At 75.0% G+C, this 57671-nt stretch carries 38 protein-coding genes (2 of these 38 cut by a window edge); 18 read left to right on the top strand and 20 right to left on the bottom strand.

Going from position 1 to position 57671, the window contains the following annotated elements:
• Nucleotides 1-143, top strand: the 3' end of a protein-coding gene (locus tag TNCT1_RS27705; RefSeq protein ID WP_235902933.1) for a cation diffusion facilitator family transporter. It extends 895 nt beyond the left edge of the window; 143 of the gene's 1038 nt are visible here — the last part of the coding sequence; its start codon lies beyond the left edge, outside the window; it ends in the stop codon at nt 141-143.
• Between the two features lie 108 nt (nt 144-251).
• Here the strand turns inward: TNCT1_RS27705 and TNCT1_RS27700 are convergent, their stop codons facing one another.
• Together TNCT1_RS27700 and TNCT1_RS27695 are read right to left on the bottom strand one after the other, a co-directional pair.
• Entirely contained in the window at nt 252-701 is a 450-nt protein-coding gene (locus tag TNCT1_RS27700) for a nitroreductase family deazaflavin-dependent oxidoreductase (protein ID WP_143637316.1), read from the bottom strand.
• Nucleotides 702-807: 106 nt separating this feature from the next.
• Nucleotides 808-1443, bottom strand: coding sequence for a LysE family transporter (locus TNCT1_RS27695; RefSeq protein ID WP_174266482.1), 636 nt, complete (start codon nt 1441-1443; stop codon nt 808-810).
• Between the two features lie 293 nt (nt 1444-1736).
• Here TNCT1_RS27695 and TNCT1_RS27690 point away from each other — a divergent pair, with 293 nt between their 5' ends.
• The 3 genes from TNCT1_RS27690 (at nt 1737) to TNCT1_RS27680 (ending at nt 3789) form a co-directional block, all read left to right on the top strand.
• Nucleotides 1737-2966 carry a cytochrome P450 gene (locus TNCT1_RS27690; protein ID WP_143637309.1) on the top strand — a complete coding sequence of 410 codons (1230 nt, stop codon included), beginning with the start codon at nt 1737-1739 and terminating at the stop codon, nt 2964-2966.
• Between the two features lie 12 nt (nt 2967-2978).
• Nucleotides 2979-3179, top strand: a complete 201-nt coding sequence (locus tag TNCT1_RS27685) for a ferredoxin (protein WP_143637306.1) — start codon at nt 2979-2981, stop codon at nt 3177-3179.
• A 64-nt stretch (nt 3180-3243) separates the two neighbouring features.
• On the top strand, nt 3244-3789 hold the full coding sequence (locus tag TNCT1_RS27680; RefSeq protein ID WP_143637302.1) for a flavoprotein: 546 nt from the start codon (nt 3244-3246) through the stop codon (nt 3787-3789).
• A 47-nt stretch (nt 3790-3836) separates the two neighbouring features.
• On the opposite strand, the gene TNCT1_RS27675 is transcribed toward TNCT1_RS27680, so the two are convergent.
• On the bottom strand, nt 3837-4694 hold the full coding sequence (locus TNCT1_RS27675; protein WP_143637299.1) for a hypothetical protein: 858 nt from the start codon (nt 4692-4694) through the stop codon (nt 3837-3839).
• A 137-nt stretch (nt 4695-4831) separates the two neighbouring features.
• Nucleotides 4832-5677, bottom strand: coding sequence for an endo alpha-1,4 polygalactosaminidase (locus TNCT1_RS27670; protein WP_143637296.1), 846 nt, complete (start codon nt 5675-5677; stop codon nt 4832-4834).
• Between the two features lie 155 nt (nt 5678-5832).
• Between TNCT1_RS27670 and TNCT1_RS27665 the strand changes: the two genes are divergently transcribed.
• Both TNCT1_RS27665 and TNCT1_RS27660 read left to right on the top strand, forming a co-directional pair.
• A complete protein-coding gene (locus TNCT1_RS27665) occupies nt 5833-6801 on the top strand; it encodes an aldo/keto reductase (protein ID WP_143637294.1) in 969 nt (322 codons plus the stop codon).
• 391 nt (nt 6802-7192) lie between these two features.
• Entirely contained in the window at nt 7193-9043 is a 1851-nt protein-coding gene (locus tag TNCT1_RS27660) for a ricin-type beta-trefoil lectin domain protein (protein ID WP_143637292.1), read from the top strand.
• Nucleotides 9044-9056: 13 nt separating this feature from the next.
• Here the strand turns inward: TNCT1_RS27660 and TNCT1_RS27655 are convergent, their stop codons facing one another.
• The 4 genes from TNCT1_RS27655 to TNCT1_RS27640 all read right to left on the bottom strand — a co-directional run bounded on the left by TNCT1_RS27655 (nt 9057) and on the right by TNCT1_RS27640 (nt 13260).
• Nucleotides 9057-9548: a universal stress protein gene (locus tag TNCT1_RS27655; RefSeq protein WP_143637289.1), complete on the bottom strand. Its 492-nt coding sequence runs from the start codon at nt 9546-9548 to the stop codon at nt 9057-9059.
• Between the two features lie 32 nt (nt 9549-9580).
• Nucleotides 9581-10876: an SLC13 family permease gene (locus tag TNCT1_RS27650; RefSeq protein ID WP_143637597.1), complete on the bottom strand. Its 1296-nt coding sequence runs from the start codon at nt 10874-10876 to the stop codon at nt 9581-9583.
• A gap of 130 nt (nt 10877-11006) precedes the next feature.
• On the bottom strand, nt 11007-11720 hold the full coding sequence (locus TNCT1_RS27645; RefSeq protein ID WP_143637286.1) for a DUF4232 domain-containing protein: 714 nt from the start codon (nt 11718-11720) through the stop codon (nt 11007-11009).
• Between the two features lie 151 nt (nt 11721-11871).
• On the bottom strand, nt 11872-13260 hold the full coding sequence (locus TNCT1_RS27640; RefSeq protein ID WP_143637283.1) for a serine/threonine-protein kinase: 1389 nt from the start codon (nt 13258-13260) through the stop codon (nt 11872-11874).
• A 44-nt stretch (nt 13261-13304) separates the two neighbouring features.
• On the opposite strand from TNCT1_RS27640, the gene TNCT1_RS27635 reads away from it, so the two are divergent.
• Nucleotides 13305-13853: an RNA polymerase sigma factor gene (locus TNCT1_RS27635; protein WP_143637281.1), complete on the top strand. Its 549-nt coding sequence runs from the start codon at nt 13305-13307 to the stop codon at nt 13851-13853.
• On the opposite strand, the gene TNCT1_RS27630 is transcribed toward TNCT1_RS27635, so the two are convergent.
• Nucleotides 13847-16231 (bottom strand): SpoIIE family protein phosphatase, encoded by a 2385-nt coding sequence (locus TNCT1_RS27630; RefSeq protein WP_143637278.1) that lies wholly within the window; start codon nt 16229-16231, stop codon nt 13847-13849. The two genes, TNCT1_RS27635 and TNCT1_RS27630, sit on opposite strands and share 7 nt — an antisense overlap.
• A 261-nt stretch (nt 16232-16492) precedes the next feature.
• On the opposite strand from TNCT1_RS27630, the gene TNCT1_RS27625 reads away from it, so the two are divergent.
• Nucleotides 16493-19579, top strand: a complete 3087-nt coding sequence (locus TNCT1_RS27625) for a glycoside hydrolase family 2 TIM barrel-domain containing protein (RefSeq protein WP_143637275.1) — start codon at nt 16493-16495, stop codon at nt 19577-19579.
• A gap of 58 nt (nt 19580-19637) precedes the next feature.
• On the opposite strand, the gene TNCT1_RS27620 is transcribed toward TNCT1_RS27625, so the two are convergent.
• Nucleotides 19638-21254 (bottom strand): multicopper oxidase family protein, encoded by a 1617-nt coding sequence (locus TNCT1_RS27620; protein ID WP_143637272.1) that lies wholly within the window; start codon nt 21252-21254, stop codon nt 19638-19640.
• 311 nt (nt 21255-21565) lie between these two features.
• On the opposite strand from TNCT1_RS27620, the gene TNCT1_RS27615 reads away from it, so the two are divergent.
• From TNCT1_RS27615 to TNCT1_RS27605, 3 genes are all read left to right on the top strand, one after another.
• Nucleotides 21566-21805, top strand: a complete 240-nt coding sequence (locus TNCT1_RS27615; protein WP_143637269.1) for a hypothetical protein — start codon at nt 21566-21568, stop codon at nt 21803-21805.
• Between the two features lie 3 nt (nt 21806-21808).
• Nucleotides 21809-22186, top strand: a complete 378-nt coding sequence (locus TNCT1_RS27610) for a toxin Doc (protein ID WP_143637267.1) — start codon at nt 21809-21811, stop codon at nt 22184-22186.
• Nucleotides 22187-22603: 417 nt separating this feature from the next.
• A complete protein-coding gene (locus TNCT1_RS27605) occupies nt 22604-24367 on the top strand; it encodes an RICIN domain-containing protein (RefSeq protein ID WP_143637264.1) in 1764 nt (587 codons plus the stop codon).
• 51 nt (nt 24368-24418) lie between these two features.
• Here the strand turns inward: TNCT1_RS27605 and TNCT1_RS27600 are convergent, their stop codons facing one another.
• Nucleotides 24419-25588, bottom strand: a complete 1170-nt coding sequence (locus tag TNCT1_RS27600) for a lactate 2-monooxygenase (protein ID WP_143637261.1) — start codon at nt 25586-25588, stop codon at nt 24419-24421.
• A gap of 429 nt (nt 25589-26017) precedes the next feature.
• Between TNCT1_RS27600 and TNCT1_RS27595 the strand changes: the two genes are divergently transcribed.
• Nucleotides 26018-26449, top strand: a complete 432-nt coding sequence (locus TNCT1_RS27595; protein ID WP_143637259.1) for a protease inhibitor — start codon at nt 26018-26020, stop codon at nt 26447-26449.
• Between the two features lie 230 nt (nt 26450-26679).
• Here the strand turns inward: TNCT1_RS27595 and TNCT1_RS27590 are convergent, their stop codons facing one another.
• The 3 genes from TNCT1_RS27590 to TNCT1_RS27580 are packed head-to-tail and all read right to left on the bottom strand — an operon-like array spanning nt 26680 to nt 28547.
• Entirely contained in the window at nt 26680-26877 is a 198-nt protein-coding gene (locus TNCT1_RS27590) for a CDGSH iron-sulfur domain-containing protein (protein WP_143637256.1), read from the bottom strand.
• A complete protein-coding gene (locus tag TNCT1_RS27585; protein ID WP_143637253.1) occupies nt 26858-27511 on the bottom strand; it encodes a HemK2/MTQ2 family protein methyltransferase in 654 nt (217 codons plus the stop codon). Before TNCT1_RS27585 ends, TNCT1_RS27590 begins: the two co-directional genes overlap by 20 nt.
• A 22-nt stretch (nt 27512-27533) precedes the next feature.
• The gene (locus TNCT1_RS27580) at nt 27534-28547 is read right to left on the bottom strand and encodes an iron-containing redox enzyme family protein (RefSeq protein WP_143637248.1); all 1014 of its coding nucleotides are present in this window, start codon (nt 28545-28547) and stop codon (nt 27534-27536) included.
• A 129-nt stretch (nt 28548-28676) separates the two neighbouring features.
• Between TNCT1_RS27580 and TNCT1_RS27575 the strand changes: the two genes are divergently transcribed.
• On the top strand, nt 28677-28901 hold the full coding sequence (locus TNCT1_RS27575) for a hypothetical protein (protein WP_373920511.1): 225 nt from the start codon (nt 28677-28679) through the stop codon (nt 28899-28901).
• Nucleotides 28902-28906: 5 nt separating this feature from the next.
• Here TNCT1_RS27575 and TNCT1_RS35925 read toward each other — a convergent pair whose 3' ends face one another.
• Complete coding sequence (locus tag TNCT1_RS35925) at nt 28907-29074, bottom strand: hypothetical protein (RefSeq protein ID WP_174266477.1); 168 nt, start codon at nt 29072-29074, stop codon at nt 28907-28909.
• 181 nt (nt 29075-29255) lie between these two features.
• Here TNCT1_RS35925 and TNCT1_RS27570 point away from each other — a divergent pair, with 181 nt between their 5' ends.
• Complete coding sequence (locus TNCT1_RS27570) at nt 29256-29783, top strand: SRPBCC family protein (RefSeq protein WP_143637243.1); 528 nt, start codon at nt 29256-29258, stop codon at nt 29781-29783.
• Between the two features lie 26 nt (nt 29784-29809).
• Here TNCT1_RS27570 and TNCT1_RS27565 read toward each other — a convergent pair whose 3' ends face one another.
• From TNCT1_RS27565 to TNCT1_RS27545, 5 genes are all read right to left on the bottom strand, one after another.
• Nucleotides 29810-32626, bottom strand: a complete 2817-nt coding sequence (locus tag TNCT1_RS27565) for an NHLP bacteriocin export ABC transporter permease/ATPase subunit (protein ID WP_143637238.1) — start codon at nt 32624-32626, stop codon at nt 29810-29812.
• A 1-nt stretch (nt 32627) separates the two neighbouring features.
• Nucleotides 32628-34850 carry an NHLP family bacteriocin export ABC transporter peptidase/permease/ATPase subunit gene (locus TNCT1_RS27560; protein WP_143637235.1) on the bottom strand — a complete coding sequence of 741 codons (2223 nt, stop codon included), beginning with the start codon at nt 34848-34850 and terminating at the stop codon, nt 32628-32630.
• Entirely contained in the window at nt 34847-35653 is an 807-nt protein-coding gene (locus TNCT1_RS27555; protein ID WP_143637230.1) for an HlyD family efflux transporter periplasmic adaptor subunit, read from the bottom strand. Before TNCT1_RS27555 ends, TNCT1_RS27560 begins: the two co-directional genes overlap by 4 nt.
• Nucleotides 35654-35788: 135 nt before the next feature.
• Complete coding sequence (locus tag TNCT1_RS27550) at nt 35789-36004, bottom strand: type A2 lantipeptide (RefSeq protein ID WP_143637226.1); 216 nt, start codon at nt 36002-36004, stop codon at nt 35789-35791.
• Between the two features lie 476 nt (nt 36005-36480).
• On the bottom strand, nt 36481-36894 hold the full coding sequence (locus TNCT1_RS27545) for a PaaI family thioesterase (RefSeq protein WP_143637223.1): 414 nt from the start codon (nt 36892-36894) through the stop codon (nt 36481-36483).
• A gap of 199 nt (nt 36895-37093) precedes the next feature.
• On the opposite strand from TNCT1_RS27545, the gene TNCT1_RS27540 reads away from it, so the two are divergent.
• The 4 genes from TNCT1_RS27540 to TNCT1_RS27525 all read left to right on the top strand — a co-directional run.
• Entirely contained in the window at nt 37094-38518 is a 1425-nt protein-coding gene (locus TNCT1_RS27540; protein WP_143637595.1) for a S1 family peptidase, read from the top strand.
• A 1840-nt stretch (nt 38519-40358) separates the two neighbouring features.
• Nucleotides 40359-41567 (top strand): cytochrome P450, encoded by a 1209-nt coding sequence (locus tag TNCT1_RS27535; RefSeq protein ID WP_143637220.1) that lies wholly within the window; start codon nt 40359-40361, stop codon nt 41565-41567.
• Between the two features lie 98 nt (nt 41568-41665).
• On the top strand, nt 41666-43018 hold the full coding sequence (locus TNCT1_RS27530; protein ID WP_143637217.1) for a serine hydrolase: 1353 nt from the start codon (nt 41666-41668) through the stop codon (nt 43016-43018).
• An 861-nt stretch (nt 43019-43879) separates the two neighbouring features.
• Nucleotides 43880-57671, top strand: partial view of a non-ribosomal peptide synthetase gene (locus TNCT1_RS27525; protein ID WP_143637213.1) — the 5' portion only. The gene runs 5093 nt beyond the window's last position; the window shows 13792 of its 18885 coding nt (coding positions 1-13792); its start codon is at nt 43880-43882; the stop codon falls past the right edge of the window.

Below are 57671 nucleotides of genomic sequence, written 5' to 3'. Positions count from 1 at the left end.
TGGAGGAGGTCTCCGTGCGCATCAAGCGGTCGATCTCCAGCACGGTTCCGGCCGCCGACCACATCTACCTCGACGTGACCGACCGGCCGGCGCGGGAGGCACGAAGCGGCCCCGCCGCGACGGGGGAGCGCGGCGGGGCCTGACGCACGGGTGCCCGGCCCCGGACGGGTTCATGCCCGTCGGCCCGGCGAATCTCCCGAAGGCGCCCGCCGCCCCGGCCGGAACCCGGCTCCGGGCGGCGGGCGCCCCCGTCAGTCCCCGTCGACCGGCTCCAGCACGAACACCGGGATCTCCCGGGACGTCTTGCGCTGGTAGTCCGCGTACGGCGGGAACGCGGCCACCGCACGCTCCCACCACTCTGTCTTCTCCGCGCCGGTGATCTCCCGGGCCCGCATGTCCCGCTTGACCGGCCCGTCCTGCAGCTCGACGTGCGGGTCGGACTTCACGTTGAAGTACCAGACCGGATGCTTGGGCGCACCGCCCAGCGAGGCGACCGCCGCGTAACTCCCCTCGTGCTCGACCCGCATCAGCGGCGTCTTGCGGATCTTGCCGCTGCGCGCGCCCCGGGTGGTCAGCACGATGACCGGCAGCCCGGTGTCCCGCAGCGTGGTGCCCTTGGTGCCCCCGGAACTCTCGTACAGCTCGACCTGCTCGCGCACCCACTGCGTCGGGCTGGGCTCGTACTCGCCCTCAAGTGGCATGGGATCCGTCTCCTTCGTCGGTCCGGCGGATGGTGCTCCGGACGGTCCCAACTCCCGCGGCCGCCCGGATCATCCGTACCGCATACCCCTTCACCCGAGCGGGTGATCACCGTTCCGGCCATCCGGTCGTCCGCACCGCGAGCACCAGGATCACGGCGCTGGAGAGCAGGGCCGTGACCAGCCGCCCCCGGTGGCCCGTCAGGGCGCGACCCAGCAGCGCGCCCCCGCCCGCCAGCAGTAGCTGCCAGCTCGCGGACGCGGCGAAGGCCGCCGCGGCGAACACCGCCCGTTCCAGCGGCCGTGCCGCACCGGCGGCGCCGCTGCCGAGCACCAGCGCCACGAAGTAGACCACCGTCATGGGATTGAGCAGGGTGATCCCGAGAAGGCCGAGATAAGCCCGTGCCGCGCCTGGAACCGGCCGTTCCGGGCGGGTGGTGAGCCGATGGGCGCGGTACTGCCGCAGGGCGAGCAGCGCCGCCCGCAGCGCGAGGACCGCGAGGACCAGCGCCGAGGCCCAGCGCAGCGGGTCCAGCACCGGCCGCAGCTCCGCCGCGAGGGCGGCGCCGCCCACGGTCGCGAGCAGCGCGTACAGCCCGTCGGCCGTGGCGACGCCGAGCGCCGCCGAGGCGCCGGTGCGCAGCGAGGTGCGGGCGGTGAGGGAGACCAGATAGGTCCCGACCGCGCCGACGGGCACCGCGATGCCGTACCCGGCGAGCAGGCCCGCGAGCAGCGCGCCCGTCACGGGCATGCGGGACCGGGCCTCCGGGGACGGCGGGGCTGCTGTCGGCCCGGCACCGCGGGGGCGGTGGCAGCGGGCGTCGGCAGGAGGGAGGCTGTAGGAGGCATGGGCCGATCCTGGGGCCGCCGCGCCCGCACCGGCAAATGAATTACGGCGCGTTCCAGCCCCCGGCCGGCCCGCTCTTCGGCCACTTCACCGCGTACGGCGATCTGGCCGAACTTGCTGTCGCCCCATAGGTGCCTCGGGCATCTAATGAAGATCGGCACGACGCACCTCTTCGTCTGCGAGGTCTTTCCATGACGGAACTGACGGACATCACCGGCCCGGGGACCCCGGCCGAACCCGTCGCATTCCCCCAGGACCGCACCTGCCCCTACCACCCCCCCACCGGATACGGCCCGCTGCGCGACGGGCGCAGCCTGTCCCGCGTCACCCTCTTCGACGGCCGCGAGGTCTGGATGGTCACGGGCCACGCCACCGCCCGCGCGCTGCTCGCGGACCCCCGGCTGTCCACCGACCGCACCCTCCCGGGCTTCCCCGTGCCCACGGCCCGCTTCGCGGCCGTCCGCGACCGGCGGGTGGCGCTGCTCGGCGTGGACGACCCGGTCCACCAGACCCAGCGGCGGATGATGATCCCGTCGTTCACCCTCAAGCGCGCGGCCGGGCTGCGGCCCACCATCCAGCGGACCGTCGACGGGCTGCTGGACGCGATGATCGAGAAGGGGCCGCCGGCCGAGCTGGTCTCCGCCTTCGCCCTGCCCGTGCCCTCGATGGTCATCTGCGGCCTGCTCGGCGTGCCGTACGCCGACCACGAGTTCTTCGAGGAACAGTCCCGCACGCTGCTGCGCGGTCCCACGGCCGCCGACTCGCAAGGGGCGCGCGAGCGGCTCGAGGAGTACCTCGGCGGGCTGATCGACGACAAGGAGCGGCAGGCCGAACCCGGCGACGGCGTCCTGGACGACCTCGTCCACCAGCGGCTGCGCACCGGCGAGCTGGACCGGCGCGACGTGGTGGCGCTGGCCGTCATCCTGCTCGTGGCCGGGCACGAGACGACCGCCAACATGATCTCCCTCGGCACCTACACGCTGCTGCGGCACCCCGGCCGGCTGGCCGAGCTGCGCGCCGACCCGGCGCTGCTGCCCGCCGCCGTGGAGGAGCTGATGCGGATGCTCTCGATCGCGGACGGGCTGCTGCGCCTGGCCCTGGAGGACATCGAGATCGCCGGCGCCACGATCCGGGCCGGCGAGGGCGTCCTGTTCTCCACCTCGCTGATCAACCGCGACGAGTCCGTGTTCGACGACCCCGACACCCTGGACTTCCACCGCTCCACCCGCCACCACGTGGCCTTCGGTTTCGGCATCCACCAGTGCCTGGGCCAGAACCTGGCCCGCGCCGAGCTGGAGATCGCCCTGGGCACGCTCCTGGAGCGGCTCCCCGGCCTCCGGCTGGCCGCGCCCGCCGAGGAGATCCCGTTCAAACCCGGCGACACGATCCAGGGGATGCTGGAACTCCCCGTGACCTGGTAAGAGGCTCTGGTCATGCACATCGACATCGACAAGGACCGCTGCATCGGCGCCGGCCAGTGCGCGCTGGCCGCCCCGGGCGTGTTCACCCAGGACGACGACGGCTACAGCACCCTGCTCCCCGGCCGCGAGGACGGCGGGGGCGACCCGATGGTCCGGGAGGCGGCCCGCGCCTGCCCGGTGAGCGCCATCCGGGTGACCGAACCGGCCGGCTGAGGCGGGGCCCGGCGGCCGCATCCCGCGGCCGGGACCGCCGTTCCCGGTTCAGTAGGGTCGTGCGATGACCTCACAGGCCGGGAAGCCCTTCCTCTACGTCGTCGTCTGCGCGGCCGGGACCGCCGCCGGAGTCACCACGCTGATCGGCGCCGCCCAGGCGCGGGGCTGGGAGGTGGGGGTCCTGGCCACGCCGGTGGCGATGGGCGGGTTCTTCGACACGGCTGCGGTCGAGGAGATGACGGGCCGGCCCGTCCGCTCGGCCTGGCGCTCGCCGGCCGATCCGCGCCCGTTCCCGCCGCCGGACGCCGTGGTGGTGGCGCCCGCCACCTTCAACACCGTCAACAAGTGGGCGGCCGGCCTCGCCGACACGCTCGCCGTCGGCACGCTCTGCGAGGCGGCGGGCCTCGGCGTGCCGATCGCCGTCCTGCCCTGCGTGGCGGACGCGCTGGCCGCCCACCCCGCGTACCGGGAGAGCCTTCTCCGGCTGCGCGGGATGGGCGTCCGCTTCGGCGAGCCGTACGCCGGCCCGCCGGGGGAGGACGGCGAGGCGGACGGCGCACGGCCCGGGTTCGCCTGGGAGAGCGCCCTGGACCTGCTGGAGCGGGCCTGAACCCGCTCCCGAGCCGCTAGGGCCTGTCTGACACTGTCAGACAGGCCCTAACGGCAGGTCAGCGCCGGCCCGGCCAGCATGCCGCCGGTGTAGAGGTCCTGGCCCCGCGGCAGCCAGTAACCCAGCTTGGAGACCACCGTGGAGCAGTCAGGCCCGACGGTGACGCGGACCTTCACCGTCTCGGGACGGCCGGGCTGCAGCGCGGTCAGCGCGCAGTCCAGGGAGTACGCGAGCCGGGTCTTCGACGGGTACCGGCCGACCAGCGGGTTGACGCAGCGAGCGTCGTCCGTGGCGATCCGCACCCCGGTGCCCGCCTCGCCGATGAGTCCGAGCCGGGCGCTGCCGTCGCCCTCGTCGCTGTCCCGGCGGACCGTGTAGGTCAGCGTGGTGGTGGCGTCGCGCCGCAGGGTGGTCCGGTCGACGGTGACCGCGTGCGTGGGCGGGGCCTTGGGCGCGGTGAGGGTGAGCGTGGCCTCGACGGTGCCGCGCAGGTCGACACCGGCGGGCGCGGACCGCACGCGCACGTCGGCGGTGATGTCGTAGGTCCCGGGGCCCGGGTACTCCTGCGCGCCCGGCAGCGTCCCGGCGGCCAGCGTCCGGCCGGCGCGGCGCGCCGTCCAGGTGCCCTCCGTCCGGCAGGTGTAGCGCACCCGGACCCCGGCGCGCCGGCAGCTCGCCGGGGCGGAGACCGCCAGCTGCGGGGTGCCGCTGCCCGCGCAGACGCTGACGACGGCGAACTGGCCGTGTTCCCCGCGCAGCGTCCCGGCGGGCGCGCACAGCGTGGACGGCTCCTCACCCGCCCGGGACGGCGCGGCGGTGGACTGCCCCCAGGCGGGGGTGACGAGGGCGAGCGGCAGCAGCGCCGCCCCCGCCAGGGATCTGAGGGTGGTCGGACGTGTCGGCACCGTGGTGTCCTCCGGCGGCCGGGACCGGCCGGCTGCCGGTCGTCTGGGCCGAGGATCGGCCGACGGCCGCACCGTCCGACCGCGCCACGCCGGGCGGTCACCGGCAGGCGGCACGGCACGAGGGCCGGTCGGCCCCGTCAGCGCACCCTGCGGACGTACTCCGGGGCGTCCGGTGTGGAGACGCCGACGTCCCGGCGGACGACGCTCAGCCGGCCGCCCCAGCGCGCGAGGGCCTTGCGCAGGCCCCGGTCGGTGTACTCGATGTCGACCACGTGGTCGTCGTACGCCTTGGCGTACACCTCGCACTCGTCGTACTGCCCGCACTCCTCGGTGACCGCGAAGTCCAGCCCCGCCGCCTCGCGCCGGGCGGTCAGCTCGGCGGTGTTCTTCTGCCCGACGGCCAGGCCCCGGGCATGCGCGTGGCCGGTGAGCAGGCGCATGAACGCGACCGCGTCGGCGGCGGTGAGGAGGCCCTCGGAGCGGGTGTAGCTGTCGTAGTTGTCGGGCTCCACGGCGTCGAAGCCCTTCTTCGCGCAGCCGTCGATCCACCGGTTCACCCGCGCCGCCACCCGGCCCCGCTTGGCCGGGGTGCGCAGGTCCAGCAGCGGCTCGTCCCAGTCCTCGTCGACGACCGCCCTGCCGTGGCCGTCACGCAGCAGCAGGTCGGCGGGCCAGTCGGAGCGTTCCTGGGGCTGGGCCTGGAAGGCGTTGACGTAGCAGATGTTGTAGAGGCCGGGCGCGGGTGAGTCGGACCGGTCGCGGCTGACGACGCGGACCCCGCGGGCCGGGGGATAGGCGCCGCCGATCTGATAGTCGAAGCCGGCGTGCCGCGGCGGCAGGCGGTACTCCGGGGACCGGGGTGTCTCGTCCGCGGCGCCGGAACCGCAGCCGATCAGCGCGGTCGCGCCGAGGACCACGGCGAGCAGGGCCGTGCCGGCCGTCTTCCCCCGGCCTCCCGTCCGGGAGGCACCCTTCGTCAGCACGTCCGCCCCATCGCATCGCGGTCCCGGCCCCGCTCCGGACCGGCGTGGCACGTCCGGAAATCCAACCGTCCGCGCGCGGCCGGGGTCAAGTCGGCGCCGCGGGCGCGACGTACGCTCCTGAGTGACCATCGCCCCTGAAGGCAGGAGCAGCAACGATGCAGTACGTGAAGCTCGGTTCGACGGGTCTGGACGTGTCGCGGATCTGTCTGGGCTGCATGACCTACGGACTGCCCGACCGCGGCACGCACGAGTGGACGCTCGGCGAGGAGGCGTCCCGTCCGCTGATCCGGCAGGCGCTGGAGGCGGGCGTCAACTTCTTCGACACCGCCAACGTCTACTCCGACGGAACCAGCGAGGAGATCGTGGGCAGGGCGCTGCGCGACTTCGCCGACCGCGACGAGATCGTGCTGGCCACCAAGGTGCACGGCCGCACCCGGCCGGGACCCAACGGCGCCGGCCTGTCCCGCAAGGCCATCCTGAGCGAGATCGACCACAGCCTGCGCCGGCTCGGCACCGACTACGTGGACCTCTACCAGATCCACCGCTACGACCACGGCACTCCGGCCGAGGAGACGATGGAGGCGCTGCACGACGTCGTCAAGGCGGGCAAGGCCCGCTACATCGGGGCGAGTTCGATGTACGCCTGGGAGTTCGCCAAGCTCCAGCACACCGCCGAGCTGGGCGGCTGGACGCGGTTCGTCTCCATGCAGAACCACTACAACCTGCTCTACCGCGAGGAGGAGCGGGAGATGCTCCCCCTCTGCGCCGACCAGGGCGTGAGCACACTGCCGTGGAGCCCGCTCGCCCGCGGCCGGCTCACCCGCGACTGGGGCACGGTCACCGAGCGCAGCGCGGCCGACGCCTTCGGCGGCCGCCTGTACCTGGAAGGCGACCGCTCCATCGTCGAGGCGGTGACGCGGATCGCCGGGGCCCGGGGCGTGCCGCGCGCCCAGGTGGCCCTGGCCTGGCTGCTGCACCAGGACACGGTGGCCGCGCCGATCGTCGGCGCGGCCCGGCCGGGGCACCTGGAGGACGCGGTGGCGTCGGTCGAACTCGAGCTGAGCGAGAAGGAGATGGAGGAACTCCAGCAGCCCTACACACCGCGCGCGATCAGCGGCCACTGACAGCCCGGCCCAGGACCGCGCGGCGCGCCCCGTGCCGCGCGGCCCGCGGCCGGGGCGCCGCCGGGGCGGGGCGGGGCCCCGCGGGACCCGTGGCGCGCGGATGTGAACGGCGGTAATGCGAGGCAAAGTCTTTCTTGACAAATTGTCAAAAGGGAAACCGCCGGAATTCAGTTGCCGGGAACCGGGAGATCTCTTGTTACCCGGTGTCCGGCTGTGCAAAAGTGTGCGTTGTCGGCGCGCAGACAATTACATTTTCCGCTGCGGGCGCCAGGTCGCTCCGTACGCCCCCCACGCTTCAAAAGAGCTGCCCCGGCGGCGTTCGGGACGCCGCATCCCGTCCATACCCTGTGGTATGGACTAATTCCCGTGTCGCGTCTGGAGGAATGCAGCCGTGAATGACGCAGGCAGGTCGGATTCCGTGCCGACCGGCCGCCGGTTCGAAGTGCCGGACGAGCGGTTGAGCGCCGAACTGAGGAAGTGGACGGGCACGTCACCCGCCACGAACCCGGTCGGCGAACTCCTGGACCGGCACTGGGAAGCGGCCTTCGCCTACGCCCGGCTGTGCACCGACGGAACCCGGGCCGCCGGCATGCTCACCACCGCCGCCTTCACCCGGCTGGTCGGCGAGTCCATCAGGCAGTCGGGCCCCTCCGCCGCCTGGCGGCCCCACCTGCTGGTCACCGTCCGCCGGATCGCCGCCGAGTGGGACGGCGACGGACGCCGGGAACTGCTGCACCCCGCCCTGCGTACGAACCCCGCCACCGGGGAGCGGGCCTCCGCCCGGCTGCTCCCGCCTCCCGGCCGGCGGCTGCTGTCCCGTGCCTTCCAGCGGCTGCCCCAGTCAGCCCGCGCCGTGCTGTGGCACATCGAGGTCGAGGCCGAACCCCTCGCCGTACCGGCCGCGTTGCTGGGCCAGGACGAGGAGGAGGCCCGCATCGGACTCGGCCGCGCCCGCGAACGGCTGCGCGAGGAGTGCCTCCAGGCGCACCGCGAACTCGCCCCCGAGACCGAGTGCCGGCGGTACCTGCGCATGCTGGACGTCACCTTCCGGCGCGGCGGCGCCGACGTCGACCCGGACCTGCGGCGGCACCTGGCCGGCTGCCCGCACTGCCGGCAGACCGCCGACCAACTGGCCCGGTTCGGCGCGGGACTCGGCCTCGCCCTCGCCGAGGCGGTCCTCGGCTGGGGCGCCCGCGCCTACCTGGAGGCCCGCGCCGGCCTCCCCGAAGCGGCCACCGCGCCCGGGCCCGGACCGGCCCCCGCGCCGCCCGGCGGCGAGGACTTCGCCCCGACCGCGTTCCACGCCCCGACGACGTCCTGCGCCCCCTCCGCGCCCCCGTCGCCCGACCCCTCGGCCCCCGCCGCCGCGCCCCCGCCCGGCCCCTCCCGCCGCTCGGCGCTCCGGGCCGCCCGGCGCGCCCGCCGCCGTCACCTCGCCCTCGGCGCCGCCGCGGTCGGCGGACTCGTCGTGCTGCCGCTCGTCCTGTGGGCGGTGCTCGGCCCGTCCGGCGACCCGGCGCCCGCTCCAGGCACCACCCCCTCCCCGGCACCGGGCAAGCGCTCGCCCGATCCGGGCCCGTCCTGGGCCGGCACCCACGCGGCCGGCCAGGGCGCGCTGCGCGGCCGGCTGCGCAACCTCGCCTCCGGCCTGTGCGTGGACGTCGTCGGCGGCAAGGCCGTCAAGGACGCCGAGACGGAACTCGCCGCCTGCTCCGCGGCCCCCGGCCAGCAGTGGCGCCACGAGCCCGACGGGCTGCTGCGCAGCGCCTCCGCACCGGACCTGTGCCTCGACTCGCACCTCGGCTACTCGGTCCGCCTCGCCCCCTGCCCGGCGACCGCGAGGACCGCCCGGGACGTCCGCTACGACTTCACCGGCCGGGGCGCGATCGTGCCCCGCTCGGACCGGGACCTGGCGCTGGTCCCCGCTGCCGCCGACGGCTCCGGCGCCCTCGTGCTCAAGACCCGCACCGCGGCCCCCGTCCAGCGCTGGAGCGTCGACAGCGCGAGCCCCGAGCTGGAGATGGAGATCGTCAACTGGGACACCGGCGCCACTCCCGCGGCGGCGCCGTCGGCCGAGGCGACGCACGGGGCCGCGAAACCCCCGGCGCCGGCGCCCGCCCCGGCGGCGACCGGGTCCACCGCCCCGCCGGCGTCCTCACCCGCCCCCGACTTCTGTTCGGTCCACCCGTCCTACTGCTCCTGGGGCGGCGGCCACGGCGGCGGCCACCACCGCCGCCACTGACCCGCGGCCCGGCTCAGTGGTGGTGCGGCGGCGGGGGCGGGATCGTCGCCAGGCCGGGAGCCGGCTCGGGCCAGACCAGCAGCACCGGGCAGGGCGCGTGGTCGACGGCGAACCGGACGGCCGGGCCCAGGCTGCGCGGCCCGAGCCGGGAGCGGTCGCCGTCCCGTGCCACCACCAGCAGATCGGCGCCCTCCGCCGCGGCCACCACCTCCCGCTCCACCCGCCCGGACCGCTCGGCGCGGGCGCACGGCCGGCCCAGGCGGGCGGCCGCCGCGTCCAGGATCTCGGTGGCCGACCCGCCCTCCAGCGCCTCCAGCAGCCCACCCGGGTCCCGTTCGCGATGGCCGCGGCCCAGGAGCCCGGCGAACGCGCCGTGCGCCACCCCGGGCACGTCCGGGCCGGACACATGGAGCAGCACCACCTCGGCGTCGTGCGGGGCGTGGGCGCGCACGGCGTCCACACAGGCGGGCCAAGTGCCCTCCACGAGCCAGGCGATCACGCGCATGCGGCCGGCCTCCTTCGGCTGACGTGAATCCCTCAGAGAATCTGCAGCGCTCCCCACAGTGCCACCACCGACACCGCCAGCGAACAGGGCACGGCGATCACACCCAGCCGGGTGAACTCCTTGAGGTCGACCCCGTGCTCGTGCTGGTGCACGATCCGCCGCCACAGCAGGGTGGCCAGCGAACCGGCGTACGTCAGGTTCGGGCCGATGTTCACCCCGAGCAGCACCGCGAGCACCGCGCCGGAACCGGCCGGCGCGGCGAGCGGCAGCAGCACCAGCACGGCCGGCAGGTTGTTGATGAGGTTGGCCAGCACGGCGGCCAGCGCGGCGGTCCCGAGCAGCGCGGCCAGACCGGTCCCGCCCGGCAGGACGTGCCCGAGCACGCCGGCGAGCCCGTTGTCGACGACCGCGCGCACCACGATGCCCAGCGCCAGCACGAACGCCAGGAACGCCGGGGCCGCCGCCCGCACGACGGCCAGGGGGGTCGTCCTGCGCCGCAGCAGCGCCCGCCCGGCCAGCACCAGCGCGCCCGCCGCCGCCACCCACGCCGGATCCACGCCGAACGCCGACGCCACCACGAACCCCGCCAGCGTGCAGCCCACGGTCACCAGCGCGAACCGCGGCAACGGCAGAGCCTCGTCCTCCGCCCCGGACACCGGGGCCGCGGCCGTCAGGTCCCGGGCGAAGAACCGCCGGAACACGAGGTACTCGGCGCCGATCGCGACCAGCCACGGCAGCGCCATCAGCGCCGCGAACCGGGTGAAGCTGAGCCCGCTCGCCGCGAAGGCGAGCAGGTTCGTCAGGTTGGACACGGGCAGCAGCAGCGACGCCGTGTTGGACAGGTGGGTGCAGGCGTACACATGCGGTTTGGGTCGTACCCCGGTGCGCGCGGCGGTGGCGAAGACGACCGGCGTCAGCAGCACGATGGTGGCGTCCAGGCTGAGCACGGCCGTGATCGCCGACGCCAGCGCGAACACCGCCGTCAGCAGCCGCACCGGGCGGCCCGCCGCCCAGCGCGCCATCCAGGCGCCGCAGGCCTTGAACAGCCCGTCCACGTCGCAGAAGTGGGCGAGCACCAGCACCGCCGCCAGGAACCCCACCACCGGGCCCAGCCGCTCCGCCTCGGCCCGGGCGTGCTCCAGCGGGATCGCGCCGGCGGCGATCACGATTCCGGCGGCCGGCACGGCCAGCGCCGCCTCCGGCCAGCCGAAGGGACGTACGACGGCCCAGGCGAGCACGGCGGCGAGCAGCACGGCCGACAGGGCCTCGGCGAGCGGGGTGTTCAGGGCGGGTCCTTCCAGGTAGGGCTCCAGATGGTGCCCGCCTATGTAAGCAAACGCCGGCGCGCGCACCACGGTGACCGGGTGCCCGCCGCGCCCGGGAATCCATCCCCTGCCGCCGTGACCGGCCCCGCCGTCCGGGGCGGACGGCGGGGCCGGTCACGGCGGGGCGGACCGGTCAGGCGCCGGTGCCGGGGCTGAACACGGTCAGGAACACGGAGGAGGAGTTCCCGCCGACCGGGACCTCCCCGGCGGTCCACGCCACCTGGAGGTGGTCCCGCTCGTCCGGCGGGGTGATCACCAGCCCGGCGGGCCTGGCCGTCTTCGCCTCGCTGACCTCCGGGTTGGAGAAGGTCAGCCCCGCCCAGGCGCTCTGCCCGGGCTTGAGGGTGACGGTCGCCGGGGAGCCGGAGGAGCGCTTGGGGTCGGGGCCGAGCTGGGAGCCGGAGGCGTTCACGAAGGCCGCGCCCGGATAGCCGTGCAGGGTGCAGGTCCGGGCGGACTTGTTGGTGAGCACGATGGGGAAGTTCTCCTGGCCGGCGCCCGGGTTGTTGCGGCCGACGGCGGCCCGCAGCTCGGAGGTGTGGCACCGCGTGCCGGTGGCGGCGGTCTTCCCGCCGCTTTCCGCGCCGGTGCCGCTGCCGGTGCCGGTGGTCGTCCTGCCCGTCCGCGGGGCGGAGGACGAGGCCGTGCCGCCGGGGGTGGAGGCGGCGGGGGAGGAGACACCGGAGGCGGGGCTGCCGCCGGACTCGGTGGCCGGACCCGCCGTGCCCGACACCTTCTCGGGCGCGGAGCCGTCGCCTTGGCCGCCGCAGGCGGTCAGCAGGCTCAGTACGGCGACCGCGCCCGCGAGCAGGGCCCCGCGCCGCGGGGACCGGGATGAGTACGCCATGTCGCTCAACACTCCTGGATCTTCACGGCACGCGACGGGCGCGTGCCTCCGGCGCCGGGTGCGCCGTCACCACACTCCGATGCGCGGGGCGCCGGAAAAGTTCGCCTCGCCCAGAAATCCCTTCCCCGCCCCGCTCCGCGCGGAACGTGTCTCAGGTGACCCGCAGTGAGCGGAGCACCCCTTCGGTCCCGTCGCCGTCACCCCGCCGGCGGACCTGGACGTACACCTGCGGGCCCGTGGAACCGTCCGCCGGGACCAGGGCCGACTCGGTGACCGAGCCCCCGTCCGGGCAGCCGCTCCAGCTCCGGACGCGGCCGCGCCAGGCGGCGCTCGCGAAGGTCCGGGAGCCCGCGTAGTGACAGCCCGTGTGGGTGAGGGCGTTCACCCGGGCGGTGACGTCGCCGTGCTCGCTGAGCCCCACGAAGACGCCGTCGACCCCGGCGCCCATGTCGGGCCAGCGGGACAGGTCGCCGGCGACCACCAGGCCCGGCTGGTGCCCCGCGGGTAGCCCGAGAACACGCGGATCCCAGCCCGAGTCGCGCAGCTGCCGGGCCCAGCCGGCCGGCACCTCGACCGAGACCCGGCCGGTGGCGTCCCGCACCTCGGCGCGACCGCCGGAGCCGGGACGGTGCAGCACCAGCGTCACCGCGACGGCGGCCGCCACGGCGGCGGCCACCGCGGCCAGCGCCGGCGTCCCGGCGCCGAGCCGCCGCCGGACGGAGTCGAGCCGGCCGCCCGCGCGGCCGGCGGCGGGCGCCGCGAGCCGGTCCAGCTCGTCCGCGAACGCCTGCGCCCCCGGCCAGCGCCGTTCCCGGTCCGGCTCCAGGGCCCGCAGCAGGGCCCGCTCGGCGTCGGCGCCGAGGTCCGGCCGCAGCCGCCCGGGCGGCACGGCCTTCCCCGGCGGCCCCGGAACGGTGCCGGTGACCAGCTCGTAGCCGACCGCGCCCAGGCTGTAGACGTCGGCGCGGGCGTCGATGCCCGCGCCCGGCTCGGCCTGCTCCGGCGGCTGGTAGCCCGCCGAGCCGGCCGCCAGCGTCAGCACCGAGGCCTGCGCGAGACTCTTGGCCAGACCCAGGTCGGCGAGCAGCACCCGCCGCTCGCCGTCCGGGGCGGTGTGCAGCAGCACGTTGGTCGGCTTGATGTCGCGGTGCACGATCCCCGCCTCGTGCAGCGCGGCGGCGGCGCGGGCGGCCAGCGCGGTCAGCGCGAGCGCCCGGGGCACCGGCAGCACACCGGCCGTCAGCAGATCGGCGAGGGTGCCGCCGTCGGCGTACTCCATGACGAAGTACGGCCGTCCGTCGGGGAGTTCACCGATGTCGTAGACCTGCACCACCCGGCTGGAGCCGGCCCGGCGCAGCAGCCGCGCCTCGGACAGGAAGCGCTCCCGCACGTCGAGCCGGTGCGCCCAGTTCTCGGCGAGGACCTTCACCGCCACCGGGGCGTCCAGCTCGTCGTCGCGGGCGAGCCACACCGTGGCGAAGGCGCCGGTGCCCAGGCGCCGTTGGAGGCGGTAGCGGCCGATCCGCTCCAAGGAGTGCATACGACTATCATGCCTGCCCTGAGATCGACTTCCAGGGGGCCCGGGTGCCGGACGAGGCGACGGCCGAAGACCTTGCCCGCAGCGCCGCCGCCGGCGACCGGGCGGCGCTGGACCGGCTGCTGGCCGGGCTGCGGCCCGAGGTGGTGCGCCGCTGCGGCCGGTTCCTGCCCTGCCGGGAGGACGCCGAGGAGGCAGCCCAGGACGTGCTGCTCCAGATCGCCCGGAACATCTCCGGCTTCGAGGGCCGCAGCCGCTTCAGCACCTGGCTGTACACCGTCGTCGCGAACTGCTGCCGGCAGAAGTACCGGGAGCTGAAGCGGCGGGCGGCCGAGCGGCCCGCCGCCATCGAGCCCGCCGAGCACGTCGACCCGCGCACCACCAGCGTCATCGCGGGCTCCCGCGTGGACCTGCTGGACGCCCTGGACCGGCTGGAACGCGAGCACCCCCATCTGGTCGCGCCCCTGGTGTACCGGGACGTCTGCCAGCTGGACTACGCCGAGGCCGCCGAGCGCGCCGGCATCCCGCTCGGCACCTTCAAGTCCCGTCTGCACGAGGCCCGCAGACGGGTACGGCCCTGGCTGCGGGCCTACTGAGCGGTCTCCGTCAGCGCCATCTCCGCCCAGATGGTCTTGCCCTCAGGGGTGTGCCTGGTGCCCCAGCGCTGGGTGAGCTGGGCGACCAGCAGCAGCCCGCGGCCGCCCTCGTCGAAGGTCTTGGCGCGCCTGAGGTGCGGCGCGGTATGGCTGGAGTCGGACACCTCGACGATCAGCGTGGCCGCGTCGTGGATCAGCCGCAGCCGGATCGGCCGGGAACCGTACCGGATCGCGTTGGTGACCAGTTCGCTCACCACCAGCTCCGCGGTGAACGCCGCCTCGGTCAGCGACCACCGGTCGAGCTGGTCCAGGACCTGCTTGCGGATCGGCGCGACCAGCGCCGGGTCGGCGGGGATGTCCCAGGTCGACACCTGGGAGGCGGGCAGCCCCCGGGTGCGGGCCAGCAGCAGGGCCACGTCGTCGGCCGCCTCGCCGGGCGGCAGCAGCGTCTGCAGGACCAGGTCGCAGGTCTCGTCCAGTGAGCCCGCGTAACGCTTCAGCGCCTCGCCGAGCAGCCGTCTGCCGAGGTCCACGTCCCGCCTGCGGGACTTCAGCAGACCGTCCGTGTACAGGGCCAGCACGGTGCCCTCGGGCAGTTCCACCTCCACCGACTCGAAGGGCAGCCCGCCGAGGCCCAGCGGGGGACCGGAGGGCAGCTCCAGCTCGTGCGGCTCGCCGCCCGGCCGCAGCACCAGCGGCTGCGGATGCCCCGCCCGGGCCAGCGTGCAGCGCCTTGAGACCGGATCGTAGACGGCGTACAGGCAGGTGGCGCCCACCTCGCCCGGGCTGTCGTCGCCGCTGTACTCCTCCGACAGCCGGATCACCAGGTCGTCCAGATGGGTCAGCAGCTCGTCGGGGGCCAGGTCGAGGTCGGCGAGGGTGCCCACCGCGGTGCGCAGCCGGCCCATCGTGGCCGAGGCCCGGATACCGTGCCCGACCACGTCCCCGACGACCATCGCGACTCGCATCCCGGACAGCGGGATCACGTCGAACCAGTCGCCGCCCACCCCGGCCCGGGCCGCCGGCAGGTACCGCGAGCGGGCCTGCAGCGCGGCCGTGCGGGGCATCGTGCGGGGCAGCAGGCTGCGCTGCAGGGCGAGGGCGGTCTCGCGCTCGCGGGAGTAGCGGCGCGCGTTGTCGATGCACACGGCGGCCCGGGCGGTGATCTCCTCCGCCAGCAGCCTGTCGTCGGTGGTGAAGGGGTCCGGCCGCCGGTGCCGGGTGAGGACGGCGACCCCGAGGGTCAGCCCGCGCGCCCGGATCGGGACCGACATGGTCGAGTGGATGCCGAACCTGCGCACGACGTCGGCGCGCGCGGAGTGCCAGCTCAGCCACTTGGCCATGTCGCCCCCGGCCGCCGAGGTGGTGATCGTGCGGCCCGCGGTCAGCGCGTCGGCCTGCGGGGAGAAGTCCGGGTACAGCTCGGTCCGTCCGGGCCGCACCACCGCCTCCGGCACGCCGTCGAGCACCGACCGGTGGGCGGTGCGGCGCAGCCGCAGGGGCGCGGCGACGCGGGCCGGGGGCTCGCCGTCGTACTCCTGGGGGTCCAGCAGGTCGATGGTCACGAAGTCGGCGAGCACGGGCACGCACACGTCGGCCAGCTCCTGCGCCGTACGGGTGATGTCCAGTGTGGTGCCGATGCGCGCGCTCGCCTCGTTGACCAGTTGCAGCCGCTGGCGGGCCCGGTGGTTGTCGGTGACGTCATGCGCGGCCAGGCACACCCCGAGGACCCGGCCGTGCGCGTCGGTGACCGGGGCCATCCGGGTGAGCCAGGCCGCGATCCGGACGTCCCCGCCGACGTTGCCCGAGACCTCCATGTCCAGCGGTCCGCTGCCGGCCAGGACCTGGAGCATGCCCCGCTCCAGGTCCTCCGCCGGCCGCTGCCCGCCGATCTCCGTGATCCGCAGGCCCTTGACGCGCTCCTCGGGCAGCCCGATGAAGTCGGCCATGGCCTGATTGATGCGCCGCAGGCGGAGCTGGTCGTCGTAGAGCGCGATCGCGCAGGGTGACTGGAGCAGGCTCGCCGCGGCCAGCGCGTCGTCGTCCTCGGCGTGCAGCCCGTCACCGGCGAGCGGGGAGACCACCAGCCACTCGGCGCCGTGGCCGTCCCCGGGGGGCCGGTGGTGGGCGAGCAGCCACACCGGGACGGTGCTGCCGTCCCGGTGGCGCAGCCGCAGGGTTCCGGTCCAGCGCGTCCCGGAGGGCGTCCTGGGCGCGCCGTTCCCGGCCAGCAGGCCGGCCGCGGGGCGGCCCACGACGGTCTCCGGCGGGTGGCCGAGCAGACGCCGGGCGCCCTCGTTCCACTCGACCAGAGTTCCGTCGTCGTCGATGACGGCCCGGGCCGTGGCCGCATCGTCGAACGGATAGACCCGGCTCATCGTCGCCGCTCCCAGCGCACACTCACAGTGAACAGGTGGTACCACGCGCGTTCCAGCGTAGTGCGTGCCGCACCTCCGTGGACCGTGACTCCCGGCGACCTGGTCGACAGGTCGAACAAGGTCAAGGGGGATTTCCGGCCGAATTACCCACGGCGCCGTGTGCCCGCTTCCCGGCCCTTGACGTCGGCGTGTGCGGCGTCGAAAGAATCTGTTTGAACACGATCAGTTGTGAGTGTTTCTGGGCCGGAACGAGGGAGAGAGATGACGGTCACGCGCAGATCGGTTCTGGCCGCGGCCACGGCGGCGCCCACGGCCGGAGTGCTCCTCGGCGCCCCCGCGGCTCTGGCCGCCGACGCCCCGGGCGCCGCGGCGGGACGCCAGACCGTCCCGCTGCCGGACGGCTGGCGCTTCGCGCTGGCCGACCTCGACGGCGGCGCGGAGGGGAGCGAGTACGCCGGCGCCGCCGAGCCCGGCTACGACGACTCCCGCTGGCGCCGGGTGTCCGTGCCGCACGACTGGAGCATCGAGCAGACACCGACGACGGACCACGGAACCTCCGGCGGCACCGGCTTCCTCCCCGGCGGCCTCGGCTGGTACCGGCTGTCCTTCACACTGCCGCCCGCCTGTGCCGGCCGGCGGATCTCGGTGGAGTTCGACGGGGTCTACATGGACTCCCACGTCTACTGCAACGGCACCGAGGCGGGCAGCCACCCCTACGGCTACACCGGCTTCGCGCTCGACCTCACCGGCCTGGTGCACACCGACGGCCGGACCGCGAACGTCCTCGCGGTCAAGGTGCGCAACCGGCTGCCCAGCAGCCGCTGGTACTCCGGCAGCGGCATCTACCGCGAGGCCCGGCTGGTGGTCACCGATCCGGTGCACGTGGCCCGCTGGGGCACGTACGTCACCACCCCGGAGGTCACCGCGGGGCGGGCGCTGGTCCGGGTGGCGACGACGGTGGTGAACGAGTCCGGCGCCGGCGCGGACGTCCAGGTGCTGTCCCGGATCACCGGCCCCGACGGCCGCACGGCCGCCCGGGCCACGAGCACGGCCGCGGTGTCGGACCAGGCCACCGAGACCCACGAACTGACCGTCACCGAGCCGCGGTTGTGGGACTTCGGCACTCCGCACCACCGCTACACCCTGCACACCGAAGTGCGGGCCGGCGGCCGCACCACCGACACCTGCCGCACCTCCTTCGGCATCCGCCGCTACCGCTTCGACCCCGACGAGGGCTTCTCCCTGAACGGCGTCCACACCAAGATCAAGGGCGTCGACCTCCACCACGACCAGGGCGCCCTCGGCGCCGCGGTCAGCCTCGACGCGGTGCGCCGGCAGCTGACGGTGATGAAGTCGATGGGCGTCAACGCCCTGCGCACCTCGCACAATCCGCCCTCGCCGCAGCTGATCCAGGTCTGCGAGGAACTGGGCATCGTGATGATGGTGGAGGCCTTCGACTGCTGGCGCACCGGCAAGAACACGTACGACTACGGGCGCTTCTTCGACGAGTGGTGCGAGAAGGACGCCACCGAGATGGTGCTCGCCGCCCGCAACTCGCCCGCCGTCGTGCTGTGGTCCATCGGCAACGAGATCCCCGACTCCACGTCCACCGCCGGGCTCGCCATGGCCGACCGGATCATCGGCGCCGTCAGGGCCGCCGACGGCACCCGCCCGCTCGTCATCGGATCGGACAAGTACCGCCGGTTGCCGGCCAAGGGCTCCGCGGCGGACCTCATGCTCGCCAAGCTCGACGGGCTGGGCCTGAACTACAACACCGCCCAGTCGGTGGACGCGCTGCACGCCGCCTATCCGCACCTGTTCCTCTTCGAGTCCGAGTCCTCCTCGGAGACCTCCACCCGGGGCGCGTACCAGGAGCCGGAACACCTCAACACCGGCGAGAACCACACCCCGGGCCGGCGTGAGGCCTCCTCCTACGACAACAACCTCGCGTCCTGGACGATGAGCGGCGAGTACGGCCACAAGAAGGACCGGGACCGCACGTGGTTCGCGGGGCAGTTCCTGTGGTCGGGCATCGACTACATCGGCGAGCCGACGCCCTACGACGTCTTCCCGGTGAAGGCGTCCTTCTTCGGCGCGGTGGACACGGCCGGGTTCCCGAAGGACATGTACCACCTGTTCCGCAGCCAGTGGACGGACGAGCCGATGGTCCACCTGCTGCCGATGAGCTGGAACCACGAGGAGGGCGACACGGTCGAGGTCTGGGCCTACGCGAACGTGCCCTCCGTGGAGCTCTTCCTGAACGGGAAGTCCCTCGGGACGCGGGAGTTCGACGTCAAGCGGACCACCGACGGCCGTGCCTACCTGGAGACCACGGAGGCCACCGGCGACGACAAGACCTTCACGGACGGCCCCTACCCCGGCAGCTACACCAGCCCCAACGGCAGCGCGGGCAAGCTGCACCTGACCTGGAAGGTGCCCTTCCGGCCGGGCGAGCTGAAGGCGGTGGCCCGCCGGGACGGCAGGACCGTCGCCACCGACGTGCTGCGCACCGCGGGCGCCCCGCACGCGGTGCGCCTGACCGCCGACCGCGGATCCGCCGCCGCGGACGGCCGTTCACTGGTCTTCGTGACCGCGGAGATCGTGGACGCGCACGGCGTGGTGGTGCCCGACGCGGGCCACCTCATCTCCTTCTCCGTCACCGGGGGCTCCCTCGCCGGAGTCGACAACGGCCGCCAGGAGAGCGCCGAGCGCTACCAGGCGAGCACCCGTACCGCCTTCCACGGCAAGGCCCTCGCCATCGTCCGGACCGGCGGCGCGGCGGGCACGCTCGCGGTGACGGCGCGGGTGGCCGGCCTGCGCGGGGACACGGCGCGCGTGCGCACCACGCCGGGCGGTCCGGCGGCCGCCACGCCGGTCACCGCCTTCGGCCCCGGCCGTCCGGCGCCCGTCGGCCACCCGCACGCGGACGCGAGCTACTCCGGCCGCCCGGACACCCTGCCCGCCGCGATGCTGGACGGGGACCCGGCCACCGGCTGGTCCAACGCCTTCGTCAAACCGGCGACCGCGCTGCTGCCCGCGTTCGGCGGGGCCCGCGCCAGGGACTGGGTGTCGGTCGACTTCGGGCGCCCGCGCACCCTCGACCGGGTGGCGGTCTCCTTCACGGTCGACGCCACCCACGCCCGGCCCGCCGAGGCGGTGGTGGAGGTGTGGGACGGGCACGCGTACGCGCCGGTGAACGGGGCGCGGACGGACTGGGCCACCGCCTCGGACAGCCCGACCGTGATCACCTTCGACGCGGTGCGCGGATCGAGGCTGCGTCTGACGCTCACCAGCGCCGATCCGGGCGGGACGGGGGGAGCGGTGCGTATCAGCCGGCTCGACGTGTGAGGCGCGGCCGGCACGGCCCGGACGGAGGAACCCGGGAACGCTCTCCCCGTCCGGACCGTCAGGTGCGGTAGCCCAGGATGGTCATCATGCCGCTCTCGGAGTGGTACTGGTTGTGGCAGTGCAGCATCCACAGCCCGGGGTTGTCCGCGTCGAAGTCGACGACGAGCTTGCGGTGCGGCAGCACGATGGCGGTGTCCTTGCGCGCGCCCACGCCGTCGAGACCCGCGACGGCGAAGGTGTGGCCGTGCAGGTGCATGGGGTGCCACATGTCGGTGGCGTTGATGAGGCTGAGCCGCACCCGCTCACCCGCCCGCACCGGGTGGCGCTGGCGGACGGAGTAGGGCCGGTGGTCGAAGCCCCAGTCGAACTTCGCCATCGTGCCGGTGATCTTGATGCGCATCTCGCGGTCGGGATCGCGTTCCGGCAGGGCCACGGAGTCGTCCGGCCGCAGGCGCCGGGCCGGGACCAGCTTCCCGTCGAGCAGGTCCGGGCGCACGTCGGCCGGGGGGACGGCCCGGCCCTTGTCGGTGCGCAGGACGGCGAGGGCCTGTCCCCGCTTGCCCTCGGCCAGGGCGACGAACGGGAAGACGCCGTCCTTGGCGGTGACGAGGACGTCGTAGCGCTCGGCCATGCCGAGGAGGAGCGCGTCGGTCTCGGTGTGCCGGACCGGGTAGCCGTCGGTGTGGGTGACGGTCATGGGGTGACCGTCGAGAGCCACCCGGAAGGCGGTCTCGGAACCGGCGTTGATGATGCGCAGCCGGATCCGCTCGCCGGGCCGGCACCGGAACACCGAGGGCCGGTCGGCGGTACGGCCGTTGACGAGGTAGAGGGGGTAGTCGACGCTGCCGGCGTCCCCGTGCAGCAGGCGGCTGCGCCCCTGGCGCAGCAACCGGCTGGGCCCCCCGTCCGACCGGGAGCGCGAGGTGTGCGCCCCCGCCGTCCGGGCCGGCTCGGGGCCCATCTGCATGCCCATGCCCTCCATCGTCATGGCCTCGGGCGTGAGCTGCCTGAGCACCTTGTCGGGGGTGGAGCCCTGGACGCCGTCGAGCCAGTCGTCCAGCACGACGATCCACTCCCTGTCGTAGGCGAGGGGCTCCCGGGGGTCGTCGACGATGAAGGGCGCGTACAGGCCGCGGTCCGGCTGCATGCCCACGTGGGAGTGGAGCAGGAACGTGCCCGGGTGGGCGACGGTGAAGCGGTAGGTGAAGTCGGCCCCGGGCGCGATGGCCCTCTGCGTCAGGTCCGGGACGCCGTCCATGTCGCAGCGCATGCGCACGCCGTGCGAGTGCAGGGTGGTGTTCTGCGGCAGCCGGTTGGCGAGGGTGAGGCTGAGGACGTCGCCGGCGGTGACGCGCACCAGCGGTCCGGGGAGCTGCTCGTGGTACGCCCAGGTGCGCACGTGCCGCCCGCCCAGGTCCAGGGTGTTCTCGGCGGCCGTGAACCTGAGCATGCGCACCGGGCCTGTGCCGCGTCTGCGCTCGGCGGCACGCACCTGGGGACCCGACGGCTCGACATATCCCTTCGGCCCGGGCGGAACGAAGTCGCCCTGGACGGTCGTCACGGCCGCGGGGCCGGGACGGGGATGGGAGCCGGAGTCGGTGCAGGCAGCCAGCAGTCCCGCGCCGGCCGCAGCGAGCGGGGCTTGGAGCAGGGTACGCCGCGAAGGTGTGTGCATGAATAAAATAAGACACGTTCTGAGCTGATATGTGCGGGATCCTCGGCGGCGCGTCCGATGGAGTCGAGACCTCGAACAGGCGTTCCGGGACGTCCCCCCCGGACGCGGACGGCGGGCGCGCCGTGTTGCCCCGCCGGGGGCGGCGGGGCGAGAGTGGGGCCACCGGACTGCTTGGGGGTGTGGACCGTGTGCGTGGGCGTCGCGGCACCGGCGGAGAACGGACATGGCCCCGGAGCGCGGCAGGTACCGGGACGAAGCGGCTCCGACCTGCCGATATTTACGGGCGAGTACCCGGGCGGTACCGTGAGTGCATGCCAGCTCTCAACGTGGAGTTCAGTGACCGCGAACTGGAGGACCTGCGCCAGATCGCCAAGGAGCGCGGTACGTCGATGAAGGCGCTGGTGCGCGAGGCCGCCGCCGCCGACATCGCCCGGCACCGGGCGCTCCAGGAGGGCGCGGAGGCGTTCCGGAGCTTCTTCACCGCTCACGCCGAGGAGTTCGCGGCCGCGTTCCCCGACGACGAACGCCCGGCCAAGGGCGAGGCCGCCTGAGCGATGCCGCCCGTCATCCACATCGACGTCCCGTGGCTGCTGCAGCGGCACGAGGAGGTCCTGCCGGACCAGCCCGCGGTCGACGACTTCTCCGCACTGGTCGCGGCCGTCGCCCGGCACCGCGTCGACCCGCCCCGGCTCGGCGTGGACTCCGACCCCGCCTGGCGGGCCGCCGCCCTGCTGCACACCCTCGCCGTGCTCAAGCCGCTGCCCTCGGCCAACGCCCGCTTCGCCTGCGCGACCGCGGTGGCCTACATGTTCGTCAGCGGCGCCGGCATCGACGCGCCCTACGGCGCCCTGGTCGACCTGGCCCGCGACCTGATGTCCGCCAAGACGGACGTGTACGGGGCCGCCGACCGGCTGCGTTCCTGGCAGATATGAGCCGGTCCCGGCCGGCGGGGGAAGCCGCCGGGGCCGCCGGCCGGGGGACCCCCGCGCGGGCCTTCCGAGGGGGCCGGGCCCAGTGCACCACCGGGCCGCGAGCCCCGGGAGCGCGCGCGGCCGGCCGGTGCGTGCACGGCGTTCACACGGGGCGCGCGGTGACACGGAAGGCGAACGGCGGGCCCGCGTACCGGGCCCTCCTCCGGCTCCGTGCGCGAAGGGTGTCCGCAGTCGCGCGAACGCCTTGTTCCGTGTGTGGAGGTTGTGCAAGGGTTGCCACACGGTGCGGGGGGTAATCGCCGGGTCTCCCGGGGCAGTTGTGGACCGGGCCGGTCCGGCGCCGGTGAACTCCCGCTCCCCGCGCGCGTATCCGGCGATCGGCAATCGACGCACCACACCATCGAAGGATTCCGCTCAGTGCCCACCCCCCACCCCCCTCGTCCCCCGTACCCGCCGCCGGGCGGCGGTCCCGGGGAGTCCGACGAGTTCCTCGCCGCCCCGCTGCGGGCCGGTTCCGACACGGAGGCCTCCCGGTCCACCGCGCTGCTGATGGCCCGCCACTGGGCGGCGGCACAGGACTACGCGGTCGTCTGCCTGGCCACGGCCGGCCCGCTCGCCCACATGGTCACCGGCGCCGCCTTCCACCGGACGCTCACCCGGCTGGCGCTCGGCGAGCCCGCCGAGGCGCTCCGGCCCCGTCTGCTGGTGGCCGTCCGGGACACGGTCCTGAACTGGTCCGCGACAGACCGCACGGCCGCCGTGCTGCCCGCCCTGCGAAAGCCCGCCGGGGGCCGCGGCATGCGCAACGCGAAGACCCTGATACCGGAGAACCGCGTCCTGTCCGAACGTGCTTTCCACAGCCTCCCCCGGCTCGAACAGACGTTGCTGTGGCACACCGAGGTCGAGGCCGAACCGGTGCACCTGCCCGCCGCCCTGCTCGGCCTCGACGCCGACAGCGCGGCGGCCGCCCTCGAACAGGCCCGGGACCGGTTCCGGGAAGGCTGCGTCCGGGCGCACCGGGAACTCGCGCCGAGCACCGAGTGCCGTCACTACAACCGCCTGCTGGACGCACCGATCCGCCGGGGCGGCGCCCTGCTGCCGGACGTCCGGCAGCACCTCGACGACTGCGCCTACTGCCGGCACGCCGCGGAGCAACTGGGCCGCATCGAGGGCGGTCTCGGCGTACTGCTCGCCGAGGCCGTGCTCGGCTGGGGCGCCCGGCGTTACCTGGAGTCCCGCCCCGGCCGCTCCGGACCCGCCCGCGCCCGCGCCGCCGCCCCGGGGCCGGGCGGACGGGGACGCGGCGGCGGACGGCGCGCCGGGGTGCCGGCGCGGGCGCCCGGCGGCCGCCGCAGACGCGGCCGGGCGGCCGGGCCGTTCGGCTCGGTCCTGGCGTCGGCGGCCGGGTGGCAGACCAGGACGCTGCTGCTCGGAGCCGGGATCGCCGCGGCCGCGCTGCTCACGACCGTCGTCGCCCTCAGCGTCCTGTCCGACGGCGGCGACGGCGCCGACCCGGTCGCCTCCGACGCGGCTCCCGGCACCGGCGTCCGCCCGCCCGCCACTTCTCCGGGCAAGGCGGGGCTGCCCACGGCCGGCCGGCCCGCCCGGCTGCGCAACGCCGCCACCGACCTGTGTCTGGACGTCAAGGGCGCGGTCCGGGCGGGCGCGAGCGCGCTGCTCGACGCCTGCTCGTCGGCGCCGGCCCAGCAGTGGACGTACGACGCCGACGGGCTGCTGCGCAGCGCGGCCGACCCCCGTCTGTGCCTGGACTCGCACGCCGACGCGGGCGTCGTCATCCTCGGCACGTGCGCGGGCGCGGGTCAGCGGCGGGGCGACGACGTGCGCTACGAACTCACCGTGCGGGGCGAGCTGCTGCCCCGCTGGGACCGGACCCTGGCCCTCGCCCCGGCCGGCGACCGGGCGGGCGCCGACGTCGTCGTCAAGGTGGGCGACCGCTCCGCCGCGCAGCGCTGGCGGACCGACGCGCCGTCCGCGAGCCCCGGCTCCCTGTCGGTCGCCGGCGGCGACGGCCCCGCGGCGTCCGGCGCGGGGCCCTCCGCCGGCCCGCCCGGACCCGGCCGGCAGGCGCCGGCCCGCCCGGCCCGGCTGCCGGGAACGAACGCCCGGCCCCTCTCGCCCGGGCACGCGCCGGGCACGCCCGGTCCGCACGGGAGGACCTGACGGGCCCGGCCCGGCCCGCCGCTCACCCGAGGCGGGCCGGGCCGGAGTCGGTCAGACCACCGCTTCGACGAGGTCGTCCGCGGTGAGCGTCGCGGGCGTGGCGTGTCCGGACAGCGCGAGGGTGAGGTCGAGTTCCGCCAGGACGCAGCGGATGACGTGCTCGACGCCCGCCTGCCCGTCCAGGCCGAGGCCGTAGACGTACGGCCGGCCCAGCAGCACCGCCCGCGCGCCCAGGGCCAGCGCCTTGAACACGTCGTCGCCGGTGCGCACCCCGCTGTCGAACAGCACGCTCAGCCGGTCGCCCACCGCGTCCGCGATGCCGGGCAGCGCGTCGAGCGCGGCGACCGAACCGGCCACCTGCCGGCCGCCGTGGTTGGACACCACCACCCCGTCCATCCCGGCGTCCGCCGCGAGGCGCGCGTCGTCCGGGTGCAGGACGCCCTTGACCACGATCGGCCCGTCCCAGTGCTCGCGCAGGAAACCGAGGTCGGGCCAGGTGTGGCCGGCGTCTCCGAACAGGCCGAGGAAGTGCAGCACCGCCGCGTTCGGGTCCTCCTCGACGGGCTTGGCGAGCCCCGCCCGGAAGGCCGGGTCGGTGAAGTAGTTGGCGGTGCCCACCCCGTGCAGGAACGGCAGGTACGCCTGGTCCAGATCGCGCGGGCGCCACGCCAGCAGCGGGGTGTCCAGGGTGACGACGAGCACCGAGAACCCGGCCGTCCTCGCCCGGGCGAGGAAGCTGCGCGTCACCTCGCGGTCCTTGCCCCAGTAGAGCTGGAACCACCGCTCCGCGTCCCCCATCGCCTCCGCCACCTGCTCCATCGGAGTGCTGGAGGCCGAGGAGAGGACGAACGGCACGCCCTGGGCGGCGGCGGCCCGGGCGGCGGCGGACTCGGCGTCCGGGTGCATGATCGACAGCACCCCGACCGGGGCGAGGGCCAGCGGCGCCGGCAGGGCGCGGCCCAGCACCTCGGTCGTCAGGTCCCGCTCCTGGACGTCGCGCAGCATGCGCGGCACGATCCGGCGCCGGGCCAGGGCCGCACGGTTGGCGCGTGCGGTGCCGCCGTCGCCGGCGCTGCCCGCCACGTAGCCGACCGGACCCGGCCCGAGCCGGTGCTCGGCCAGCTCCTCCAGCCGGGTCGGATCGGTGGGCAGCCGGGGCACGGCGCCCGTCATCCCGTTCAGGTAGATCTCGTACTGGAAGTCCGCCCAGTGCTTGGCCATCCGTCCCTCCCGCCACTCGCCGCCACGTCGGCGCCCGCCGACGATACCCGCGGGTAGGCCGGTCCGGCTCCACCGGGGACGGGTCTTGCTCCGGGTCCGGACCCCGCGCCCCGGGACGCTTCATGAACGGCGGAAGTCGTGAAGGCATCGTGAAGGGTGCGCCGGGGAGCGGGGGCGTCATGTTTCAGGCCGATTAACGAGAGGGTGCTTTTCGGCCATTCGGCCGGTGCCCACGATCAAGAACCGCTCAGTCATGGAGTCGAAGCGGTCCGATTCCGTGACTTCGCGCCACTGTTTCAATACGCAATGTTACCGAAAGCTGGGGGTGGGATGTGTGTTTCGGCGACGGACTCGGCAGAGTGGCGCTCGCCGCTCCGGCGCCGACCGGGCCGGAGGGCACCCGTCTATCCGAGCGGAAGGATGCACACAATGCGGAACACCGCGCGCTGGGCAGCGATCCTCGGCCTCACGGCCGCCACCTGCGCACCCCTGACCGGGGCCGCCCTCGCTGCACCGGGCGCCGCCCCGTCGTCGCTCTACGCCCCCTCGGCCCTGGTGCTGACCACCGGCCACGGCGAGACCGCGGCCGCGGCCACACCCGAGCGCGCCGTCACCCTGAACTGCGCCCCGACGGCCTCCGGCACCCACCCGGCGGCGATCGACGCGTGCGCGGAACTGCGCGGCGCCGGCGGCGACCTCTCGGCCCTGCGGGGCCGCGGTGACGTGCAGTGCACCAAGCTCTACGACCCCGTGGTGGTCACGGTCCAGGGTGTCTGGCAGGGCAAGCGCGTCTCCTACGAGCGCACCTTCGGCAACTCCTGCGTGAAGGAAGCCGCGAGCAGCAGCGTCTTCACGTTCTAGACCGGGATCGTACGGTTCCCGCGACGCCGGATCAGGCTCGCAACTGGGGAGTGCGGCCCCTGGAGCGGGAACCTGCGATCTCGCGCCGGGACCGACGGGCGGAGTGGGGCCGCCCGCGGACTCCCGGGCACACAGCCGCTCCCCGGAACAGGCCCGTGGGGGGCCTCTCCGGGGAGCGGCGAAAAACCACCGGTATCGAAAAACAACCGGTTTCAACTGAAGATTGGACGTCAGGCCTTGCGCCGGTGACTGGTGTCGCACCAGGGGTAGCGGCGACTGCGCCGGCAGGTGCACAGGGCCACCCGGAAGCGGTCGGAGGACACCGTGGTGCCGTCCTCCAGTTCGACCTCCACCGGCCCTTCCATCAGCAGCGGCCCGCGCCGCTGCATCCGGATGCGGCGGGGCTGTTCAGCAGGCTCGTTCGGCACGGATCACCACCAGCTCCTCCTTGTCCTCGGCGGCCGCGAGCAGACCGCTGCGGCGCAGCCAGTCCTCCCGGGAACGCAGCACGGGACCGAGGGTGATCCAGCGCCGCCGGACCACCGTGGCCTTCAGACCCGCCGCGCGCAGCAGCTCCAGGGTCCGCTCGGGGCCGCTCAGCGCCGAATGCACCAGCAGCAGCACCCCCTCGGGCCGCAGCAGCGCGGGGGCGTCCCGGCAGATCCGGTCCAGCAGCAGCCGCCCGTCGCGCCCCGCGTCCCAGGCCCGCGACCGGCCGCGCGGCTCGCGCCCGCTCTCGGGCACCGGCACGTAGGGCGGGTTGGCCAGGATCAGGTCGTACGTCCCGTCGCGGACCGGGCCGAAGAGGTTGCCGCGCCGGATCCGCACCGGCAGACGGTTGAGCCGCGCGTTCAGCCGCGCCGTCCACACCGCCCGCCGGGACACGTCCACCGCGGTCACCTCGGCGCCGTGCCGGGCGGCCGCCAGGGCCAGCGCACCGCTTCCGGTGCCGACGTCCAGCACCCGCGCGCCCGGCGCCGGCGCCTCTTCGTCCAGAGCCTCGGCCAGCAAGGCCGTGTCGTCCTGAGGGGCGTAGACGCCCGGAAGTACCCATGCTGTCACGGGGCGCCGGGTACCCGTGCGATCAGGATGTATGAGCGAGTTCCCGGGCAAAGGGAGCACGCAGCGACGACCGCCCCGCACGCCACTCGCCGAGCAGCCGTCGCGCCAGCCGCTCCTCGACGAACTCGGTGGCGTCGACGCCGAAGGCGACGTCGTCCGCCAGTTCCGGCTCCTCGGCCAGCAGCCCGCCGATCACGTCGTGCCGGACGACCTGCTCGTGCACCGCGTCCGCCTCCACGTGCTCGTCGTAGAAGAACTCCGCGGCCGGCCCCGCGCCGGTGCGGCGCATCGCCTCGGCCAGCCGGCGCGAACCGGGCGAGGAGGTGATCTCCACGTCCGCGAAGTGCCCCACCAGGGCCCCGCGCAGCCGCCGGTGCAGCCCGAACAGCGACATCAGGTTGACGACGGTGAGCATCTCGGCGCAGGCCGCGTCCAGGTGGCGTCCGTACCCGGTGTCCAGGCCCAGGTCCGTCATCAGGTCCGCGAACAGCCGGGCGTGCACCCGCTCGGCCCGGCCGCCGCCGAACTCGTCGAACTCCACCGCCGCCATCGCCGCCTTCGCCCGGCCCCACAGCCGGGGCAGCACCCAGGCGTGCGGGTCGGCCTCCTTCAGGTGGTAGAGGGAGCGCTGCGCCGCGTACTCGCGCAGGTGCCACAGCTCGCCCTCCTCGCACAGGAAGTGCGTGACGCCCGTGCCCTCGGCCGGTTCGACCAGCAGGGCGGCCAGGGCCTCGTCGAGGCTGTCGTGCACGGGTGTGTCGGTGCGCAGCGCGGACAGGAAGCGGTCCTCCAGCGCACCCCGCAGCGCGAGCAGCCCCGGGTCCCACTCGAGCTCCGGACGGACCCCGGCGAAGCCGCGGTAGTGCAGCTCGTAGCAGACGTACAGGGCGAGCTGGAGGTCGTCGCCGTAGGGGTCGGCGGCCCGGGCGCCGGAGGTGGCGGGCAGCGGGCCGGCGCCGCGCAGGTACGCGGTGACGGCGGTGGACAGGGGCCCGCGCGGCGCGGGCAGCTCGGGTCCTCGCAGGTGGTGGTTCATTGCGGCCGGGTACCCGGCCGCGATGAAAGCACTAGTGATCAACCGCACTCTCGAACGGTCGCCCGACGCCTCCGGCACCGAGGCGCTCGCCGGCGTGGTCGTCACCGGTGACGAGGACGGGCGCACCATGTGATCGGCGAGATCTCCGGCGCCCTCGCCGACATCGGCTGCACGACCCCCGGCCAGGCCTGGACGTACTGGCACCTCGGCCCCGGACCGGGTCCCGATTACCTGAAGGGGGAACGCGGCCGCGAGTGGTCGCACAGGACCGGCCGCGCCACGGCCGCCAACCCGCACGCGGTCGCCCGCGCGCCGGCGGGGCACCCGGTGGGCGCCCCGCCGGAACAGCGGTAGGGCGTTCAGTCCCCCTCGGACTGCTCCTGCGCTCCGGTGTTCGGGGTGATGGCGTCCGCCGCCTCGCCCCGCTTCCGCTCGTCCTCGCCGTGCGTCTCGGCCTCCTCCGCCTCGTGCAGCACTTCCCCCAGGGCCGTATCGGGCCGCTTCCCCTGGTCGTTCCCGCCCGGCATGGCGTGTCCTTCCGTCGGCTGGTCTTGATCCACTACGGGTTACCCGCCGGCGCGGTCTCAAGCGCCCCCGCACGGGTCCGGGAAGGTGGACGCGTCACGGGCCCGGCGTGCGGACGCGCAGGGGAGTGGGCGGGTAGCCTCGACACGCCGAGGGGGCCCGCACCGCGGAGGACCGATCACCATGCCAGCCGACGTCACCGGCACCTTCCTGACCCTGGACGACGGCCGCCCGGCCGTCCGCTTCACCCGGACCTACGACCTGCCCCAGGACCGGGTCTGGAGGCTGGTGACCGACCCGGGCGAGCTGGCCTGCTGGTTCCCCTCGCGCGCCGAGATGGACCTGCGCCCCGGCGGCGCCATCACCTTCAGCGGCGACCCGAACATGCCGGAGTCGACCGGCACGGTGCTCGCCGCCGACCCGCCCCGCCACCTCTCCTTCGAGTGGGGCGGCGACGAACTCCGCTTCGGCCTGGAGGCGGAGGACGGCCGGCGCACCCGGCTGACGCTCACCGACGTGCTGGCCGACGAGAACGCCGCCGCCCGCAACGCCGCCGGCTGGGAGGTGTGCCTGGCCGCCCTGGACGCCAGGGCGCGCGGCGAGCACTCCGGCGGACCGCACGCCGGAGCGGGCGCGGCCTGGCGGGAGTTCTACGACGCCCACCTCGCGGCGGGAGCGCCCTCGGGCGCACCGGTGCCGGGCCTGGACTGACCGCCCGGCCCGGGTCCGGTCCTCGCCTACGCGAGCTGCCTGCGCACCAGTTCGTGCAGCCTGCCCCCGGTGTCGGCGAGCAGCTCGGCGGGCGGACCCTGCTGGATCACCCGGCCGTCCTCCATCACGATCACCCGGTCCGCGTCCAGCACCGTCGACAGGCGGTGCGCGATGACGATCCGGGTGGCGTTCAGCTTGCGGGTGCTGTCGATGACCGTGCGCTGGGTGTCGTTGTCCAGGGCGCTGGTCGCCTCGTCGAAGAACAGGATGCGCGGCCGCCGGATCAGCGCCTGGGCGATCATCAGCCGCTGCCGCTGGCCACCGGAGATCGCGCCGTTGCCGGCCACGATCGTGTGCAGACCCATCGGCATCCGCCGGATGTCCTCCGCCAGGCCCGCCAGCTCGGCGGCGGCCATCGCCTCCTCCGGCGTGTACGGCTCGGTGCCGCAGATGACGTCCAGGATGGAACCGGTGAACGGCTGCGCGTGCTGGAGCACCACGCCGCACTGGCGGCGCACCGCCGACTGGTCGAGGGCGGCCAGGTCCTGTCCGTCGTACAGGACGCTGCCGGAGACCGGACGGTCGAAGCCGATGAGCAGCCGCAGCAGCGTGGACTTGCCGCAGCCGCTCGGGCCGACGATCGCCACGAACTCGCCCGGGCGGACGGCGAAGGAGACGTCGTCCAGGACGAGCGGCCCGTCGTCGGCGTACCGGAACGACAGCCGGCGGGCCTCGACGGCGCCCGAGAGCGGTCCGGGGCGGGTGCTCGCGGTGCGCACCTCGGGCGTGGCGTCCAGGACCGGCCTGATCTCCTCGAACAGCGGCAGCGCCGCCACCGCCGAGACGAAGGAACCGGTGAGCTGGGTGACCGAGGTCAGCACCATCGTCACCGAGGTGTTGAAGGTGAGGAACGCCGCCGCCGACATCGCGCCCCTGGCGGGCCCCGCAAGCAGCATGAACATCAGCAGGGTGCACACCGGCAGGTAGACCGCGCCCAGCACCGAGGTGAGGTTCTTGATCCGGCCCACCTTCTGCTGGAGTTCCCGGCTGCGTGCGAACTGGCGTGCCCAGGCGGCGTAGGCGTAGTTCTCCGCCGCCGCCACGCGCAGCTTGGGCAGGCCCCGCAGGGTCTGGAAGGCCTGGTTGTTCAGCTTGTTGCCGAGCACCACGAGCCGCCGCTGCCAGCGCACCTGCCACAGGCCGAGCCCGAGGAACACCGCCGCGATGACGACGAGCATGCCGATCGCCGCCATGGCCATCGGGACGCTGAACCAGAACAGCAGGCCCAGGTTCATCGCGCCCACCGTCACCGACTGCGCGACCACCGGTCCGGTACCGGCCAGCAGCCGCCGGATGGCGCTGACGCCCATGGCGGCACTGGCGAGTTCGCCGGTGGAGCGCTGGGTGAAGAACCGGGTGGGAAGCCGCAGCAGCCGGTCCCAGACGGCCGGTTGCAGCGCCGCCTCGATACGGCCCTCCAGACGCAGCATGGTCAGGTTCTCCAGCAGGGTGAACGCGGCCGACACCACCCCGCTCACCATCACCGCCAGGCACACCTGGACGATCAGGCCCGTCTGCGCCTTCGGCACGTACTCGCCGAGCACCTTGCCGGTGGCGATCGGCACCAGCGCGCCGATGGCCACCGTCACCAGCCCGGCGAGCATCAGGCTGCCGAAGTCGCCGCGGGTGCCGCGCAGGCTGAACCGCAGCAGTCCGAGCGGCCCGAGCCGCCGCTCGGGCAGCGGCCGGTAGAACATCACCGCGCGCGGCTCGAACTCCCCGGCGTTCGCCTTCTCGACCGGCGTCTCGCGCCCGGTCCCCGGGTGCACGGCCACATAGCCGCCGCGCCGCCACAGCAGCGCCACCGGCGCCCCGGACAGCGCCCGGTGCCCCACCAGCGGGCCCACGTTCTCCCGCCACCAGCGGCCGTCCAGGCGGACCGCGCGGGTGCGCACCCGGGACGCGAGCGCCACCCGTTCGACCGGGTCGAGGCGTTCGCTCTCGGTGCCGCTCTGCGCGGGCGCGGCCAGCTCGATGCCGGCCGCCTCGGCGACCAGCTTGCAGGCCGCGTAACCGGCGTCGGCGTCGGCGGCCGTCGCGGGGCGGGCCGAGCGCCTGCCGATGGACGCCAGCAGCGTCCGGTCGGCCTGGGCGCGGACCGCCTCACCGGCCTTGATCCCGGCCGCCGTGCGCGTCTCGTGGGTGCGCTCCAGCTGCTCGATCCACCGGTCGAGCGCGGTCAGCAGCCGGTACTGCTGGTCGACCATGCTCTGCCACAGCGCGGGGTCCATCAGCAGGTCGGCGGCGGCCTCGGCGCCGTACAGCGAGCCGTACTGCACGCTGCCCGGCGGCACCTGCATCCAGAACACGTCGTCGTCCGCGGGCGCGGCGGCCCGTTCCTCGGCCATCGGCGCCTGGAAGAGGACGGACAGGCCGCGGCCGACGCCGAGCGCGACGGCGTACTCCAGCGGGCTGGTCGTCGGCGGCACGTACTGCGGGTTGCCGTACTCGTCGTACGACCAGGTCTGGGTGTGCGCGGGCTGGTGCAGCTCGCGCAGGTTCACGCGGTGCAGCACGCAGTCCCGCACGGGGCGGGCCACGAGCGTGTGCTGGGGGCCGGCGACCGGGCCGAGCAGCAGGGCGCCCGCCTCCAGACGGCCCAGGTGGTGCCAGTGGCCCTGCTGGCCGGCGTCCACCGCGAACAGGTCGAGCGCGCCGGCCGCGACGAGCCACAGCACCTGCGGCCCCTCCAGGTCCACGCGGCCGAACCCGGCGCAGTCGACCCGCGTGCCCAGCGAGCCGAGCGCGCCGAGGACGAGGTCGCCTTCGTGCACGGACGTCATCTCACCGCTCCCTGACCAGCGCGGCGTACGCGCCGCCGCGCGCCACCAGCTCCTCGTGCCGCCCGCGTTCCACGACCGTGCCGTGCTCCAGCACGACGATCTCGTCGCTGTCGCGGACCGTGCTCAGCCGGTGCGCGATCACCACGCAGGCGCAGCCGCGCCGGCGCAGGTTGTCCATCACGACCAGCTCGGTCTCCGCGTCCAGCGCGCTGGTCACCTCGTCCAGCACCAGGATGCTCGGCCGGCGCACCAGCGCCCGGGCGATCTCCAGGCGCTGCCGCTGGCCGCCGGAGAAGTTCCGGCCGTCCTGCTCGACCATGCTGTGGATCCCGCCGGGCCGGCGCGTCACCACGTCGTACAGGGCCGCGTCCCTCAGCGCCTCCACCACCGCCTCGTCGGGGATCGACGGGTCCCACAGGGCCACGTTGTCCCGGATCGAGCCCTCGAACAGGAACACGTCCTGGTCGACGAAGGACACCGAGGCGGCGAGCGCTCCGCGCGGGATGTCCTCCAGCCGGCGGCCGTCGATGCGGATCACCCCGTCCCACGGCGTGTACAGGCCCGAGATCAGCCGGGACACCGTGGACTTGCCGCTGCCCGAGCCGCCGACCAGCGCCACCTGCCGGCCGGGGCCCACGGTCAGGTCGAACCCGGTCAGCAGCGGCTGGTCGAGCGGGCTGTAGCCGAAGGTGACGTTCTCCAGCTCGACGTGCCCGTGCAGCCGGCGCGTGGAGTCGCCCGAACCGGTCCGCGCGTAGAGCGGGTCGGCCTGGAAGTTCTCCACGTCCTTCAGCCGGGCCACGTCGGCGGCGAAGTCCTGGATGCGGCCCGCGACGCCGTTGAGCCGGGTCAGCGGCGCGGTGAACCGGGTGACCAGCGCCTGGAAGGCGACCAGCAGACCGACCGAGATGTGTCCCTCGACGGCCCGCATCCCGCCGATCCAGAGGATCAGCGCGCTGTTGAGCGTGGCGAGCGTCGGCGCGACCACGCCCAGCCAGGCGCTCGGCACGCCGAGCCGCTGCTGTTCCTCCAGCGTGGTGGCGTGCTGCCCGGCCCACTTGCGGAAGTAGCCGTCCTCGCCGCCGGTCGCCTTCATGGTCTCGATCAGCTGCAGCCCGGAGTACGAGGTGTTGGTGAGCCGGGCGGTGTCCGCGCGCAGCTTCGCCGTCCGGGTCGCCCGCAGCCGTACCACCAGGCGCATGGCCACCACGTTCAGCAGGGCCACGCCGATGCCGACGAACGTCAGCTGCGGGTCGTAGGTGTACAGCAGCACGGCGTACAGCACGACCACGACGGCGTCCACGCCCGCCGCCGCGAGGTCGCGGGCCAGGGTCTCGGCCACCTGGTCGTTGGACTGCAGCCGCTGCACCAGGTCGGCGGGGGAGCGCTGGGAGAAGAAGGTGACCGGCAGCCGCAGCAGATGGCGCAGGAAGCGGGCGCTGGAGAGGGTGGAGGAGATGATCCGGCCGTGCAGCAGGTTGGCCTGCTGGAGCCAGGTCAGCACCAGGGTGAGCGCGACGCAGGTGGCCATCGAGGCGAACAGCACGCCGAGCAGCGAGGTCTGTCCGCCGATGAGGAACATGTCGATGTAGGTACGGCTGAGCGCGGGCACCGCCGCGCCCACCGCCACCAGCAGCAGGCTGGCCAGCACGGCGGCCGGCAGGGTGCCGGCGGTGCCGCGCAGCCGGGCCGGCATCGCGCCGAGCACGCCCGGCCGGCGGCCGCCCCTGGTGAAGTCCTCGCCCGGCTCCATCACCAGGACGACCCCGGTGAAGGCGCCGTCGAACTCCTCCATCGGCACGAACCGGCGGCCCTTGGCGGGGTCGTTGACGTACACCCCGCGGCGGCCGAAGCGGCGGCCCACGCCGTCGAAGACGACGTAGTGGTTGAACTCCCAGAACAGGACGGCCGGCGCCTTCACCTCGGCCAGCGCGGCCAGGTCCATCTGCATGCCCTTGGCGGTCAGTCCGTAACCGCGGGCGGCCTTCAGCAGGTTGCTGGCGCGCGAGCCGTCGCGGGAGACGCCGCAGGCGATGCGCAGCTCCTCGAGCGGCACGTGCCGGCCGTAGTGGCCGAGCACCATCGCGAGGGAGGCGGCCCCGCACTCGACGGCCTCCATCTGGAGCACGGTGGGGGTGCGGACCGTGCCGCCACGGGACTTGGGGACCGGCCTGCGGGGCGGGGCGGCCCGTCTGCGGCCGCGGGTTTCCTGGGCGGTGGTCACGGAAGGAGCCAATCGACGGGACGCTGGTCGGCCAGCTTGACCGAACCGGAGGCGAGGGTCATGGAGTCCAGCCGGTAGGGCGGCCCCTCGGCGGACGACCAGCGGTAACCGCTCTTCGTCGACGCCGACCTGTCCAGCGTGACCAGCACCGCCACCGGGCGGCCCTTCCGGGTGAACTGCTCGCCGAGCTGGCTGTCGCCGAGGAACGCGGCGATCGACTGCGGGGACTGCGCGGCCCGGTCGACCGACTTCACGTGCCCGCGCAGCACGCCGTAGCGCTGTTCCGGTACGGAGGACACCGTCAGGTCGACCGCGGCGTGCGCCGGGATGGCGGCCGCGTTCTCGGCGGGTACGTACACGGTCGCGTACAGCGGGTCCGAGGCGTGCGCGATCTTCTCCACCGAGGCCACGTCGGCCCCGGTCTGCACGATCTGCCCGATGGTGGCGCCGAGCGCGGTGACCCGGCCCGCGGCGACGGTGCGCACCACCGTGTCGCCCCGGTCGGTGCGGACCTTCAGTACGGGCGCGCCGGCCGGCAGCCGCTGGCCCTGCTCGGCGAGCACGGCCGTCACCTGGCCGGCCACGGGGCTCTGCAGCAGGTAACTGCCCTGCCCGTGGGTCAGGATGGCCTGCGCGCCGACGGTGGAGGCGACCGAACCGGTCACCGCCCATACGGAGGCCGCCGCCATGACGACGACGGTGACGCCGAGCGCGAGCCAGCCCTGGGGGCGGGCCAGCCGCACCGGGAGGTCCAGCTCCTCCGGCGACTGGAGCTTGGCGAGGGCCTGTTGGCGGAACTGCACGGAACTTCCCTCACCCGAGGAGAGACATCGTTACGACAAGACCGCGGGCGCCGCGGCGGGACCCGCCGGTCCCGGGCACCCGGGAGTCCCGGAGCCGGGGGGCGGCTCCGGGACTTCGGTGGCACCGAGGTGCGGTCAGAGACCGGCGACCAGGTTGGTGACCGGCTGGGTGTTCAGGCCGGTGACACCCTCGACGGTGCCGACGACCGTGTCGACCAGGCCGGCGACCGGGGCAACGCCGTTCACGGCACCGGTGACGGTGTTGAGGGCGTTCACGGACAGACCGCCGGAGACGTTGTCCAGCTCGGCGTCCGAGATCTCGACGGTCTCGACACGGGGGGTGGAGTTCATGGTGGAACTTCCCTTCGTATGGATATTCATAAGGGGGGAAGCGGCCCCCTCTGGGGACAGACGGACGGCCGCGACCGCGGGTCGAGGGCCCCCGTCTCCGGAGACCCGGGGAAAGCCCGCGGTGCGATGGATCAAAGCACGCCCGCTCACCCGGCTTCCAATCAAACAGGGCTCTCACCTGGGCACTTGGTCCGCCGAGGGGCTCAAGCGTGCAGGTGTGCGCACGCCATGTCGGCGACTCCTTCACATGCCGCACGGCATCGGCGCAACCCTGCCCTTGCCCACCGGACGGCGAATCCGGCACTCCGCGCCAAAGGCGTGCCGGGGGGCGCGCGGATGTGCAGAACCGTGGACGGCGGTGACGCGCTTGGGCATTCGATGTGCAGATTCCCTGAAGCAGGGATTCCGGTACGCCCGCTGGACGGAGAGTCACCGGCCGGTAACCGAAGGTGCCGGTCCGGGGGGTGCGTGAACGGTCAGCCCAGCAGCGCGTAGACGGTGCTCGCGCGGGCCGCGAGCGCGCCCGACTCCGCGTCGCCCAGGGTGATGTCGGCGAACGCCATGCGCCGGCCCAGCTTGGTCAGCATCGCCTCGACCAGGACGTCCGAACCGGTCACCGCGCGCTGGAAGGACGTCGACTGCTGCACGGTCGTCATCGGCACGAAGCCGCCCCGCGCCGCCGAGACCGCGATCACCGTGGCGGTGTCGGCCGCGGCCATCAGCGCCTGTCCGGACAGGCCGCCGCCCTCCCGGGCCAGCCGCTGCGACCAGGGCAGCCGGAGCACCGCCCGGTCCTCGCCCAAGGACTCCACGACCAGACCCAGTTCCAGGACCCAGGGGGCGAAGCAGGTGGAGAGGATCTTGTCGGCCTCGGCGGTGGTCAGCGTCATGTGGGCGATTGTTCCCGGCCCGGCCCCGCGGCACGCGCGACGCGGGCGATTCACCGCCGTGGCACGGGAGTTCGGCAAACGGAATTGAACGCACCGCGTGACCCGCCCGTACCTACAGCCATCCAGGCGCCCCGATCCCACTGCCCGAGAGCGGCGAACCCCCGTCCCCAGGAGGTCGAGAAGTTTGAGTCACAAGCGAATGCCCAAGCGCAAGGCCGCGATAGCGGTGGGCGGTGTCGCGGCGCTCGGCGCGGCGGCCCTCCTGCTGCCCAACGCCAACGCGTCCCAGGACAAGGCCTCGGGCGCCGCCGGCACCGCCAGGACACTGAAGGCCGCGGACGCCTCGGACCTCGCCGCGCAGCTCCAGAAGGCGCTCGGCGACGCCCTCGCCGGGTCGTACTACGACAGCGCCAAGCGGCAGCTCGTCGTCAACGTGGTCAGCGGCGACAAGAACGTGATCGTCCAGGCGGAGAAGGCCGGCGCGGCCGTACGCCAGGTCGGCAACAGCACCGCCCAACTCCGTTCCGCCGCACGGACCCTGAAGGCCCGGGCCACCGTCCCGGGCACCGCCTGGGCCGTGGACCCGCGGACCAACAAGGTCGTGGTCACCGCCGACTCCACCGTCACCGGCGCCAAGTGGGACCGGGTCCGGTCGACCGTACGCGGCCTCGGCTCCGACATGGCCACCCTCAAGAGGTCGGCCGGCGCCTTCAAGACCTTCGTCTCCGGCGGCGACGCCATCTTCTCCCAGGTGCCGGGCGGCAACGTGCGCTGCTCGCTCGGGTTCAACGTCACCGCCTCCGACGGCAGCCCCGCCTTCCTGACGGCCGGTCACTGCGGGGTCGCGGCCAAGCAGTGGTCCGACTCCCAGAACGGGCAGCCCATCGCCACCGTGGACCAGGCCACCTTCCCCGGCCAGGGCGACTTCTCGCTCGTCAAGTACGACGACCCCAGCACGCAGGCGCCCAGCGAGGTCAACGCGGGCAACGGCCAGACCGTGCAGATCAACCAGGCCGTGGACGCCACGGTCGGCCAGACCGTGTTCCGGATGGGCTCCACCACCGGGCTGCACGACGGCCAGGTGACCGGCCTCGACGCCACCGTCAACTTCCAGAGCGAGACCGACCCGAACGGCGTCGACACCGTCACCGGCCTCATCCAGACCGACGTCTGCGCCGAGGCGGGCGACAGCGGCGGCTCGCTGTTCACTCAGGACGGGGGCGCGGTCGGCCTCACCTCCGGCGGCAGCGGCGACTGCACCAGCGGCGGCGAGACCTTCTTCCAGCCGGTCACCGCGGCCCTCCAGGCCACCGGCGCCACCCTCGGCGCGGGCGCGGGCGCGGGCGCGGGCGGCCAGGCGGGTGCCGGGGACCAGTCCGGTGCGGGTGCGGGGGATCAGTCCGGTGCGGGTGCGGGAGATCAGGCGGGCGCGGGGGACCAGTCCGGCGCCGGTGACGGCTCGGGCGCCGGTGACCAGGCGGGCGGCGACCAGATCGGCGGCGGCGCGGACCCGTCGGCCACCGCGGGCGGCGAGCAGAGCGGCGCGGGGAACCGGTCCGGCGCCGGTACCGGCCACCGGCCGGGCGCGGGCGCCGGGTCCTCGTCCCTCACCGGGACCCGGTGAGGCTCGCGGGGACGCCGACCCGCGTCCGCTCCCTACGACGCTGCATCACCTGACAGCCCTGACAGCCCTGACAGCCCTGACAGCCCAGGGCCCGCAGAGCATCAGCGGGTTCCACCGCGCGGTACCGGAACGAACCGGGCCGCGATGAACTCCCCGGCGGGCCACAGCGGTTCCGGTCCGCCGGGGCCGGTCCGGCCCTCCGGCGGGAGGGCCGGAACCGCGGGCGTCCCAGCACTCACGACCCGAGCGTCGTGGCGGCGCCAGCGGCTCGGTACTCGCGGCTCGGGTGCCTTGGTGGCGCCTGCGGCTCGGCCCTCGTGCGGTGGCCCCCGGCTCAGCCGCTGTGCGCCGGCCCAGTTCAGTACTTACGGCTCGGGTGCCCTGGTGGTGCCCGCGGCTCGGCCCCTGTGCGCCGGCCCGGCTCAGTCGCCGTGCGCCGGCCGGGCTCAGCCGCACGCGGAGCCCGCCGCTTCGTGGGCACGGGTCCCGAGTCCGTGCACGGCCACCACCCGGGCACGGCCACCCCAGTCCCGGAACGCGCGTCGCGCGTTCCGGGACAACGCCTTTCCGGAGCGGCGCCCCGCGCACGGCGAACGCCTGGGACACGCCGCTTGCGCCCCGCGCGGCGGGCGCCTCCCCGCGCCCTGTCCGGCTCTCCCCGCGCGCTGGTGCGGTCGGCGGTTAGTGCGGTGTCACATGTGCCCGGTGAGGTCTTCAGGACCCCCGGGCGGTGGTCGTGTTACCGGTGGGTCCCCCCGTCGGAGCCGAATCGCCTTCCTCCGGCGTGTCGCGGCCGTGGGCCGGGGCGCGCGGCTGGTCGGAGAAGCGCGAGCGGTGTCCCAGTGCCTCGTGTGCGCCCCCGTCGCGCCATGATGGCCGAAACCATTCGCGGGGCCTGTCGTTCCGCTTCTCGGGGTCGAACGGGGGGCAGCGGCACACCGGTTCGGCGGGGCGATCCGGCCGCGGGCCGCGGTCAGGCTCGGCGTGTCGCGCCACCACCCCGCCGACGGACCCCGGAGAGGTCGTCGGTCACATCATCATCCCATCTCAGAAAGGGTGTCGACCGGCTCCTCGGACGGTCGGGCGGAGCGCCGGCAGCGCGTGTCCGCCCGGTGCCCGGAGGGTCCGCCGGCGTCCCCGCGGGATCCATTTCCGACGCGTGTGGTTTACGGGTGCGGCGCCGGGGCACACGCGGTGCGACATTCGCCCGGGCCCCGCGCGCTGAGGCCGGGCGGAGTGGCCGAGCAGTGACGCAAAAGCACCGCCAGAGTACTCTCCGTTCAACTTCAGGGGGTTGCTTGCACGTGACTCGCCGTGAAGACTGTGGCCGAGTTCCATCGAAACCAAGGTGTCGAGCGGTGCGCATCATGCCAATCGTGGGCGGCATGGGTCGCGACTGCGTATATTCACACCTCGTTTCGGACGACCGGGACGGGGGCCTCGCTGCCCGTCCACAAGCCGGGAGGGTCCCGCGTGAGCGTTGCGCGGGAGGTATCGCCGAGGGGGATGGGTGATGTCGGGTTGGCGCGCCACACGTCAGGGCTCGCTGTGCGGCCGGGGCCGGCCGTGCGGCCGCCGCGTCGTGCACCGCATGTGCTGAAGGCCGTCGGCCGACCCCCGGGCGGGGCCGGCACCGGCTGACCCCGCCGCCGCTCAGGAAGAGGGCCACGCGGGGCCACGCGCCGCTCTCGTCCGATGCCCGTTCGACGCGGGCGCCGCCTTGCCCCGACCGCCCGCGGCCCTGGCCGCCGGCTCCACCAAGCCCCTGTGCGCGTGACTGGGCCATGCCCGTACGTGCCACCCGCAACCGACACGCGCCACCCGCGACCGAGGAGACAAGGTGATCAGCAAGCAAGTGACGGGGGAACGCCTTCTCTTGGAGGAGTTGCCGAACCGCTGGCGGGCCTTACGCGAGGCCGGGCCCGTGCGGTACGACGAGACGCAGCGGGTCTGGCAGGTGCTGGACCACGCGACCGTCGCCGCCGTACTCGCGGACCCGGCCACGTACTCCTCCGAACTCTCCGCCCTCGCCCCCACCCAGTCCGACTTCGAGACCTTCACCCAGGGCAACTTCGTCGGCATGGACCCGCCGGAGCACCGCAAGCTCCGCGCCCTGGTGAGCCAGGCGTTCACCCCGCGGGTCGTGCAGGGACTCGGCCCCCGCATCGAGGCCGTCTGCGACCGGCTGCTGGACGCCGTCGCCGACCGCGACCGGTTCGACCTGGTCGACGCGCTGGCCTATCCGCTCCCCATCATCGTGATCGCCGAATTGCTCGGCATCCCCGCCGAGGAACACCGGCTCTTCCAGGAGTGGGCGAGCGTCCTGTTCGGCGGCGACCAGCTCGGCGAGGCGCCCGACATGGCGGACCTCGAACGGGCGCTGGAAGCCATCGCCCCCACCGTGCGCGAGATGAACGGCTACATGCTGGAGCACATCCGTGCCCGCCGCGCCGATCCCGGTGACGACCTCACCAGCAGACTCATAGCCGCCGAGGTGGACGGCGTCCGCCTCGCCGACCAGGAGATGGTCGGCTTCGTGGCCCTGCTGCTGGTGGCCGGGCACATCACCACGACCGCGCTGCTGGGCAACGCGGTCGTCACTTTCGACCGGCACCCCGGCACGAACGCCGCGCTGCGCGCCGACCCGGCCCGCGTCCCGGCCGCCGTCGAGGAGGTGCTGCGCTGGCTGCCGCCCTTCCCGGAGCTGGGCCGCCGGGTCACCCGGCCCGTGGTCCTCGGCGGCCACGAGATCCCCGCCGACACGATGCTGATGGCGCATCTGGGCGTCGCCAACCGGGACCCCGCCCGCTTCGCGGCGCCCGACGTCCTCGACGTGACCCGGAGCCCGAACCCGCATCTGACCTTCGGGCACGGCATCCACTTCTGCTTCGGCGCGCCGCTGGCCCGGCTCGAGGCACGGATCGCTCTTCACAAGTTGCATGAACGATTCCGCACCCTGGTGATCCCCTCCTACGAGGACGTCGCCTACCAGAACCCGGCCGTCATCGTCGGCGTACGGCACCTGCCCGTCGAGGTCGGCAGACCGTAGCCCAGGCGCTCCGCGCGCCCCGGCCGGCCCCCACACCGCTCGTTCGGGCCGGCCGGCACACCCGCACATGAGACCCACCCAACGGGAGTCCCCTTCTCATGCCGTACACCATCCCAGCCGCTCCGGCCGCTTCCCGGACGCCGTCCCTGTTACACGAGGAGATACAGCTACGCCTCGACGCCCTCGCCCGGCTCCACCGGGTGCCCGGCGCCCAACTCGTCCTGGACACGGGCGGCGACGCCGTCTCCGTGCACACCGGGACGGCCGACGTCACGACCGGCAGCCCCTTCACCGCGGACACCGCGGTCCCCCTCGGGTCGCTCACCAAGCCGTTCACCGCCGGGCTCGTCATGCTGCTGGCCGACGACGGCGACCTCGACCTGGACGAGCCCGCGGCCGAGCACCTCCCCGAGCTGTCCGGAACGCCGGAGGTGACGGTCCGCCAACTGCTCAGCCACACCGCCGGGCTGCCCACCGGACCCGACTCCGACACCGCCGCCGGGACCACCGCCGCGCGCTACCTCACGGCCCTCTGCACCGAGCGTGACCTGCTGTTCGCGCCGGGGACCGACTTCTCCTACTCCAACGCCGGCTACGTGGCCGCCGGACGGCTGGTGGAGACGGTGACCGGCATGCCGTGGCCCGAGGCCGTGCGCGCGCTGCTCCTCGAACCCCTCGGTGTGCGGCCCGCGTTCGTCGGTGACGCCGCGCCCGTGCGTCCGGTGGCCGCGGGACACGCCGTCAACACCCTCACCGGGCAGCCCGTCCCGGCCCGCCAGAACCTGGCGCCGCTGGAGGCGCCGGCCGGCGCGCTGCTCGCGAGCGCCCGGGACCTGGCCGCGTTCGGCAACGCGCTGACCGGCCGCTCGGACCTGCTGCCGCCCGCCGTCGTCAAGGAGATGCGCCGGCCCGAGACCGCCGCCCGGCCGGGCACCCTCGCCGACGGCTGGGGCACCGGGCTCGCCCTGTACCAGCGGGACGGCCGCGTCTGGTGCGGCCACGACGGAAACGCCCAGGGCACGTCCTGCCACCTCAGGGCCGACGCGGAGAGCGGTGTCGTGGTCGCCTTCACGGGCAACGCCGGGGGCGCCACCGCCCTCTGGCACGACCTCGCCGAGGAACTCGGCCGGCTCACCGGCATCCGGGTGCCCGCCGCGACGGCCGTCGCGGACCGGGGCGCGGCCGTCGACCTGCCCGACTGCGCGGGCACCTACCGCAACGGCACCACGACCTACCGCATAGCGCCCGGACCGGACGGCACGCCGGCCCTGTCGGTGGACGGGGACCTGCCCCTTCCGCTGGTCTGCTACCCCGACCTGACCTGCGACCTCCGCGATCCGGCCACCGGGCGGCTCGAACCCGGAGGCCGGTTCCACCGGGATCCGGTCACCGGCCTGGTCGACCGGGTCCAGATCTCCGGACGCACGGCACGCCGTACCGACGACGGCTGAGCCGGGGCCGGCGCCGGTACCGGAACTCCGTCCCACCGCGGCCGGATCCGGCCGTCGCGGGCCCTCGTCGGACGCGGGCCGGTCAGGTCCGGGCGGTCACTGCCGGCGGGTCCGGCCCCGGTCGGCCGGCCGGGCCGGCGGGAGCCCTACCGGACGCCGCCGCCGTTCCGCCGCTCCGGGCTGGGGCCGGTGGCGCCTCACCGGAGCACGGAGGCGGCACACCGGACCGCTGGACGACGGGATGCGCTCGGTCCTCACCGTGACGGGCCGGCCGACCGAACTCACGAGCCGAGCCGGGTGATACCGGCAGCCGAGCCGGTGGCCAGTCGACGGGCCGGTGGCCGGGCGGCGGGTTGGTGGCCGGGCGGCGGTCGAGCGGTTCCAATGCGCCTCGCCGGTGGACGAGCCGCCGGAGCCGGTGGGCGGGCCGCCGAGGCGGGCGTGTCGGCCACCGGCGCGGCGGGTTCGACGGCCGAAACGCCGATCGCCAGGTCGCCGCTCGCCGGTTGTCAGGTGCCGGCCGCCGGTTCGGTGGTTCGGCCGCCGGGCCACGTGGGCTCGGTGCCCAACCGCTCACCGGGCGGCGGCCCCACCCGCTCCGGTGGGCCGGCCGCCGACTCGGCGCCCTGCCGGCAACGGCGTGCCGTCGGCGCCCGGTTCACCCCCTTCCGATCAGTCCACCCTCCGTCCGCTCCCGCACCAGGTCACCGCCGCAGCATCGCCCCGCAGTCCCGCCCCACCGCTCCACCGTCGCGCACACCGGCGTGTCACCTCCGATCCAGCGCACCGCCACCGAGGCGGGGCCGGGTTCGCCCGGGTGGCCCGCGCCGCATCGTCCCCGCTTGCCAAAGGACTTGACCCATGACGGACACGCACGACACGCCCGCACCGGCGTCCTCCCTGCCGCAGGCCGGTTCTGCCGCCGGCGTGCCGGAGAGCGCGACGGACCCGGCGCATCCGACGCTCGGCGAGCTGTTCTCCGCCTGGGTGGCCCGCACCCCGGACGCGCCGGCCCTCACCGACGGCCGGCGCACCTGGACCTACCGCGAACTGGCCGCGCGTGCCGACCGGCTGGCCGCGCACCTGGTGGAGCGGGGCGCGGGGCCGGACCAGGTCGTGGCGCTCGTCCTGCCGCGCTCGATGGAGCTGATCGCGGCGGAGCTGGCCGTCGCCCGGGCCGGCGCCGCCTTCCTGCCCGTGGACCCCGCCTACCCGGCCGAGCGCCGGGCGCTGATGCTCGCCGACGCCTGCCCCGCGGTCACCCTGGACGATCCGCGCCGGGTCGCCGAGTCGCTCGGCGCCGGTGAGCCGACGGACGCCCCGGAGACCGGAGAGGTCCGCGCGGACCACGCGGCCTACGTCATCTACACGTCCGGCTCCACCGGCACCCCCAAAGGCGTGACCGTCACCCACCGGGGCATCGGCGGCTTCGTCTCCGCCGCCGCCGAACGGTACGCGGTGGGCCCCGGCGACCGGGTGCTCCAGTTCTCCTCGCCGAGCTTCGACGCCTCGGTGCTGGAACTGTTCGTCTCCGTCCTGTCCGGCGCCACCCTCGTCGTACCGCCGCAGGGGCCCTGGCTGGGCGACGAACTCGCCGCGGTACTGGACGAGCACCGGATCACCCACGCCCTCATCCCACCCGCCGCGCTGGCCACCCTGCCCGACCCCGACCACGGCACCGCACGCCACCTGCGGACGCTGATCGTGGGAGCCGAGGCCTGCTCGGCCGAACTCGTCGACCGGTGGGCGCCGGGGCGCCGCATGATCAACAGCTATGGCCCGACCGAGACCACGATCGTCGCCACCTGGACCGGTCCGCTCGGCGCCGGCCGGGGCACCCCGACGATCGGCGGCCCCCTGCCGCACACCCGGGTGCATGTGCTCGACGAAGCGATGCGGCCGGTACCGCCCGGCGCGGACGGCGAGTTGTTCGTGGGCGGCGACGCCGTGGCCCGCGGCTACCTGGGCCGCCCGGGGCTGACCGCCGGGCGCTTCGTCGCCGACCCGTTCGGCCCGTCCGGCGCCCGCCTGTACCGCACCGGGGACCGCGTCCGCCGAAACGCCGAGGGGGAGCTGGAGTTCCTGGGCCGGCTGGACCGGCAGGTGAAGATCCGCGGCTTCCGGATCGAGCCGGGCGAGATCGAGGCGGCGCTGCGCCGGGCCGGCGCCGGCGCGGTCGGCGAGGCCGTGGTCGTGGTGCGCGAGGACGAACCCGGCCACCAGCGCCTCGTCGGCTACGTCACCCCGTCCCAGCAGCCGCCCGCCACCGCCCCGGCGGCCTCCGCCGCCCCCACCGGCGCCCACGCCTCCGCAGACCTGGGCACGTCCGCCACCACCGCCCCCGCCCGCCCCCTCGACCCGGCCGCCCTGCGTGCCGCCGTCGCCGCGGTGCTGCCCGCCCACATGGTGCCCTCCGCCCTCGTGGTGCTGGACCGGATGCCGCTCACCCCGCAGAACAAGATCGACCGGCGGGCCCTGCCCGCGCCCGAGCGTGCGGTCGCGGCCGGACGGGTGGCGCCGCGGACCGCCGAGGAGCGGGCCCTCGCCGCGATCTGGGCCGACGTACTGGGCACGGACGAGATCGGGGTCACCGACGACTTCTTCGACCTGGGCGGGGAGTCGATCCTCGCCGCCCGCGTCCTCGCCCGCGTCCGGGACGAACTGGGCGTCCGGCTCACCGTGCGGGACGTCTTCACCGCGCGGACCGTCGCCGCGCTCGCCCCGCTGCTCGCCGACCCGTCGGCCGCCTCGGCGCCGGAGCCGATCCCGCCGGCCCCGCGCGAGGGCGCCCTGCCGCTGTCCAGCGCGCAGCGCCGGCTGTGGTACCTCGACGACCTCACCGCGGGCGGCACCGAGTACAACACCGGTGTGGCCCTGAGGCTGCGCGGCGCCCTGGACCCCGACGCGCTGCGCCGCTCCCTGCTCCGCCTCGCGGCCCGCCACGCCTCCCTGCGCACCACCTTCCCGACGGCCGACGGCCAGGGCGTCCAGCGTGTCGCGCCGGAGCCGGAGCTGCCCCTGCGGACGGCCGACGTCGGCGCCGAACCCGGCGCGCGCCGCGCCGAGGCCGCCGAGGCGCTGCTCACCGAGGAGCTGAGCCGCCCGTTCGACCTGGCGGCAGGCCCGCTCACCCGGGCCCTGCTCGTGCGGCTCGCCGACGACGACCACCTGCTGCTGCTGGCCCAGCACCACATCGTCACCGACGGCTGGTCGGTGGGCGTCCTCACCCGGGAACTCGCCGCCCTCTACCACGCCGAGGCCACCGGCGAGCCCGACGCGCTGCGGCGGCCCGTCCTGCAGTACCCGGACTTCGCGGTGTGGGAGCGGGCGCAGCGCGCCTCCGGCGCGGACACGGACGACCTGGCCTACTGGAAGCGCCACCTGGCCGGCATCCAGCAGCTCGAACTGCCCACGGACCGGCCGCGTCCCGCCGTACGCACCACCGCCGGCGCCGCCCACCGGCACCTCCTGCCCGCGGAGCTGACGGACCGGCTGCGGCAGCTCGCCGCGGGCCGCGGCACCACACCGTTCACCCTGTTCGCGGGCGCCGCCGCCCTGCTCTTCTCCCGCTACTCGGGACAGCGGGACATCGCGTTCGGCACCGTCACCAACGGCCGCGGCCGGCGGGACCTGGAGGACGTGCCGGGCTTCTTCGCGAACACGGTGGTGCTGCGCGGCGAGGTGGACGAACGGGCGACCGTGGACCGGTTCGTGGAGACCATGCGAACCACGGTGCTGGACGCCTTCGCCCACGACGCGGTCCCGTTCGACCGGGTGGTGGAGGAACTCGCCCCGCCCCGCGACCCGAGCCGTACCCCGCTGGTCCAGGCGCTCGTCGTGCAGCAGAGCGCGCTGCCCGTGCCCCCGCACGCCGGCGGTGTGCGCCTGGCCGGACATCCGCTGCCCCGCCCGGCCGCCCGCTTCGACCTGGTGCTGGAGTTCGCGCCGGACGCGGACGGCGGCTGCGTGCTGACCGCGGAGTTCAACACCGACCTGTTCGACGCGGCGACGGTGGCCCGGATGACGGCCCACCTGCACCGGCTGCTGGAGGGCATGGCGGACGGCCCCGGCCGCACCCTGGCCGAACTGTCCATGCTCGCGCCCCAGGAGCAGCGCACACTGGTGGAGAGCTGGAACCCGCCCGCCCGCCCGGCACGGGAGACCGGGTACGGCACGCTCCCCGCACTGCTGGACGCCCGGGCGGCCGGCACCCCGGACCGTACCGCCGTCGTCTGCGGCCCGGTCCGGCTGGACTACGCCGAGGTCGCCCGGCGCGCCAACCGGCTGGCCCGGCTGCTCGTCTCGCGCGGCGCGGGACCGGAGACCCTGGTCGCGCTGTGCCTGCCGCGCTCCGCCGACCTCGTGCCCGTGCTGTGGGCGGTGCTCGCCTCCGGCGCCGGCTACCTGCCCGTCGACCCGGCCTACCCCGCCGAGCGCGTCCGCCTCATGCTCGACGACGCCCGGCCCGCCCTGGTGATCGCCACCCGGGAGACCGCCGACGCCCTGCCGCCCGGCTGCGCACCCCTGCTCCTGGAGGACTGCGCCGCCCCGGACACGGCCGACACCCCGCTCACCGACGCCGACCGGCTGCGGCCGCTGCGGCCGGAGCATCCCGCGTACGTCATCTACACCTCCGGATCCACCGGCCGCCCCAAGGGTGTGGTGGTCACCCACCGCAGCGTCGCCGCGCTGGCGGAGTGGGCGCGGGAGCGGTTCGGCGCCGAGGGACTGGCCCATGTGATCGCCGCCACCTCCCTGAACTTCGACGTCTCGGTCTTCGAACTGCTCTGCCCCCTGGTGGCCGGCGGCACCGTCGAGGTGGTCGCCGACCTGCCGGCCCTCGCCGACGGAGCCGGGCCCCGGCGGGCCGGCCTGCTCAGCGGGGTGCCGTCCGTCGTCTCCCGGCTGACCGCGGGCGGCACCGCGCCCGTGACCGCCGACACCGTCGTACTCGCCGGCGAGGCCCTGCCGCTCCAGACGGTCCAGGACCTGCGGGCCGCCATGCCCGGTTGCCGGGTCGCCAACATCTACGGCCCCACCGAGGCCACCGTGTACGCCACCGCCTGGTTCGCCGGCGACCGGCTGCCGGAGCAGGCCCCGCCCATCGGCGGTCCGGTGGCGCTCACCCGCTGCTACGTGCTGGACGACCGTCTGCGGCCCCAGCCGGTCGGCGTGACCGGCGAGCTGTACCTCGGCGGCGGCGGCCTGGCCCGCGGCTACCTCAACCGCGCCGGACTCACCGCCGCCCGGTTCCTCGCCGACCCGTTCGGCGCGCCGGGGGAGCGGATGTACCGCACCGGCGACCTGGTGCGCCGCAGCCCCGACGGCGGCCTTGAGTACGTGGGCCGCATCGACCAGCAGGTCAAGGTCCGCGGGTTCCGCATCGAACTGGGCGAGGTGGAGGAGGCGCTGCGCGGCAGCGCGGGCGTCGCCGAGGCGGCGGCCGTCGCCGCCACCGACGCCGACGGCCACCGGCGCCTGGTCGGCTACGTCGTCCCGGCCGCCGGGGAACGGGCGGAGCCCGAGGCCCTGCGCCGTGAACTCGGCCGCACCCTGCCCGACTACATGGTCCCGTCGGCCGTCGTCGTGCTGGACGCCCTGCCGCTCAACCCCAACGGCAAGCTCGACCGGGGCCGGCTCCCCGACCCCGGCCCCGCCGTGCGCGCGGTGCGGCACGTCGCGCCCCGCACGCCCACCGAGCGGACGCTGGCCGCGATCCTCGCCGAGGTGCTGCGCCTGGAGCGGGTCGGCGTCGACGACAACTTCTTCGAACTGGGCGGCGACTCCATCCTCAGCATCCAGGTGGTCGCGCGCGCCCGGCAGGAGGGGCTGCCGCTCACCTCGCGGGACGTCTACCGGCACCAGACGGTGGCCGCCCTCGCGCACTGCGCGGACGCCGCCGCGGGCCCGCGCGAGGCCGCACCCGCACCGGAGGCGGCCACCGGCACGGCACCGCTGACGCCCATCCAGCGCTGGCTGTTCGGCGCCGCCGGCGAACGCGCCGGCCACTTCTCGCAGGCACTGTCCCTCCGGATGCCCGGGGACCTGGACCCGGCGGCCCTGGAGGCGGCCCTCAACGACCTGGCCGCGCACCACGACGCCCTGCGCTCCCGCTTCACCCCGGCCGACGGAGCCGACGAGGCCGGCTGGTGCGTCGACGAGCGGGCGCCGCGCATCCGCCTGGCCCGCCACACCGGCCCGGAGACCGACACCCCGCACTTCGGCCCGTTCGACCTCGCCGGGGGGCCGCTGCTGCGGGCCGTGCTGCACGACCCCGGCGCCGGCCGGCCCGGCGTGCTGCACCTCGCCGTGCACCACCTCGTGGTCGACGGCGTCTCCTGGCGGGTGCTGCTGGAGGACCTGGACCGCGCCTACCGGGCCCGCCGCGCCGGCGAGGACGGCGCCGCGGCACTGCCCGCCAAGTCCTCTCCGCTGCGGCAGTGGGCCCGCAGACTCAACGCCCACGCGGCGGACGGCGGTTTCGACGACGAGCGCGCCTACTGGGCCGAGGCGGTCCCCGGCACGGAGCCCGCCCTGCCCGCCGAACTGACCGGCGCCCCCGGCACCTACGCCGCACAGCGCTCGCTCACCGTGCGTCTGGACGCCGAGGCGACCTCGGCCCTGCTGCGCACGCTGCCCGACACCTACCGCACCCAGGCCAACGACGTGCTGCTCAGCGCCCTCGGCCGGGCCCTGTGCGGCTGGAGCGGCCGGGACCGGGTGGTGGTCGACGTCGAGGGACACGGCCGTGAGGAACTCTTCCCCGAGCTGGACATCAGCCGCACGGTCGGCTGGTTCACCACCCGGTACCCCGTCGCGCTGAGCGTGCCCGAGGACGCCGGCTGGGACGCCGTGCTGAAGCGCGTCAAGGAGCAGTTGCGCGCCGTACCGCGGCACGGCCTCGGCCACGACGCGCTGCGCCTGCCCGCCGCACCCGGACCGGCGCCGCACACCGCGAAGGCGCAGGTCAGCTTCAACTACCTGGGCCGCATGGACACCTCGCAGGACCCCGGCGGCCTCTACCGGGGCACCGTGCGCCCGCTGGAGCTGGACGCCGACCCCGCGGCCGAGCGCCCGCACGCCCTGGAGGTCGTCGGGCAACTGGTGGCGGACAGACTGGAGTTCACCTGGTTCTACGCGGACCGGCCGGGCCAGGAGCACACGGTCTCGGACCTCGCCGGGCGGTTCGCCGAGGCGCTCACCGACCTGGCCCGGCACGCCGCCCGGCCCGGCGCCGCCGGCCGCACCCCGTCCGACTTCCCGCTGGCCCGGCTCGACCAGGCCGCCGTGGACCGGATCACCGGCGCGGACCCGGCCGCGGTGGCCGACGTCCTGCCGCTCACGCCCACCCAGGCGGGCATGCTCTTCCACGGCCTGTCCCAGGACGACCGCGGCGTCTACGTCCAGCAGCTCACCTTCGTCCTGGACGGCGTGCCCGACCCGGCCGCCCTCGCCGCCGCCTGGCAGCACGTGACCGACCGCGCCGAGGTGCTGCGCGGCCGGGTCGTCTGGCAGGACGTGCCCGAACCGCTGCTGGTGGTGGAGCGCCGCACCGCCGTGCCGGTCACCCACCTCGACTGGCGCGACCTGACCGAAGACGAGCGCCGCGCCCGGCTGGAGGACCTGCTGGTCCGGGACCGCGCCGAGGGCATCGACCTCGGCCGGGCACCGCTGCAGCGGCTGCTGCTCGCCCGCCTCTCCGGTACCGCGGTACGCGTGGTCTGGTCCTTCCACCACCTGCTGCTGGACGGCTGGAGCATGTTCCAGGTGCTCTCGGACGTCTTCGCCCACCACGCCGGGGCGGGCCCCGACGCCCTGCCGCACCGCCCGCCCTACCGGGACTACGTGGCCTGGCTGCGCCGGCACGACCCGGAAGCGGCCGAACGGCACTGGCGGCAGCGCCTGGCCGGCCTGACCGAGCCCACCGCCCTGCCCTACGACCGCGAGCCGCGCGAGGCCCACCGCGCCGAGTCCACGCACGCGGTCCACGGCACGCTGCCCGCGGCCACCACCCGGGCGCTGGAGGAACTGGCCCGCGCCGGCGGCCTCACCCTCAACACGCTGGTGCAGGGCGCCTGGGCGCTGCTGCTGGCCCGGCAGGCGGGCCGGGACGAGGTGGTGTTCGGCACCACCGTGTCCGGCCGGCCGCCCGAGCTGCCCGGTTCCGAGGCCATGACCGGCCTGTTCATCACCACACTGCCCACCCGGGTCACCGTCCCCGGCGACGGCTCGCTGACCGACTGGCTGCGCGCGCTCCAGCAGGACCAGAGCGAGGACCGGCGCTTCGACCACCTCCCCCTCACCCGCATGAAGACGTTCACCGGACTCCCGGACCGGGTCGCTCTGTTCGACAGCATCGTCGTCTTCGAGAACTACCCGGTGGACGACGACCTCGCCGCCGCCAACGGGCTGCGCCTGACCGGCCTCGAAGGCGTCGAGACCACCAACTACCCGCTGAGCCTGACCGTCTACCCGGGAGCGGAACTGGCCCTGCGGCTCGGCTACGACCCCGAGCTGTTCGACGCCGCGACCGCCGCCCGCATGACCGAGTACCTGACGGTCCTGCTGACCGGGATGACGGCCGACTCCCGGCGGCCGCCCGCCCGGCTGCCGCTGCTCACTCCGGACCGCCGCGAGCAGGTGCTGCACGCCTGGAACGACACGGCCACCGAACCGCCCGCCGCCACCGTCGCCGCCCTCTTCGCCGCACAGGTGGACCGCACTCCCGACGCGGTGGCCCTGGAAGCCGGGGACGAGCACCTCACCTACCACGAGCTCGACGCCCGCGCCGCCCGGCTGGCGGCCCGGCTGGCCGCGCTCGGGGTACGGCCGGAACACCCGGTCGGCGTCCTCATGGACCGCTCCGTGGAGCTGATCGTCACCGAGCTGGCGCTCGTGCGCACCGGTGGCGTGTACGTGCCGCTGGACGGCAGGGCACCGGCCGGGCGGCTGCGCCGGATGCTCGCCGAGGCCGGCGCCGGCCTGCTGCTCACCGACGCCGCCTGGGAGGGGACCGCCCGGGAGCTGCTGCCCGGCGACCGGGTCCTGCGGGCCGACGGCGCCGGCCGGACCGACGGCGCGGGCGGATCCGTGGACACCGCCGCGCCCGCCGGCACCGCGCCGGAACTGGCCGTGCACCCCGACAACGTCCAGTACCTGATGTTCACCTCGGGCTCCACCGGCACGCCCAAGGGCGTCGCCGTGCGCCAGCGCGACGTCGCCGCGCTCGCCCTTGACCGGGCCTTCGCCGGGCACGACCGGGTCCTCGTGCACTCGCCGCACGCCTTCGACGCCGCCACCTACGAGGTGTGGGTGCCGCTGCTGCGCGGCGGCACGGCCGTCCTCGCCCCGCCCGCCGACCTCGACGCCGCCCAGGTCCGGCACGCCGTGACCGAGCGGCGGGTGAGCTGCCTGTGGCTGACCGCGGGACTGTTCCGGCTGCTGGCCCAGGAGGACCCGGGCTGCCTGCGCGGCGCCCGCGAGGTGTGGACGGGCGGCGAGGCCGTGCCGGGCGCGGTGGTGCGCCGGGTCCTGGACGCCTGCCCCGGCCTGACCGTCGTGGACGGCTACGGCCCCACCGAGACCACCACCTTCGCCACCCGCCGCGTCTTCCGCGCCGGCGACCCGCTGCCCGCCGTCCTGCCCATCGGCCGGCCGCTGGACAACACCCGCGTGTACGTCCTGGACACCGCCCTCCAGCTCCAGCCGCCGGGTGTCCCCGGCGAGCTGTACATCGCCGGAGCCGGCCTGGCCCGGGGCTACGCGGGACGGCCCGGCGCCACCGCCGCCCGCTACCTCGCCGACCCCTACGGCCCGCCCGGCACCCGCATGTACCGCACCGGCGACATCGTCCGCTGGAGCGACGACGGCGAACTGCACTTCGTCGGCCGCGCGGACGACCAGATCAAGATCCGGGGCTTCCGCGTCGAACCCGCCGAGATCGAGGCCCGGCTCACCGCCCACCCCGCCGTCGCCGAGGCCGTCGTCTCCCTGTACCAGGACGGCGGACGCAAGCGGCTGGCCGCCCACCTGGTGCCGGCCGGCGCCGCCGAGGTGCCCTCCGCCGCCGGGCTGCGCGCCCACCTCGCGGCCGGGCTGCCCGACTACATGCTGCCCGCCGCGTTCGTCACCGTGCCGGAACTGCCGCTGACGGCCAACGGCAAGGTCGACCGGCGCCGGCTGCCCGCCCCCGACTGGTCGGCGGGCGGGGAGCAGGCCCACCGCGCCCCGCGCACCGGCGCCGAACGGACCCTCGCCGGGATCTGGGCCGAGCTGCTCGGCGTGACCCGGGTCGGCGTCGACGACAACTTCTTCATGCTCGGCGGCGACTCCATCCTCAGCATCCAGGTGGTCTCCCGGGCCCGCGCCGCCGGACTCGCGCTCAGCCCCCGCGACCTGTTCCGGCACCCCACCGTGGCCGAACTCGCCGCCGCCGCGACCGGCGCCGCGCCCGCCGTCGCCGGCACCGCACCGGCCGCCGGAGCGGCGGAACTCCTGCCCATCCAGCACTGGTTCCTCGACCCGCGCCCGGAACACCCCGAGTTCTTCAACCAGTCCGTCGTCGTCGAGACACCAGGACCCGTCGACCAGGACGCCCTGCGCACCGCCCTCACCACCCTGTGGCGGCACCACGACGCCCTGCGCGCCCGGTTCACCCTCGAAGGCGACGGCTCCTGGCGGCAGGACATCGCCGCCGCGGACCGCCCGGTGCCCGAACTGCTCCAGGTCCACGACCGGGCGGACGAGGAACGTGTCACCACGGCCGCGCACACCGGACTCCGGCTGGACACCGGCCCGTTGCTCGCCGCCCGCCTGTTCACCGGCGACGGCGCCCGGTCCGCCCGGCTGCTGCTGGTCGCCCACCACCTGGTGGTCGACGGCGTCTCCTGGCGGATCCTGCTGGAGGACCTGGAGACCGCCTACCGGCAGGCCGCGACCGGCGAAGCCGTGACGCTGCCCGCCCGCACCACCTCGGTGCAGGAGTGGGCCCGCCGGCTGCGCGACGACGACCGCTTCGCCGGCCGGCTCGCCCACTGGGAGCGCACCGCCCGCGCCTGCGCCGGCCCGCTGCCCGTGGACGCCGCCGGCGGCAACACCGCGGCCGACGTCCGCGAGATCACCGTGCGGCTGGACCGCGAACGCACCGACGGCCTCCTGCGCCGGGTCCCCGGCGTCTACCGCACCCGCGTCGACGACGTCCTGCTCACCGCGCTCGGCAGGGTCCTCGCCGAGTGGACCGGACGCGACACCGTCGCCGTCGGCCTCGAGGGCCACGGCCGCGAGGACCAGCTCTTCGAGGACGTCGACCTCTCCCGCACCGTCGGCTGGTTCACCTCCCTCCACCCGGTCGCGCTGACCGTCCCGGCGGGGGACTGGGGCACCGCCCTGAAGGCGGTCAAGGAGCAGCTGCGGGCCGTGCCCGACCGCGGACTCGGCTACGGCGTGCTGCGCCACCTCGCCCGCGAGGAGCGGCTCACCGGCACCCCCGGGCCCGGCATCAGCTTCAACTACCTGGGCCGCTTCGACTGGGCCGCCGGCGCCGGCGCCCTGATCGGGTCCGTGCCCGGCGGCCTCGGCGGCGCCGAGGCGCCCGGCACCGAACGGCCGCACCTGCTGGACGTGGTGGCCCGGGTCGAGGACGACCGGCTGGAGATCACCTGGTACTACAGCGCCGGACGGCATCACGCGCAGACCGTCGGCGCGCTCGCCGACGCGATGCTGCGGGCGCTCGGCGACATCGTCGCGCACTGCGCGCTGCCGGACGCGGGCGGCCGTACCCCGTCGGACTTCCCGCTGGCCCGGCTGGACCAGGCCGCCGTGGACCGGATCGCCGGCAACGGCCGGGACGTCGCGGACGTCTACCCGCTGACCCCCATGCAGGCCGGCATGCTCTTCCACAGCCTGCTCGACGCCGACAGCCGCACCTACGTCAACCAGGTCCAGCTGGTCCTCGCCGGCGTCACCGACCCCGGCGCGCTCGCCGAGGCCTGGCAGCGCACCGCGGACGCCAACCCGGTGCTGCGCACCCACCTGGTGTGGCAGGAGACCCGGGAACCGCTCCAGGTCGTCCGGCACCGGACCACCGTGCCCGTCACCCACCACGACTGGTCCGGACGGCCCGCCGACGACCGCGCACGGGAACTGGACCGGCTGCTCGCCGAGGACCGCGACAAGGGCGTCGACCTGGGCGCCGCGCCCCTGATGCGGCTGACGCTGATCCGGCTGGCACCCGACCGGGTCCGGCTGGTGTGGACCTTCCACCACGTCCTGCTCGACGGCTGGAGCGCGGCCCAGGTCTTCGACGAGGTGTGCGAACGGTACGCCGCCCTGACGGCGGGACGCCGCCCCGAGCTGCCCGAGCGCCGCCCCTTCGCCGACTACCTGCGCTGGCTGGCCGGGCGGGACACCGGCAGCGCCGAGCGGTACTGGCGGGCCACCCTGGCCGGCTTCCCGGCGCCCACCGAACTGCCCCGCGACCGGCGGCCCGCCGAGGCCCACCGCGCCTCCTCCTCCGGATCGGTGCGGATGACCCTCGCCGCGGACGTCTCGGCCCGGCTGCGGGAGACGGCCCAGCGGGCCGGGCTCACCCTCAACACCGTCCTCCAGGGCGCCTGGGCACTGCTGCTGTCCCGCTACGGAGGCGGGGACGACGTGGTGTTCGGCACGACCGTCTCCGGCCGGCCCGCCGAACTGCCCGGCGTCACCACGATGGTGGGCCTGTTCATCAACACCCTGCCCACCCGGGTCCGCGTCGACGGGCGGCGGCCGCTGCTGGACTGGCTGCGCGAACTGCAGGAGGCCCAGGCGGAGGCCCGGCGCCACGACTTCGTCCCGCTGGCGCAGGTGCAGTCGTGGAGCGAGGTGCCCGGCGGCACCGGCCTGTTCGACTCCATCGTGGTCTTCGAGAACTACCCCTTCGACGAGGGATCCCTGGCCCGGCACGGCCTGGCCATGGAGCAGGAACGGGACCTCGAGCCGACGAACTACCCGCTCAGCGTGGTCGTCGCGCCCGGGGACGCCCTGGCCGTGAACCTGGACTACGACCCGGCCGCCTTCGACGCCGGCACGGTGGAGGGGCTCGGCGAGAGCCTGCGCACCCTGCTGGCCGGCATGGCCGACGCACCGGACCGCAGCCTCGCCGAACTCCCGCTGCTGGACGCGGCCGAGGGGCGGGCGCTGCTGGCCCGGTTCGGCGGGCCGACGGCCGAGGCGCCGTACGGCACCCTGCCCGAGGCGTTCCGCCGGCAGGCCGAGCGCACCCCGGACGCCCCGGCCGTCCGGCACGACGGCGCCTGCCTCACCTACCGCGAACTCGACGCCCGCTCCAACCGGCTGGCCCGGCTGCTCATCGCCGCCGGCGCCGGACCGGAGCGCTTCGTCGCCCTGTGTCTGCCCCGCACCGCCGACCTGGTCGTGGCGCTCCTCGCGGTGCTCAAGAGCGGGGCCGCCTACCTGCCGGTCGACCCGCAGTACCCCGCCGAGCGCGTCGCGTTCCTCTTCGAGGACGTACGGCCGCACGCCGTGATCACCGCGTCGGAGACCGCCGGACGCCTGCCCGAGGGCCCCTTCACCCGCATCCTGCTGGACGAGGACCCCGGCGCCGAGCTGCCCGACACCCCCGTCGGCGACGCCGAACGCCGGGGCGCCCTGCTGCCCGGGCACCCCGCCTACGTCATCCACACCTCCGGCTCGACCGGCCGCCCCAAGGGCGTGGTCGTCGGCCACGCGTCCGTGCTGGCCCTGACCGACTGGGCCGCGGCCGAGTTCGCCGGGCGCGGCCTCGAGCACGTGGTGGCGTCCACCTCGCTCAACTTCGACGTGTCCGTCTTCGAGATCTTCTCGCCGCTGCTGTCCGGCGGCTGCGTGGAGATCGTCCGCGACCTGCTGGCCCTCGCCGAGCGTTCCGGGCCCTGGCGGGCCGGACTGCTCAGCGCCGTGCCCTCGGCCCTGGACCGGCTGCTCGCCGAGGACGCCGTGCACATCACCGCCGACACCGTCGTGCTGGCCGGCGAGGGGCTGCCCGCCCGCACCGTGGGCCGGGTCCGCGCCGCCGTCCCCGGCTGCGAGGTGCGCAACATCTACGGCCCCACCGAGGCCACCGTCTACGCCACCGCCTTCACCTGCGATCCGGCCGACCCCGACCGCGACCCGCCGATCGGCCGGCCGCTCGGCGGCGCCCGCGCCTACGTGCTGGACCGGCGGATGCGCCCGGTGCCCGCCGGCGCGCCCGGCGAGCTGTTCCTCGCCGGCACCGGCGTCGCCCGCGGCTACCTGCGCCGGCCCGGCCTGACCGCCGGCCGCTTCCTGCCCGACCCGTTCGGCCCGCCCGGCAGCCGCATGTACCGCACCGGCGACCTGGTGCGCTGGACGGCCGACGGCGACCTCGTCTACCTCGGCCGCGGCGACGACCAGGTCAAGGTGCGCGGCTTCCGCATCGAACTCGGCGAGGTGGAGGCCGCGCTGGCCCGCCACCCGGCCGTGGCCGCCGCGGCCGCCCGGGTCGTCGAACACGCGGGTCACCGCCGCCTGGTCGGCTACGTGGTGCCGCGCCCGGCGGACGCCCCCGCTCCCGCCGGCGGCCGTCCGGCCGTACCAGCGGCCCGCGACGGCCACGCGGCGGACCGCCGTCCGGCCGTACCAGCCGCCCGCGACG

It is taken from the genome of Streptomyces sp. 1-11 (assembly GCF_007176755.1).
In the GTDB taxonomy this organism is placed as follows: domain Bacteria; phylum Actinomycetota; class Actinomycetes; order Streptomycetales; family Streptomycetaceae; genus Streptomyces.
The sequence above is the reverse complement of the archived record's forward strand: the minus strand, read 5'-3'. Positions and strand labels throughout refer to the sequence as shown.

Excerpts from the sequence above, each read along its gene's own strand:
- TNCT1_RS27700 (WP_143637316.1), bottom strand. The coding sequence starts at position 701 with ATGCCACTTGAGGGCGAGTACGAGCCCAGCCCGACGCAGTGGGTGCGC.
- TNCT1_RS27690 (WP_143637309.1), top strand. The coding sequence starts at position 1,737 with ATGACGGAACTGACGGACATCACCGGCCCGGGGACCCCGGCCGAACCC.
- TNCT1_RS27685 (WP_143637306.1), top strand. The coding sequence starts at position 2,979 with ATGCACATCGACATCGACAAGGACCGCTGCATCGGCGCCGGCCAGTGC.
- TNCT1_RS27680 (WP_143637302.1), top strand. The coding sequence starts at position 3,244 with ATGACCTCACAGGCCGGGAAGCCCTTCCTCTACGTCGTCGTCTGCGCG.
- TNCT1_RS27665 (WP_143637294.1), top strand. The coding sequence starts at position 5,833 with ATGCAGTACGTGAAGCTCGGTTCGACGGGTCTGGACGTGTCGCGGATC.
- TNCT1_RS27655 (WP_143637289.1), bottom strand. The coding sequence starts at position 9,548 with ATGCGCGTGATCGCCTGGCTCGTGGAGGGCACTTGGCCCGCCTGTGTG.
- TNCT1_RS27645 (WP_143637286.1), bottom strand. The coding sequence starts at position 11,720 with ATGGCGTACTCATCCCGGTCCCCGCGGCGCGGGGCCCTGCTCGCGGGC.
- TNCT1_RS27640 (WP_143637283.1), bottom strand. The coding sequence starts at position 13,260 with ATGCACTCCTTGGAGCGGATCGGCCGCTACCGCCTCCAACGGCGCCTG.
- TNCT1_RS27630 (WP_143637278.1), bottom strand. The coding sequence starts at position 16,231 with ATGAGCCGGGTCTATCCGTTCGACGATGCGGCCACGGCCCGGGCCGTC.
- TNCT1_RS27625 (WP_143637275.1), top strand. The coding sequence starts at position 16,493 with ATGACGGTCACGCGCAGATCGGTTCTGGCCGCGGCCACGGCGGCGCCC.
- TNCT1_RS27620 (WP_143637272.1), bottom strand. The coding sequence starts at position 21,254 with ATGCACACACCTTCGCGGCGTACCCTGCTCCAAGCCCCGCTCGCTGCG.
- TNCT1_RS27615 (WP_143637269.1), top strand. The coding sequence starts at position 21,566 with ATGCCAGCTCTCAACGTGGAGTTCAGTGACCGCGAACTGGAGGACCTG.
- TNCT1_RS27610 (WP_143637267.1), top strand. The coding sequence starts at position 21,809 with ATGCCGCCCGTCATCCACATCGACGTCCCGTGGCTGCTGCAGCGGCAC.
- TNCT1_RS27600 (WP_143637261.1), bottom strand. The coding sequence starts at position 25,588 with ATGGCCAAGCACTGGGCGGACTTCCAGTACGAGATCTACCTGAACGGG.
- TNCT1_RS27595 (WP_143637259.1), top strand. The coding sequence starts at position 26,018 with ATGCGGAACACCGCGCGCTGGGCAGCGATCCTCGGCCTCACGGCCGCC.
- TNCT1_RS27580 (WP_143637248.1), bottom strand. The coding sequence starts at position 28,547 with ATGAACCACCACCTGCGAGGACCCGAGCTGCCCGCGCCGCGCGGGCCC.
- TNCT1_RS35925 (WP_174266477.1), bottom strand. The coding sequence starts at position 29,074 with ATGCCGGGCGGGAACGACCAGGGGAAGCGGCCCGATACGGCCCTGGGG.
- TNCT1_RS27570 (WP_143637243.1), top strand. The coding sequence starts at position 29,256 with ATGCCAGCCGACGTCACCGGCACCTTCCTGACCCTGGACGACGGCCGC.
- TNCT1_RS27565 (WP_143637238.1), bottom strand. The coding sequence starts at position 32,626 with ATGACGTCCGTGCACGAAGGCGACCTCGTCCTCGGCGCGCTCGGCTCG.
- TNCT1_RS27550 (WP_143637226.1), bottom strand. The coding sequence starts at position 36,004 with ATGAACTCCACCCCCCGTGTCGAGACCGTCGAGATCTCGGACGCCGAG.
- TNCT1_RS27545 (WP_143637223.1), bottom strand. The coding sequence starts at position 36,894 with ATGACGCTGACCACCGCCGAGGCCGACAAGATCCTCTCCACCTGCTTC.
- TNCT1_RS27540 (WP_143637595.1), top strand. The coding sequence starts at position 37,094 with ATGCCCAAGCGCAAGGCCGCGATAGCGGTGGGCGGTGTCGCGGCGCTC.
- TNCT1_RS27530 (WP_143637217.1), top strand. The coding sequence starts at position 41,666 with ATGCCGTACACCATCCCAGCCGCTCCGGCCGCTTCCCGGACGCCGTCC.